Origin of the sequence: Rhizobium sp. 268 (genome assembly GCF_036571585.1) — a bacterium.
In the GTDB taxonomy this organism is placed as follows: domain Bacteria; phylum Pseudomonadota; class Alphaproteobacteria; order Rhizobiales; family Rhizobiaceae; genus Rhizobium; species Rhizobium redzepovicii.
Genome location: NZ_JAPPSO010000003.1, coordinates 389,575 through 447,245, shown reverse-complemented (window position 1 = coordinate 447,245; position 57,671 = coordinate 389,575). Strand labels below are relative to the sequence as shown.

The window sequence follows — 57,671 nt, the reverse complement described above, 5'->3', positions numbered from 1 at the left end:
ACCGATCTCTTCCTCGGCGCTTGCGCTCTCATCATCCTCATCGTCGGCATCGGGCGCATGGCTCTCCGGTCGCGGTGGCAGCGAGAGGATTTCGGGCCTTTCCGCCCTGTCTTTGTAGCGTATTTCAACCGCGGCAATGGGCTTCTCCTGATGCGTGGCGAAGCTCGCCCAATCGCAGAGCAATTCATGCAGCGTCAGGATTTCGCCGGCATCGAGCGGCTGATCGGCATCGTCGTCGAAGGATGAGGATCTCAGCTGTCGCTGCGTCCGAAAATTCTGAAGCAATTCCGTCAGTTGCCGCTTGCCGTCGGCAAATGCCTCGTGGCTGAGCGAGGAGAGGCCGGATTTTCGCACGCGCCCCAAAGCCCATGGAAGCGTGGACACGGAAAATGTATCGAAAATCGGCTGCCCCAGGGGTGTCAGCTGCAGGCTGGCAAAGCAGGTATCGCCGTCGAGATCGCCGCGTTCGGCATCCTCATATTCGGCGATATCGGCCGCAGTCATATCGAAGTGCCTGCGGACAGCGGTAATTTCGGATTTGCCGAAAACGCCGAGAAACAGGGTAAAACCCGTGATCTGCTTCTCCTCGGGGATTGCTGGACGGCTGAGCGCGGCACTGTCATCGTCGAGCGTCCTTGCATGCAGCCAGAAGACACTTCGCCCTTCACCTGCGACGATACGGCTGGAGAGATCGTAGGGAATAAAGAACTCGATCTTGTGCCAGAAATCGAGAATGGCCAGAAGCCGTTCCCTTTCGGCGCCATCTGCATTGGTCTGCATGAGGTTCCACTGAGGCGTTGCAAATTAGGCTTGCGCCTCTTTTAACAACGATCACAGCTCGAAATCAAAGACCATGGCGGCTGCGCGTCCAGGAACCGCCAGAAGGCATTGTCCCGGCAGGTATCTCGTCAGTGCAGACGTGGCTGGCGTCGCTCGCTGAGCTGCCAGCCTCGGTTCCAGCGGGCGATGGTCTCGGACACGACATCGGTCTTATGAGGCGTGGGTTCGGCCCTCGCCTGGATCCGTTCGAGGGCGGCATTTGCCTTGGCAACATAGTCGAGTGCGGCCGGATCGTCCGAATGCACGTCCCGGATCGCGGCGAAAACGGCCTCCGCTTCGGCCAGCCGTTTGCCGGCTGCAAGAGCAATGCCACGCTTGTAATGCGCCTGGATCAGATGCGGCCCGACATCGCCGACCAGGCGGAACGTCTCGGCGGCCAGGTCGTATTGATGCAAAGCAAGCTGCGTATCGCCAAGCCGCATCTGGATCGGCGTCGGATCGGGCGCTTGCTCGGCGAGCGCCTTATAGGCGGCCAGAGCCTCCGTCAGCCTGCCCCGGTCGAACAGCAGATTGGCGAGGCCAAATCCCGCGCCGGTATGGCCTGGAGCCGATTGCAGGACCTGGTTGAAGGCAATCTCCGCTTTCCCGCGGGCGCCGTCGCGGTACATGTCGAGCGCCTGTTCATAGACGAAACGAATACTGCGCGGGTTGAGCGCTCCATGCAGATTCTGGCCATTGCGGGTGCGGAAGAGCGTGCAGCTGATCCGTCGTTCCTCGACCCCGAACATATATTTATAGGGCTCGTTCCCGCGCAGGAAGTCATAGGTCTTGAAGCCCTGCTCGATCGCCCGCCGGATGCAGTGGCCATGCAGGATGAGACCGGGAGACGGCGTCTTCCAGTTTTCGTCGCGGCCGGTGACATAGAAGAGGATCGCCTTCTTCCGCCAGTCGACGATATTCGCCAGCGCGCCAAGCGGCTGGTCGCCATGCCAGAAGACCGGCACCTCGAGATTGCCGTTGTCGAAGCAGTCCATCAGCATTTCGCGGGTGGTGATGATCAGCCGCTCGGTCCGCTCCGCGCCTTTGCGGGTGCTCCACTTGGTCCGCCAGAGATCGAAGAGGATGTCCAGGTCGCGATGGATGGTCTCGGGGGTCGCCGTCGTGATGCGGAAGATATCGCCGCCTTCGACCTTGCGCAGGAATCGCCGGAGCTTCTGGCGCGTCTGACTGCTCATGCGCTGTTCGAGATAATCGTCAAAGCTTGCCGGCAGGGGAACGATCGGGCAGATCGTATTGTCGATGTTTTCATTGTTTCTGGGCGAGCTGTCGCGAAACATCACCTCCGGCCCCCGCAGCGCCTCGATCATCTTCTCGCGCCGTCCGGCAGGGCCGCTAAAATAATCGAGCTTCAGGTCGGTCCAGTTCTGATGTTTGATAAACGAGGCAAAGCCGGCAATGGCATGATGTTCGTAATCCGGCCTGACGATGAAGCCGGTATAATCGGCCGCAAAATTCCCGGCCATTATGATCTCGTCGTAGAAGAGGCCGGTTTTTTCGTTGAGATGCGTGATGAGGCGCAAGGGAAAAAAAGCAACGTAGGGTGCATCCGGATCGCGTTCGCGAAGGGCGAGTATGAACCAGCGGCGCCGGCGCGACAGATAATTCTTCAGCCAGATCCAGGAGAGGAAATGCTGCGCATCGGGATCGTCCATGAAGACCTGGTCCCAGTTGTCGCGCACCGCCTCGAACCCGGCAATGGTGTCGATGATATCTATGCGCATGGCCGCCCCCCAATACTCCATACGTTACTCGGGAGCTTTCATTCTAAGGGGAAAAACCGATCTTCAAATAAGCCGTCCGGATGATTTTCAGGGCTTAATTATGATTAGTTTTGAGCCGGCAAATAACCCAGAATCCGGATATATTTTATTAAATAATTCAATTACATAGAGTTAAGCAATTTGTATGAAACACGATGCCTCAATATAGGTCGCCAAGGTGTCCAAAGTTCGGCCACTCACCATACATAAGGACTAGATCAGAGCTCGCCGGAGATCCGCGGGCTCGCATGGATAAAGGCCCAGAGCGTCCGGCTGATGGCGACGATCTCGGCTATCGACTTCTCCAAATGGTCGATCTCGCGCGCATCCATCTGCTCGATCTTGCCGTAGCGGATCTCCTTGTCGTCCTCGACCAGCCGCATCAATTGTGTGCTTGAGATGTCTCCCTTGTCGTCGAAGGAATAAATACAATGATTGTATTTGTTGCGGGTCTTGGATTCCTTCTTCAGCCGCGCCATGGCTGAAAGGATCGCTTTCCGGTCGGAAGGCGGGGTCGAAGCGAGCTTTGCAAGCCGTTCGATGAGATCCATCCGTGCACGTGTCGTGTTGAGGGTCAGGAACACGACGATTGCCGCATCTTTTTCGACCCGGAGGAGATGGGCAATGATGTAGATCAGCAGGCTTTCGGTATTCGTCCAGACATAGTTCAGGCGCCCGACCCGTAGCAGGACATCCGACATCGCCGCCATGCTCGCCCTTTCTTCCCCGGAGGGGACGATCCATCCCGAAGGGATGATACATTACCGACATCATATCAGAACACGGACAAATCCCTGATCCTCGCGGACCCCCGTCGTTTGCTGGATCGCTCAGCGTTCCTTGAAAGCCCGGGACATGCTGTCGGTAATTGGTTTGCTGATATATTCGAAGAAGGTGCGTTCCGACGTCTGGATCAGCACTTCGGCCGGCATGCCTGGAACCGGATGGAAATTATGCACCCGCGCAATCTCGGAGTCGGGTATTGCGACGCGAACGATATAGACGTCCTTGACCGAGAGGCCCGCATTCTCCTCGATCGAATCGGCCGAGACATAAAAGACCTTGCCCTCTAGAACCGGCGTCGTCCGCCGGTTGAGCGCCGTCAGCCTGACCGATGCCATTTCTCCCTCGCGCAGCTGATCGATGGAGGTTCGCAGCACCTGCGCTTCCAGGATCAGCGGCACATGCGCCGGCAGGATCTCCATGATCGGCTTGCCCGTGGTGATGACGCCGCCGGCGGTATGAAAATAGGAGCGTACGACGGTTCCCGACACCGGTGAACGGATGGTGGTGCGCTCGAGCACGCCTGCAGCCTCGCGCATCTGTTCGCGCACGCTGTCGAGATCGGATTCGGCGGTCTCAAGCGCATCGAGCGCCGCCTGCTTGTTGGAGTTGACGGCGATGACGGCTTCCTGGCGGAATTTGGCGATTTCTGCCTCGCTCTCGTTGATCTCGCCGTTCAGGCGCGCAATGTCGCCCATGGCATCGGCGATCGCCCGCTCGATCGCCAAGAGATCCGTCTTGCGCATATAGCCGACCTTGACCAGCCGGGCCTTGGAGTCGCGTTCCTCGGTCAGCAGCGATAGCTGCCTTTCGAAGGATTCCTTTTGGCCGGTATAACCGGCGAAGCGATATTCCAGCGATTGGATGTTTTTTTCGATCAGATTGAGCTGCTCTTCGAGCTTGATCTGCTTGCTGTGAAAGACGATGTTCTGGCTCTGGATGATCGCGTTGATGTCCGGATCGCCCGCCTCTTTCGTCACAATAGCGGGAAGGTGGAATTCGCGCAGACCCTGCGCTTCGGCGCGCAGCCTTGTGACGACGGCTTCCAGGCGCAGGCGCCGAAGCTGCAGCATCCGCTCATTCGAGCGAGAGGCGGTTGGATCGAGGGTCAGCAAAATATCGCCTTCCCTCACGGTATCACCCTCGCTGACGCGCATCTCCTTGATGATGCCGCCTTCCAGATGCTGGACGATCTTGTTGTTGCCCGTCGCAACGAAACTTCCCTGGGCGATGACAGCCGAGGCGAGCGGCGCCGTTGCGGCCCAAAAGCCGAACCCTCCGAACGAGGTGAAGAGAACCGTCAGGCCGACGATGCTGTGCATCCGGATCGAGCGCGGCACGTCGCTATACCATTCGAGCTGCACCGGACCGGCGGTCTCCTGTTGTTTCCGTGCCATAGCCTTCACCCTTCGATGCGCGGTGCTTGTTGACCGTTATTGCTGTTGTTCTTCGATAGCGCCTGCAGCACCTCGATCCGCTCCCCGAACATGGCGACAGTGCCGTCCTTCAGCACCAGGATCTTGTCGACGCACTGGAGCAGGGCCGGGCGCTGGGTGATCGTCACGGTGGTGATGCCCTGCTTCTTGGCATGGATCAGCGCCTTGGCAAGGGCTGCCTCACCCTGTGTATCGAGGTTCGAATTCGGCTCGTCGAGGACGACGAATTTGGGATTGCCGAAGAAGGCGCGAGCAAGCGCGATGCGCTGCTTCTGGCCGCCCGAAAGCGGAGCGCCGTCGGCCGCCACGATGGTCTCGTAACCCTGCGGGAAACCCGCGATGAGCTCGTGGACGTCGGCCAGCACCGCGGCCTCGTAGATCTGGTGATCTTCGATGTCGTCGCGCATGCGGCAGATATTCGCCTTGATCGTGCCGGGAAAGAGCTGCACGTCCTGCGGCAGATAGCCGATGCTTTCGCCGAACTGGCGCTGATCCCAGTTTCGCAGATCCATCAGGTCAAGGCGCACATTTCCCGACGTGGGCACGATCGAGCCGACGAGCATCTTGCCGAGCGTCGTCTTGCCGGACCCGGAATTGCCGATGACCGCCAGCGATTCGCCCTTCCTGAGGGAGAAGGAGATGCCGTTGAGAATGACCTTCTTCTGCGGCGGCGGCACGAACAGAATGCGTTCGACATCGAGCCGGCCTTCCGGATTGGGAAGGCGCAGGCGCGGGAAGTTCAACGGCGAGTTCAAAAGCAGGCTCTTGATCCTGGAATAGGCGGCCGCCGACCGGTTGAACTGGTGCCAGCCTTCGATGGCGCCTTCGATCGGCGCCAGTGCGCGTCCCGAGATGATCGAAGAGGCAATCACCATGCCGCCGGTCAGCTCACCGGAGAGCGACAGATGCGCGCCCCAGCCGAGCAGAGTGATCTGGGTGATCATGCGGCAGGCCTTCGATATGCCGGAGAAGATGATGTTGCGGTCCTGCGCCTCGACCTGCGATTTCAGCGAGCCCGCCGTTTCCCGGCCCCACATCTTCACTGCCTCGGGGATCATCGCCATTGCGTTGATGATCTGCGAATTGCGCGACATGGAATCCAGGTGGAAATTCGCCCGGCTGAGATAGCTGTTGGATTCGGCAAATTGCCGGGCGGTGAATTTCTGGTTCAGATAGGCGATGAAGAATAGCACCGCGCAGCAGGTCATGATGATGATGCCGAGATGCGGATGCACGAAATAAACGACGACGACGAAGAACGGCATTAGCGGCGCGTCGAGAAACGCAATCAGCGTGCCGGATGTGAGGAAACCGCGCAGCAGCTGCAGGTCCTGGAGCGTCTGATAGTCTTTGCCGCTGCCATGCAGCGAGGCCCGCGCCGCAGCGCTGAGGATCGGCGCGCCGAGCTGCACTTCGAGTTCCACCGCGGTTCGCATCAGGATGAAGCGCCTAACCGTATCCATGAAGGCCTGAAGCAGCACGGCGCCGAGCACGGCGATCGAGAGCATGACGAGCGTGTCGATCGAGCGGCTGGTCAGCACCCGGTCGGATATCTGGAAGAGATAGAGCGGGATCGCCAGCAGAAGCATGTTGATGGCGATCGTGAACATCATGACGACCACCATGTTGCGCCGTACGGCCCCCATGCCGCGCGCGAGGCTGGCGGCGAAATTCACAGGCTCGCTGCGCTTGTGAAAACCGCCGCCACTTCCCCCGCCCCCGCCTTCGCCGCCCCCGGGATCGGAATGCTTGCCATTTCCGCCTCCGCCGGTGCGGAGACGCCTGTCGGTCTCGCTGACCGGACCGCTGTCGCCTTCGATGGTCTTAGCGAAAGGCATCGTCGGGCTCGATTTGAGCTCGGTTTTCTCTTTCGGCAGTTCAGGCGTCGCCCGCGCCTCGATCGGCGATGGGTCGGATGCCTCCGCCAGTGTTGCTTCAACCGGTTTTTCTTCCACTGGTTTTGTTGGTGCCGGGCCCCTCATCACTGCAGCGGGAGCCGCCGGTTCTGCATTCCAGGCTTTTAATGAGGATTCCAACGTCACCGTCTTTTGCGGGAGGGGTGCCTGCACCGTGGCTGCGCGCGCCATATGGGCAGCGTCGCTTGCTGGAACATCGGCCGGCGCCTTGCTGCGATCGGAAGACGCAGACGAAGCGGCGGCACCGGTGAGCCGACGAAGGTTCTCGACGGCTTCGTCGATCGCAGAGATGCACAGATCGTTCCTCACCGCTTCCGAGGGCGCAGCGGAGGGAATATTGCCTGACCTCAAATCGAGGGCGCTGCCCGCTGCAAAGACTTGTTTCGAAATCTGGTTCATCGTGATTCTCTCACAATCCTCAGGGTCACGCGACCACGGCTTGCATGACGTCGGCGGGATGCGCCGACGACCAAGAAAGGTCATGCCCTGCATTGATTACGCCATCGGCAGAATCGCCGGCCGCAGGATCATCGTCGTTGAGAAAGGCGATGACTTCGTTGGCGAGCCTGTCGTCTGCCTGGTGCGGCTGGGTCGTGTCATGCTCTACAAGCCCGCCCTGAATGAGGATAGCGTCCGAGTAGAGCTGGCCTGCCAGATAGGTCGTCTGGCCGAAACTGTCATAATCGATGATCTCGGCGATATTGACGACCGCATTGCTGCCGGTGTCGATCGTGACCGTTGCATCGGGATTGTTCTTCAGAAGCGTCGATGCCGCCTGGGTCACATCATCGGAATCGCCGAGGATGCTGACCTGCTTTATAACAGTCATGTCGTAGAGATTACCGGTAATGTAGAGCACGTTGAGGCCGGCATAGCCTTGGAAATTCACATCGAAGGACAGCCCTTCCGGCATGTTGGGATCGCGATCTTCGATGGCTTTCTGGGTCTCGATCATATAATCCGGCATTGCCTCGAAGGGGCTGCCTGCGCCGACATTGTGAATAGAGGCGAAATTCCAGATCAGATTGTCGCCGGTCTCGATGTCGGCGCCGGGATCGGCGCCGTCTTCCGCCCGCACCCAGTCATTGTCGTAGAGCAGCGAGATCTGCGTGATGCTGTTGATGTCGAGCACATTGCCGCCGATGATCACCAGATCATATTGCATGCCCATCCCGAAAAAGGAGGAGAGGTTGATGGAGGTGTTGCCGCCTGTCAGAACCGTGGTTTCGGATCCCGAGGTGGTGACCGTCATCGTGTCGTTGTCGCTGACGAAGTGATACTGCTCGACCCATTGTACGAAGGAGACATCGCCGTCGATGACACTGACGCGCCAGCTGGTCGGGAACGTCGGATCGGCAGCATCGGTTTCGGCATGGCTCGATGCTTCGAAGGTGCTTTGTTGGAAGACCGCGATATTCTTGGCGACTGTCCCCGCCTCCTCGGCCGAGTGCGCGGATGCGCGCAGCGCCGAGGCGATATCGTCATTATCGCTATAGACAAAGGATTGGGAAACCGCATCAACCTGATGGTAGTCGCCCATCACCGCGGTGACCGAGGTGATGACGGCGGTATTGATCACCGAGGCGACGTTGATGACGAAGTTCGCCCCGGCGGTCACCTCAAGGCTGTTGCCGCTTGGGTCGGTCTGCTCAACGGATGAATTGCTATCGTCGGGTTCTTCCGGGAGCTTGGCGAGACCGCGGTAGGGCAGGAAATCATCGAGGACAGGGATCTCGGCCTCGATCTTGCCGTTGACGTAAACCGGACCGTTGACCTCGGGATCGAGGCGGATGAAATCGTGCGTGGCGTCGGTGCTTGGCGGCGTTGCACCGCAGCTCTCGCTATCCTCGTCTTGGACATTTGCGGCATCCTTGGTATCGCGGGCATTATGGATGTAGCTTTCCAGATCCTGGGCGATCTTCAGGGCGCCGTCATAGCTGTCGGTTCGGTGGAGATCCGAAAAAGGCGTGAAGACTTCGGCCTTGGTGCCGAACTCCGCCAGCCGCTCGGTGACGAAACTCGTGTCCCGGGCAGCATGATTGCCGTCCGTCATGTCGAGATAGTCGTCGTCGTAAAGCACGTTGACCTGGAGGACATGACTGATCGCCGAACCAGGCCCGGCAAAGACATTCAATTCCGGCTCATTCGACAGCACGATATCCGTGGGCGAGCCGAAATGCGGTAACGGGATGTCCCTTGCGGCAATCGCCGCCAGCTTCTCGATGCTCTCTTCGAAGACGCGGCCCAAATGACGCGAAGGACCAAATTCGATCTCGTAACTGCCGCCTTTGTAGATGATCTCGGGATCGTAGTCCTTGAGCTGCAGATTGGAAGTGAAGGCCGCGGTAAACGCGTCCTGATCCGGCAGAACCGGTCCATCGTCGCCGGCTCCTGTGCCTTCGGCAAATTTGGTGCGCGCCCTCATCTCTTCGGTGGTCATCTCGAAGAGACCGATGAAGTGCGCAATGATTTCCGAAATCTTCTCGATATGCATGGTTCGGCCCTCCCATTCGAAATGACGATCGGCCTTTTAAAGCGGCCCCGCCGGGAGCCATGGTCGTCAAACCGTTTTCAAACAGTCGAACTGCACCGGCGCCGGCCGGTGCAGTTCGTCTTGGTCGCTGGAGGTTAGTATCAGGTGCCGGTATCCTCGCCGACGTCGGAGACATGAGAATTGCCGCCGATGACGCTGGAGTCGACCGTGTTGCTGAGCAGGTTCGCGCCCTGAACGAGCTCGAGGTGGAAGCCTGAATTGGCAAGGATCGCCGAAGCATCGGCCGCGCTCGAGCCGGTGGCGTCGTCGCCGGCCTTGAGATCCCAGCCCCGGCCGTCCATTTCCATGCCTTCCGCGCTATCGGCGGTGCCTGCATTGGCGTTCAAGTGGTTCTGGGCGCCTTCGTTCTCCATCTTGATGTTCCAGGCGCTGTCCTGGTCGGCCAGATGGTTTGCCTGAACGGCGCTGAAGCCGCTGTCGTTGCCCGCGCCGGACAGCGAGTCATTCAGAATGCTGTCGACGTCGAGCGTGAAGGAGAAGTCGTCGCCGAGGTTGAAGGTGAGGTCGTGGCCGGCAACGCCGAGGTTGTCGAAATCTTTGACGTCCTCGATGACGGCGAAGTCGGTGTCCGTCTTGTTGAAGCTGTCAGCGGTGTTGTTGCTATCGGAAACCGTCTTGGTGTCGGTATCGGTAATGGTCTTGATATCGGTGTCCGTAATCGTCTTGGTGTCGTTGTCGCTGTACGACTTGCTATCATAGCTCCAGTCGTAGTCGGTTTTGGTGTCGGTGATCGTCGTGGTCTTGGTGCTGGTGTCGTCGTCGGACTTGTAGCTCCAGTCGTATTCGTTATCGCGGTTGTCGCCATTGTTGGCGGAGAGTTCGGCTTTGACGTCGACGTCGACGCTGTTGTCGGTATTGTCACGATTGTCGCCATTGGCGACGCCACCGACATAACCTGTCGAGCCGTCGTCGACTTCAGTTGAATTAATAGCGCTGTTGGCAAAGCCGTCGGCCAGCGCCCCGACCTTCGTGATTTCGGTTACGTCGCCCGATGGTTTCGGGTCGTGTTTATAGGCGTCAGACATCAAAATCTCTCCAGAAAAAAACCGGAGCAGCTTTTCGAAATCCCTCTCATCTCAAATGGGATCTTGCTCGCGCTCGCTCCGATGCGGTTAACATCGGCAGATGTATTCGATACCAGTCATCTGCAGCTTCATCGCGATTTGTTCGTCAAACCGTTGGTATTGGGACCGTACGTACTCAGTACAAGGCCGCACATATCCAGCTCCGCATCCTGACGAGGATGAGGAGTGTTCAGGCTTTATTGTCGTTGATTTGCCCTAAATGGATGCCACGTACCAAAAACACACGCCGATACCTGGATCGTCCATGCCGCCACTTTGGCGACGATCACAGATTGCTGGAAAAAATGCGGAGCCGATAGATATCAATTCGGGCTAAGGCAGATTGACCACCTCCGTCTAGCCCCTGTCGGTGGAGCAATGGGACGTCTCAGGTGGGGTATTGCCGAGCGACGAGAGTAAGACTTGCAGCGCTCGCCGCGGGGTTGAGTGGCGCCATTCGACGGTTGTTCGGCCCATATCCGCTTGAGGACGAAAATATAACAATCTGTACTGAACTATTACATCGAGCTCTGATCTATATTGGGAGCAAATTTAACCTCGAAGTACGCATCATAGTAAAAATACAACCAAAGCTTAGTATATTGTTGTTTTTCGCCCGCTAAAACTAATCACTTTGGGCCATTTCCTTCCTTCTCAATCCGTATTAACATAATTAAGAAATGTCTAAAAAATAAGGCGGTGACATCCGGGGCCGGCATTTCATACTATTGAATACCCGCCATCGCTCCACGTTTGAGTAAAGTGTAACGCTAGGGGAGGCGTATATGTTCATGACAGGCTCAGAGACGGAGAATTCTGACCAGGGACGGAAGTTGGAGTCATCGAGAAATACTATACTAGTGGTCGCCAAGGCGGACCTGTTTTCTGAATGCATGGTAGAAGCGCTGGCGAAGAAATTTCCGAACTGTGAGGTGTCAAGCATAACGAGCACAAAGCCGATGCTGGACAAAGATGCCAACGATATAAAGCTTGTTTTATTCTATCACATACCTGCGCCCGAGCTTCATGAAGCGCTGCAGGCTGCTCGCGAAAATCACCCGGAAACTTCCGTCGGACTCGTCGTCGAAGCGATCGACATGCTCGAACCCTATGTCAGCCGCCTGGTGGAGGCAAGGATCATCGATGGCGTCCTGCCGCTCAACCTGCGGCTCGATGTCTTTATGGCCGCGGTTGATCTGCTGATGAAGGGTGGCGAACATTTTCCGTCAGCCCTTCTCAATCGCCTCACCAACAAGAACACCCCGCTGGAGCCTTCGCTCTATCAGACAAAATCGGTCGATGCGGCGCGCACCAATGCGCTGAAGCTGAGACGCGACAGCATCTCCTCGTTGACCACGCGCGAGGTTCAGATCCTGGACCTCATATGCAAGGGCACGCAAAACAAGATCATCGCCGACAAGCTGCATCTTTCCGAAAACACCGTGAAGGTTCACGTCCGCAACATCTACAAGAAGATGAACGTCCGAAACCGCACGGAAGCTGCATCCCGTTTCTTCAACGAGCATCCCGCCGGCGAGGACGACATGTCCGGCCGGTGGCGCAACTGATCCAGAGCAAGTCCGGCAAATTGGCTAGCGATTTTGCCAGGCAAAGCGCGCTATTGCCGGGAATGGCGTGAAAACAAAAAGGCTGAGCATCTTGGTGAACCGAAGAAAGGCGCAAATACTCTCGCGCGCCACGCGTCCATTCAGACGCGCAAACAAGGCCGTCGCACTGATTGTTGCGTCAGATCGACGGACGTGCGAAGCAGCGCGACTTCTGTCCGAAGCCGCTGGGAGAGCAGATATAAGGCGCTGAGCCGTGATAGGCGACGCGAACCGTTGGCGTAGCCGGGCGTTCGGGCCGATTTGCCGGATAGGCATAGGTTTTTGCAGCGCGCGGGGCCTCGACCACGACGACGTTCTTTTTCGCGACGGCGGCTATGTCGTCGTTAACGACGGTACAGGCCGCTGTCCCGATCGCAAGAAGCGTCGTTCCCCCGGCAAACATCGCAAGATGAAATAGACGCCAGCCTTTCGGCTGCGCTGCAGCTTGTTTTTTCAACATGGCCAAAACCCCTCGCATATGGCGCTTCCGGATGCAAGGCCGGTCGTGCGGTTCAGCCCGGCCGATCTTCCCGTTACTTCTAGGTGAGCTGCATTGAGTGAAGCTTGAGCGCGGTCTGGACACTCGCTCTGAGGGTAAAATAGACAGAAAATGATTAATCATTTGTTACATCAAAGAATAGTTGCGTAATTATTTCGAATACTTGGAATTTTTGAAGTTGACCTTATCCGCAATCGTCTTATCATTTTAATAGTAATTCAGTTGTTCTAAGAATAACTCAAAAGTTATTCATGTTGAGATAGTCGGTACAGAGTCGGTACAATGAATATCCAACAGGATAAGGACGGCATGAAGTGCTTAACTAAAACAAAAGACTAAAACATGGGAAGGAGTTGTAATGCGTAGTTTCGTTCCCAGCGAAGGCTATTCCGAAGTGACAGACATGCCGGTGCGCAAGGATTTGGGCACCGCTCTTGTGAATGGCGGCGCCGGTTTCCTCGGCTCGCATCTCTGCGAAAGGCTTCTACAGCGCGGCCACCGAGTCATCTGCCTCGATAATTTTTCCACCGGGCGCCGCGTGAACGTCGATCACCTCGCATCGAACGCCCGTTTTCAGCTCGTCGAGCACGATGTTCGCCAACCCTTCGATATCGAAGCGTCCCTCATCTTTAACTTCGCCTCGCCCGCCTCTCCGCCCGACTATCAGCGGGATCCTGTCGGCACATTGCTCACCAACGTGCTTGGCGCCGTCAACACCCTGGATTGCGCCCGCAAGACCGGTGCGGTCGTCGTTCAGTCGTCGACGTCGGAAGTCTATGGCGACCCGAACCAGAGCCCGCAGCAGGAATCCTATTGCGGCAACGTCAACCCGATCGGACCGCGGGCCTGTTACGACGAAGGTAAACGCAGCGCCGAGACCCTGTTTTTCGATTATCACAGGACCTACGGCGTCGACATCAAGGTCGGCCGCATCTTCAACACCTATGGGCCGCGCATGCGCCTGGATGACGGCCGCGTCGTCTCCAATTTCATCGTACAGGCTTTGCGCAATGCAGATCTGACGATCTATGGCGACGGTGAGCAGACCCGCTCTTTCTGCTATGTCGACGATCTCGTCGAGGGCTTCCTGCGTTTCTCGGCCGCCGGCAACGCCTGCCACGGCCCGATCAACCTCGGCAATCCGGCCGAGATCACGGTTCGGCGCCTGGCGGAGATCGTTCGCGACCTCACCAATTCGCGCTCACAGATCGTTCATCTGCCGGCGGTCACCGATGACCCGCGCCAGCGGCGGCCGGATATTTCCCGGGCCATGGCCGATCTGGGCTGGCAACCCTGCATCGGGCTTGAAACCGGCCTGGCGCGCACCGTCGATTATTTCGACGGCTTGCTTGCCGGCGCCGAGAAGGCGGAGGTCGTATGAGATGCCCCGCTACATTTTGGTTACCGGCGGCGCCGGTTTCATAGGCAGTCATATCTGCAAAACGCTGTCGCGTGCCGGTATGGTCCCCGTCACCTACGACAATCTCTCGACGGGGCATGCCGACAGTGTCCGCTGGGGACCGCTCATCCGGGCGGACCTCGCCGATGCCGCCACGCTGCGCCGGACCCTTGCAGAGTTTTCGCCCGATTGCGTCATCCATTGCGGCGCCAACGCCTATGTCGGCGAATCCGTCGAAATGCCCAGGAAATATTACCGCAACAACGTCGTCGGCAGCCTGACGCTGCTTGAGGCCTGCCTCGACCAGGATATCGACCGGATCGTCTTTTCGAGCAGCTGCGCCACCTACGGTGTCCCGGCCTCGTTGCCGATACTGGAGGAAACTCCACAGCACCCGGTCAATCCATACGGCCGCACCAAGCTGATCTTCGAGATGGCGCTCGAAGATTTTGCCGCCGCCTATGGCATCCGCTTCGCCGCGCTGCGCTATTTCAATGCGGCCGGTGCCGATCCGGACGGCGAGCTTGCTGAGCGCCACCATCCGGAAACCCATCTTATCCCCCGCGCCCTTCTCGCTGCCGCCGGCAGGCTGGAGCGCCTCGATGTCTTCGGCACCGATTATCCCACCGAAGACGGAACCTGCGTGCGTGACTATATTCATGTCAGCGATCTCGCCCAGGCGCATCTTGCCGCCGTCAATCACCTGATGGCCGATGGCGATTCGCTCAGCGTCAATCTCGGCTCCGGCCGCGGCACCTCGGTGCGCCAGATCCTCGAAGCCATCTATCGCGCGACCGGCCGTGAAGTTCCCGTCCGGTATCGTCCCCGCCGGGCCGGCGATCCGCCGATCCTCTTTGCCGACACGGCAAAAGCCAAGGCGGAACTCGGCTTCGCGCCCTCTCTCTCGGATATCGATACGATCATCCGCACCGCCGGTCCCACGTTCGGGCTGGAGGTGAAGGCATGAGCATCGGTTCGGAAATCGGCCATCGCACCAGGACGGCGAAAGCCGCCTCCGCGGATGCATTCGATGCCGTCTTCGCCGGCTGGAACCGCGTCGTTTACGGTTTCGGCATCCTCTGCTGGCTGGCGGCACTCGGCTATTTCTGGATCTGGTGGTGCCAGTCGGCTCACATCATTTCCTGGACGGCCTTCGTGCTCATTACCCTCGTGCTGGGCTGGATCACGCTTGTGCCGGCCTATTTCATCCTGATCTTCCTCGATGCGAGAACGGTCAGCCCCCACGCGCGGCTGCCGGAAGGGCGGGTGGCGATGGTGGTCACCAAGGCGCCGTCCGAGCCCTTTGCCGTGGTCCGCGCAACACTGCGGGCCATGCTCGACCAGATCGGCGTAGATTTCGATGTGTGGCTGGCCGACGAAGATCCTTCACAGGAAACCCGGCGCTGGTGCGCGGAACACGGCGTGCTGATCTCCACCCGAAAGGGCGTGGCGGAATATCATCGCGCCACCTGGCCGCGCCGGACGCGCTGCAAGGAAGGCAATCTCGCCTATTTCTACGACCATTTCGGCTATGCGCGTTACGATTTCGTCGCCCAGTTCGATGCCGATCATGTGCCGACTCCGACCTATCTCCGTGAGGTCCTCCGTCCCTTCGCCGACCCCGGCATCGGCTATGTCTCCGCGCCCAGCATCTGCGATGCCAACGCCGCGACGAGCTGGGCCGCGCGCGGCAGGCTCTATGCTGAAGCCAGCCTGCACGGTTCGCTGCAGACGGGTTACAACAATGGCTGGGCGCCGCTTTGCATCGGCTCGCATTATGCCGTTCGCACCTCAGCGCTTCGTGAAATCGGCGGCCTCGGCCCGGAACTCGCCGAAGACCACTCGACGACACTGATGATGAATGCCGGCGGCTGGCGTGGCGTGCATGCCGTCGATGCGATCGCCCATGGCGACGGACCGGCGAATTTTGCCGATCTCGTCGTCCAGGAATTCCAGTGGTCGCGCAGCCTCGTCACCATTTTGCTGCAGCATTCCGGCGGTTACATCGCGCATCTGCCGTGGCGGCTGAAATTTCAGTTCGTGTTCTCGCAGCTGTGGTATCCGCTCTTTTCCGTCTTCATGGCCGTTATGTTCCTGCTGCCGGTTGCCGCCTTGCTGACGGGCCATGTCTTCGTCAACGTCACCTATCCTGATTTTCTGGTGCATTTCACGCCGATATCGGTCGTGCTGACGCTATTCTCCGTGTTCTGGCGGGCGACGGGCACTTTCAGGCCGTATGATGCGAAGCTGTTCGGCTGGGAGGGGCTCGCCTTCATCTTCCTGCGCTGGCCGTGGTCGCTCGCCGGCAGCCTGGCCGCCATGCGCGATCGCATCTCCGGCTCCTTCGTCGATTTCCGCATCACGCCGAAGGGACAGCAGCAGCAGCATTCTCTGCCGCTGCGCGTCGTCGCGCCTTATATCGCGCTCGCCGGGCTGTGCGCCGTCGCCATGGCTTTTGCCAGCGAGGCCGCTGCCGCACAGGGCTTTTACATCTTCGCCGCGATGAACCTGTCGATCTATCTGTTGCTGACGGTGCTGATCGTCGTTCGCCATGCAATCGAGAACGGCCTGCCGCTGCTGCCGCAATCGCATGGGCTGCGGCTCGCGACCGCCATGGGGCTTGCCATCTGGGTTACCGGCGGAATGCAACTGGGCGGCCATGGCCTCCGCAGCCTCGAAGCCCTTTCCCATGGCCAGCCATTCGTCAGCTTCACCGAAACGCAATTTGCCGTGGCCGGCGCCGGCCTCGGCGGCGGCAAGACCAAGATCACGAAATTCCGTCTCAAATGGAATGGGTTCGGCAACATGGGACGGGACCAACAGGGTGTCTGAGCCGGCGGAACCGGTAAGTGTCGAACAGGAGGAAGTAATGCGTATCGGATCGAAACTTTATGGAGCGGCCCTTGCTCTCAGCTTGTGTCTGCCAGCGGCGGCCCAGTGCGCCGAGGCAGCTGGCAAGATGGCGCCGACGCCGACGCCGCTCAGCGCCTATGAGCTCTACCGCATCTATGGCGACAAGACCTGGGTCTGGAACACCGGCGGCGGCCGTTTCCTGGATGACGGCCGGCGTTTCGTCGCCTGGGTGAACGATAAGGGCAAGCAATCCTTTGCCGAAGGCAAGTGGGTGGTCGACGACCTCGGCCAGCTCTGCATGCGCGCCACCTGGACGAACGCCGAGGGTGCGGCCCGCGCCAGCACTTGTTTCGGCCACCGCAAGATCGGCAACACGATCTATCAGCGGCGCCAGCCGGACGGCAATTGGTACGTCTTCCGTCATGCGTCGGTGCGCGGGGATGACGAGTTTCGCAAGCTCGTTCCCATGGATTCGGTCAGCGACAAGGCGCGTGACCTGAAGCAGGTCCTGCTGAGCCAGGAAGTAGCCCGAAAAGGAGGGTGAGCCATGAAGAAGCTGATGAAAAAGAACCTCTCCACCGCAGCGATCGCGCTGCTCCTGCTGTGTGCCGCGGATATGCCCGGCCGAAGCGAGGTGCAATATGCGGGCATAGCCCCGAACCCGGCTGCAAGCGTCAAGACGATCATCGATAAACGCCCCGAACTTCATGCCGACGGCATCAAGTTCGGGGCCTACGATCCGCATGGCGATTTTGGCGCACAATCGAATGTCTCAACCGAAGCGCTGTTCCTGCCCTGGGAAGACGTCGATCTGGAGACGCTGCGCGTCGCCGATGCCTACGCGCAGGCCAGAGGCCGCAATCTGCTGATCACCGTGGAGCCATGGTCCTGGGACGTCGACTGGCGGCTGACCTCCGCCGAGCTTCGCCGGAAGGTCCTGCGCGGCGATTACGATGTCAACATGCGGGCGATCGCGCAGATGATATCCCAGCTGAAAAGCCCGGTGATCGTTCGCTGGGGCCAGGAGATGGAGGACAAGTCGGGGCGGTTTTCGTGGTCCGGGTGGAACCCGCGGGACTATATCGCCGCCTATAAGCGAATGATGGATATCGTCCGCCAGGAGGCGCCTGGCACTCAGATCATGTGGTCGCCGAAGGGCGAGCCGGGCTTGCAGGACTACTATCCCGGTGACGATTATGTCGATCTTGTCGGGCTCTCGGTCTTCGGCCTGGAACGCTACGACGAGCTTGCCTACGACAAGCATCGGACGTTCTCCGAAGCGCTGAAGCAGGGTTACGATCTCGTCGCCGGCTATGGCAAGCCGATCTGGGTGGCGGAGCTCGGCTATCAAGGCGGCGACGCCTATGTCCGGCCGTGGATCGAAACCGCGACGCTGAAACAGAGCGCCTTTCCAAACTTGCAGGAAGTCGTCTATTTCAACGATCGGGATGTGCACGCCTGGCCGTACGATCTCGGCCGGCCGGACTGGCGCGTGATCGATAGCGTCAGCAACTGATCCCACAAAACAAGGAGAGGTCCGCCGGGGTTCGCGGGCCTCTCCTCGCAGGTTAAAGCATGGCGCGCGATACGATCGCGACGCGGCTTAGCTCTTTGTTTTATGCATGTCGTTTGCGGCAAAAGCGCTTCGCGCTTTGCCTGGGAAAACCGCTGCACACTTGCGCGACACGCTTTAGGCGATCGATCATCCTTTGAGCGTCGCCTTACCCTCTTCGACGAGCCGGGTCGCCGCATCGGCCGGAGAAATCCGTTCGAAAGCGAGTTCGTCGCAGATCGGGCGCAGCACGCGCTGGTCGAACTGGGTCGCGCCCATCGGCACCGGCGGCGGATACTCGCCGACCTGATCTTTCAGAAGATTGACGTATTTGACCGTTTCCTGCTCCGTCGGATTGAGCTGCGGCAGAATGGCTTCACGCACTGTCGGCGACATCGGCACGCCGCGCTCGACGCCGAGGATCTTGCCGGCCTCGATATCGTTGACGAAGAAGTCGATGAATTTCGCCGCCGCTTCGCCGTTCTTTGTCGTGGCGCCGAGACTCCAGATCAGCGCAGGACGGTAGTAGTGGCCCGACGGCCCGCCCTTCTTTTCCCGCGGCAGCATGGTGATGCCGAGCTTGTTCTTGATGATGAGCTGGTAGCCGACCATCTGGTTGGAATAGGCCATGCCGATCACCGATTTGCCGACACCGAGGCTGTTGGTGTCGATGGTGTTCTGATCGAGCGTCTGGACGTCGGCGGCAACGGTTCCGCCCGCCTTGCGCAGCTTCTCCCAATAGTCGAACCATTGCGTGGCATCGTCGGCCGTGAAGCCGAGCCCGACGGTTTCCTTTGCAAAAAGGCTTTTGCCGCGCTGGCGCAGCCAGGCATCGAACACATAGGCGTAGCGGGCTGCATAGGGGCCTCCGCTCTTGCCGGAAGATTTTGTGAGTTCGACGGCGAGCTTGGCATACTCATCCCAGGTAAGGTCGGGTGTCGGCAGCGGGATGCCGGCCTTTTCGAATTCGACCGTGTCGAAAAACATCGAGAACGAGTTGAGGCCGAGGCCGACACCATAGAGTTTACCGTCGATGGTGGTCAGTTTCAGCATATCGGCGCCGAAGGACTGGACCTTCAGCGTCGAGGGGACGAATTCATCGAGCGGCAGGCAGGCGCCACGCTTGGAATAATCGGAGATCGTTCCCGGCTCGAGCTGGAAGATGTCGGCGATCGAGCGGCCGGCCATCTGTGTTGCGAGCTTCGTCCAGTAGCCGTCGCCGGATAGCGATTCGCCGACGATCGTGACGCCGGGTGTCTTCGATTGATAGAGCTTGGCGACATCGAGCGTGCGCTTGGCGCGATCGTTCGAACCCCACCACATTGCACGCAGCGAGGTGTCCTCGGCAAAAGCCGGAATGGCGCTTCCCGCGCCAAAGGCGAGGCCGGCGGCTGCTCCGGCTGATCCCATCAGAAATGAACGGCGGTTGACCTGCATGATATCCTCCTTGCCCCAATATGCCCGCCGCCATCCTCCAATGGCGTTTGCGAGCAATTCGTCACAAAGACTACGCAAAAAAATAATTATTGCAAGAAATAATGATTATCTTGCAAATTTGCATAACTTGCATAAACTTTGCCCCATGAATGACGAAAAGATCAGGAACGAACAGAAAGTCAGACGGCCGCGCCAGGCCGATATCGCCACATTGGCCGGGGTCTCCGTCTCGACGGTGTCGCGGGTACTCGCCAACGAACCCGGCATCAGCGAAACCGTGCGCCGCCAGATCTTGAAGGTGGCCGCTGAGCATGGCTATCCGGTCAAATCAGCGACTGAAGCCGTTGCTGGCGGGCTGGCGCTGATCGCCAGCGATGGCGTCACCGGCGGCCTCAGCGTCTTTTATGAAGCGATTGTCGACGGGTTGCGCGCCGGCGCCGCCGAAGCGGGCATGCCGTTCGAGATCCGCATGGTCCGCGAGGATCGCACCACGCCGGATGCCGTGCGCGACTATATGCGGGCAGCGGGCGCCGAAGGCCTCTTTCTCGTCGGCATCGATCCGAACGAGAGCCTGCGCGGCTGGCTGCGGGACACCATGACGCCCGCCGTTCTCGTCAATGGCACCGATCCTCGAATGCAATTCGATGGCGTTTCGCCGGCTAATTTCTTCGGCGCCTATCAGGCGACGAGCCGATTGATGAAGGCCGGCCACTGCCGCATCCTGCATTTGAGCGGCTCGCACCGCCATACGATCCGGGAGCGCATCCGCGGCTTCGAGGCGGCGATCGCCGCCGTTCCCGGTGCCGAAGGCCGTTTCGTCGACCTCGCACTGCAGGGCAGCGCCAGCGGCGAGGCCCATGATCGCACGGCTGCGATCCTTGCTGAAAATGCCGGTTTTACCGCCGCCTTCTGCATGAATGATTTCATCGCCGTCGGCGTGCTGGAGGCCGTCACCGAAGCCGGTCTGCGTGTGCCGGAGGATTTCGCCATCGTCGGCTTCGATGATCTGCCATGCGCGCTGATGACAAATCCGCAGCTTTCCACCATGCGCGTCGACCGTGCCGCCCTCGGGCGCGAGGCCATCTCGCTGATGCTGTCCCGTTTCCGCAACAGGACGGCGCCGGCGCGCCACATCTGCCAGGCTGTCATTCCCGTTTCGGGAGGGACCGTTGTGAACGCTGAACCCGTGAGTGACGCCGATGACCTATGATCCCGCCAGCGCCAACCCGCTCGCAGGCAATCCGCTCGAAACCCGCGCCGATATGAGCCGGGCCCTGCTTGATCTCTTCGATCCGCTGCTTGCCTGCTTCTCAAAAGGCAATGCCCGCGTCAGGCTGAGCGGTGCGGCCGCCCATTTCGACCGGGCGGCGGCCGATCTTGAAGGCTTTGCCCGCCCGCTCTGGGGTTTGGCGCCGCTTGGCGCCGGCAAGGGCGACTTCGCCCACTGGCATCGGTTCGCCGAGGGCCTCGCAAACGGCACCGATCCCGCCCATCCGGAATATTGGGGAACGGTCAATGGCCGCGATCAGCGCATGGTCGAGCTTGCCGCTCTCGGTTTTGCCCTGGCGCTGGTGCCGGAAAAGATCTGGGAACCGCTCGATGCGCGCGCCCGCGGCAATGTCATCGCCTATCTCAAACATGCCAGGCAGTTCGACTATGCCGACAACAACTGGAAATTCTTCCGGATCTTCGTCGATATCGCCCTCGATCGCCTCGGCGCCGATTTCGACCGCAGCCTGACCCGGCACTATCTGGAGGAACTCGAAGGCTTCTATATCGGCGACGGCTGGTATCGTGACGGAAACGTCCGCCGCATCGACCACTATATTCCCTTCGCCATGCATTTCTATGGCCTGATCTATTCGAAGCTGGTCGACGACGATTATGCCAAGCGCTATCGCAAGCGCGCGATCCTCTTCGCCCGGGATTTCCGCCACTGGTTCGCCGCCGACGGCGCCACGATCCCCTTCGGCCGCAGCCTGACCTATCGTTTCGCCTGCGCCGGCTTCTGGTCGGCGCTCGCTTTCGCCGATGTCGAGGCGCTGCCTTGGGGCGAGGTCAAACACCTCTGCCTGCAGCATCTGCGCTGGTGGAAGGATAAGCCGATTGCCGATCGCGACGGCGTGCTGTCGATCGGTTTCGGCTATCCGAACCTGCTGATGTCGGAGAGTTACAATTCCGCCGGCTCGCCCTATTGGGCGTTGAAAGCCTTTCTGCCGCTGGCGATCCGGCAGGATCATCCGTTCTGGACCGCTGAGGAAAAGGCGCCGGAGCAGGCACCTGACGTCGTCCCCCAGCGTCATCCCGGCATGGTGATGATGCGGACGGGCGGCGATGTCGTGGCCCTTTCCTCCGGGCAGGAAAATCTGCAGATGCGTTTCGGCACGGAAAAATACGCGAAATTCGCTTATTCCTCCCGCTACGGCTTCAGCGTCGAATCCGACGAACGCGGCTTTGCGCTGGCCGCCTTCGATTCGATGCTGGCCTTCAGCGATGACGGCCTGCACTATCGCGTGCGCGAAACCAATGAGGAAGCCAAGCTCGTAGGCGACGTGCTGTATGCGAAATGGTCGCCGTTTGAAGATGTCGGCGTCGAAACCTGGCTCGTCCCGGCAGCCCCTTGGCATATCCGCCTCCACCGGATCAGCTCAGGCCGGCCGCTACGCATCGCTGAAGGCGGCTTTGCCATCGGCCGCCGGGATTTCGAACTCGATAGGCTGTCGGCTTCGGATGGGGCTGCCTATGCGATCGGCGACGCCGATTTCACCGGCATTCTCGATCTCGGTTCTTCGGTCAGGCGCACCGGCCTGGCCCAGAAGGCGCAGCCTAACACCAATCTGATCGTTGCGAAAACCCTGGTGCCGCAGCTGCGCGGCCAGATCCCGGCCGGCGAAACCATCTTGGTGACGGCGGTACTGGCGTTCAACGATCCCGCTGCCGTCTCCTCGGCCTGGACGAAGCCCCCGAAAGCGCCCGACATCGCAGCACTGGAGGCCCTGGTGCGGGAAAAGGGCGTGACCGTCAGCGCCATCGAAGCCCCGGGACAGATGCCATGAGCCGACCGGCCATTGTCCTTGCCATGCAGCCTTCGCGTACCGAATACGTCCTGCCCGACGAGATCCTGCGCCGGCTCGGCGGTATCGGTCGCCTGCTGGATCCCGAGCCGCTGCAGCATTTCGACGATGCGCGGGCAAGACGCCTGCTGAGCGAAGCCGAAATCCTGATCACCGGCTGGGGCGCGCCCTATGTCGGACCCGATATTTGCGCCGCCGCGCCGCGGCTTCGCCTGATCGTCCATGCGGCGGGCACGGTGAAGGGCATCATCGACGACGCCGTCTTCGAAGCCGGCATAGCGGTCAGCCACGCGGCCGAGGCCAATGCTATGCCGGTCGCCGAATTCACACTGGCGGCGATCCTCTTCGCCGGCAAACGCGCCTTCCGTTTCCGCGATCTCTACGTCGCCGACCGCAACCGCGATCGAACCTATCCGATGCAGCGCGAAGCGATCGGCAACTACGGCCGCACTCTCGGAATTGTCGGCGCATCGCGCATCGGCCGGCGGGTAATCGAGCTGTTGAAACCCTTCGGTTACAGGCTGCTGCTGTTCGACCCCATGCTCGACGCCGCCGAGGCAGCCGGCCTCGGCGGCGAGAAGGTCGAGCTCGACGAATTGATGCGCCGCGCCGATATCGTTTCCCTGCATGCGCCGTCGCTGCCGTCGACCCGGCATATGATCGACGCGCGAGGACTGTCGCTGATGAAGGACGGCGCGACGCTCATCAATACGGCGCGCGGCATTCTCATCGATGAGGCGGCGCTGCTTTCGGAGCTGAAGACCGGCCGCATCGATGCGGTCATCGATGTCACCGATCCGGAAATCCCGGAGCCGGATTCTATATTTTACGATCTGCCGAACGTCTTCCTGACGCCGCATATTGCCGGCGCCATCGGGCTGGAACGGGCGCGCCTCGGCGAGATGGCGGTGGACGAGGTCGAGCGCTTCGTGACCGGCCGGCCGCTGCTCTACCAGATCCACCAGGCAAATCTCGAAAACATCGCCTGAGGCGCATGGAGCGGCTCAGGCGAGTAAAAACAAAGACCTAAAGCGCTAGGAGCGAATCAGAAAGATCGCGACGCGCCTTAGCTATCAGCGCGCTGTTTCAACGAATTCGGCGACCCGTCATCGGCAAGCTCAGGCATCAGATCGGAGATATTGACCACCTTGCCGGTGCGTGAGCTCGTCAGCGCGGCAATGCCGCAGAGCACGGACATGGCGCCGGCCCGCGTGCCGGCGCGCTGGCCGAGACGGTCTTCCATGTCGGGCTTGAAGATCATGTTGCGCATCCGGTCGTCGCCGCCGTAATGGCCGCCGGTGAAATGCGGAACGATGATGCGCTCGACCGCCTCCTTGCCGTTCGGGAAATTGCGGATGAGCAGGATCGTGTCCTGCTTCGGCTCTTCCCACGGCTGGGTCTCATACTGGCGAATTTCGATGCGTCCCTTGGTGCCGTTGAAGGCAAGGTGATGGCCTTCGATCGGCTGGAAGGTGTTCAGCGAATAGGAGACATGGACATTGTTGCGGTAACGCAGGCTGACCACCATCGTATCGGGAATATCGATGTCCTCGCGGAAGACGCAGCCGTCGCGAAAATAGCCGTCAATCTTCGACGGATCTTCATAGAGCTGATCGAGAAAGGAATCCTTTTCGATATCGAGATAGTAGTCGCATTCATGCGCGTGCGGACAGAGCTTGCAGCGCGGTCCGCGGAACGGGCCCTTGCCGCCGTAGTTCTGCAGGTCGGCGAAGGAGGTGACGGCGTCGGGATCGCTGTCGAGATACCAGTTCAACAGATCGAAATGATGCGTCGCCTTGTGGACGAACAGGCTGCCGGAATTTTCGGTATAGGCATGCCAGCGTCGGAAGTAGTCGGCGCCATGCTTGGTGTTGAGATACCAGTGAAAATCGACGGAGGTCACTCGACCGATCTCGCCGCTGTTCAACAGCTCCTTGATCTTTGCGGCCGTTGGCGCGTAGCGATAGTTGAAGGAGACGTCGACGCGGCGGCCGGTGCGCTTTTCGGCATCGAGAATTCGGCGAATTTTCTCGACCGAGGTAGTCATCGGCTTTTCGGTAATGACGTCGATACCGGCCTCCAGCGCCCGCACGACGATATCGTCATGCGTATGGTCGGGCGTGCAGACGATGACCAGATCCGGTTTCTGCTCGGCGAGCATGGAATTGATGTTTTCATAGAGCGGCGCATTGCTGCCGATCATGTTGCGGGCGCGCTCGCCGCGCAATGAATTCGTCTCGACGATGGCTGTGAGGTCGACATGTTCGCGCCAGCCGGCCAGCAGATCCTTGCCCCACATGGTGGTGCCGCGGTTTCCTGTGCCGATCAGGGCAAAACGGCGTTTCTCCATCGAATGATCCTCCTGCATGCGTGATGAAACGAATATTGAAAAATCAGATCTGGCAGCAACTTTTGAACCGCTCGACGCAGGTGGCGATCACCTCGTCGGCCGGGCGTTTCCACCAGGTCTCTGCCGAAAAGATCTCCACTTCCTGCGCCCCGAAGAAACCGGCCGCCTCGATCATCCGTCTTATGCCCTTGAGATCGATGACGCCATCGCCCATCATGCCGCGGTCGAGCAGCATGTCCTTGGTCGGCACCAGCCAGTCGCAGATGTGGTGGGCAAAGATCCGTTTCATACGTCCGGCGCGGGCGATCTGGTTGGCAAGATCGGGATCCCACCAGACATGGTAGACGTCGATCGCGACGCCGACATCCTCGCCGAGCGGCTCGCACATGTCGAGCGCCTGGCCGAGCGTGTTCACGCAAGACCGGTCGGCCGCATACATCGGATGCAGCGGCTCGATGGCAAGCTTCACGCCTGATGCCTGCGCATGCGGCAGCACGGCGGCGATACCATCGAACACCATCTGGCGGGCCGCGACGATATCCCTCGAGCTGCCCGGCAACCCGCCGACGACCAGCACGAGGCAATCGGCGGAAAACGCGGCCGCTTCGTCGATGGCGCGCCTGTTGTCGTCGAGGTTCTTCTGCCAGTCGGCGTCGTTTGCCGCCGGAAAGAAGCCGCCGCGGCAAAGCCCGGTCAGCTTGATGCCATTCGATTTGACGATCCTGACCGCCTCGTCGAGTCCGGCCTTGGCGACCTGGTCGCGCCAGGGCGCGATCGAGGTGATGCCGTGCTTCAGGCAGATGTCGACGGCTTCGGCAAAACCGCATTGCTCGCGGACCGTCGCCAGATTGATCGAAAGTCCTTCGACCTGCATGTCATTTTCCTCCCATCGCCGTGACTGAGATCAGTGAACGCCGTTGACGGCAAGCACTTGGCGCATGCGCGCCGTTGCCAGTTCTGGATCGGCCAGCACCCGCGCCTTGTCGGCCAAGCGGAAGAGCTCTGCCAGATGCGTCAGCGAGCGGGTGCTCTGCTGGCCGCCGACCATGACGAAATGATCCTGCAGGCCGTTGAGATAGGCGAGGAAGACGACGCCGGTCTTGTAGAAACGCGTCGGCGCCTTGAAGATGTGGCGTGACAGCGGCACGGTCGGCTCGAGCAGGTCGAAGAATTCGTGGTTGCTCCTGCGGCCGAGCGCGTCGAGCGCAGCAGACGCTGCCGGCGCGATCGCATCGAAAATGCCGAGCAGCGCATCGGAATGGCCCTCTTCGTCGCCGGCGATCAATTCGGCATAGTTGAAGTCGTCGCCGGTATACATGCGCACGGCCTCAGGCAACTGCCGGCGCATCGCCACTTCCTTTTCTTTGGAAAGCAGCGAGATCTTGATGCCGTCGACCTTGGCGGCGTTGGCTTCGATCACGTCAAGGCAGGTTTTCATCGCCTTCAGGTGGTCGCCATTGCCCCAGTATCCCTCGAGCGCCGGATCGAACATTTCTCCCAGCCAATGGATGATAACGGGTTCCTTGACCTGGCGAAGGATGCGGTCATAGACCCTGACATAATCGTCCGGTCCCTTGGCCGTGACGGCAAGCGCCCGGCTCGCCATCAGGATGATGCGGCCGCCAGCCGCCTCCACCGTTTCGATCTGCTCCTCATAGGCTCTGAGAATGGTATCGACGGTCACGTCGGGTCCCGGCGTCACATGGTCGGTGCCGGCGCCGCAGGCGATCAGCGCATCCTTGCGGCCGGCCGCTTCGCCAAGCGCCCGCCGGATGAGGTCGCGCGCTTCCGGCCAGCCGAGGCCCATGCCGCGCTGCGCCGTATCCATCGCTTCGGCAACGCCGAGGCCGAGATCCCAGAGCCGGTGGCGGAAGGCGAGCGTCCGCTCCCAGTCGATCGCCGGCGTCAGCCAGGGATCGTTGTCGGCGAGCGGATCGGCGACGACATGGGCGGCGGCAAAGGCGATGCGCGGAAAAGCCTTGGCGTCGCGTTTTTTCAGTTCGATCGGCGTTCCGGTCAGCGTGTAGGGGACGATCTTGCCGTCCAGCGGGAGATTGATCGTCGTCACGGTTCAGAACTCCAATGCGGGAACATCGAGCCAGCGGCGTTCGGCCCAGGATTTCAGGCCGAGTTCGGCCAGCTGCACGCCCTTGGCGCCGGCTTCCAGCCCATAGGGCCACGGCGCGTCTTCGACGACATGGCGGATGAACATTTCCCATTGCACCTTGAAACCGTTGTCGAAAGCCTGCGTATCTGGAACCTCGTCCCAGGTCTTGTAGAAGTCGATCGTCTGCGGCTGGTCAGGATTCCACACCGGCTTCGGCGTGTTGACCCGGTGCTGGCTCCAGCATTTCGTCAGGCCGGCGACGGCCGAACCATGGGTGCCGTCGACCTGGAAGGTGACGAGGTCGTCGCGGCGCACACGCACGGCCCAGGAGGAGTTGATCTGGGCGATCGCGCCGCCGTCGAGCTCGAAGGTCGCATAGGCCGCGTCGTCGGTGTCGCAGTCATAAGGTTTGCCCTGCTCGTCGATGCGCTGCGGAATATGCGTGGCCCCGAGGCAGGAGACGGCCTTCACCTCGCCGAACAGATTGTCGAGCACGTAGCGCCAGTGGCAGAGCATGTCGAGGATGATGCCGCCGCCGTCGCCCTTGCGGTAGTTCCAGGAGGGACGCTGGGCCGGCACGCCCCAATCGCCTTCGAAAACCCAATAGCCGAATTCGCCGCGCACCGAGAGGATCTTGCCGAAGAAGCCGGAATCCCTGAGCAGCGCCAGCTTGCGCAAGCCGGGAAGGAAGAGCTTGTCCTGCACCACGCCGTGTTTGAGCCCGGAGCCGCGCGCCTTGCGGGCAAGATCGATCGCCACCTGCAGGTCGTCGGAAATCGGCTTTTCGCAATAGACATGCTTGCCGGCATCGAGCGCCCGGGACAGAAGTTCGGCGCGCATCAGCGTGGTGCCGGCGTCGAAGAAGATCGTGTCGTCGGGGTTGGCGAGAGCGGCATCGAGATCGGTCGACCAGCGCTTGATGTTATGCTTCTTCGCCAGCTCTTCCATCTTGGCGCCGTTGCGGCCGACGATGATCGGGTCGATTTCTAGCTTCTCGCCCGATTTCAGCGTGATGCCGCCCTGGTCGCGGAAGGCGAGGATCGAACGCACCAGGTGCTGATTGTACCCCATGCGGCCGGTAACGCCGTGTAAGATGATCCCCAAGCGTGCCATGTTTTCCTCCCTGGAATCTTTTGCGGCGCGAGCGGGCATCAAGCCGGGCCCTCCCAAGCCGGTAACTAAACAGTTACTTGATGGCAGAAGAGCGGCGAGGCTGTCAATAGTCAAATCCTGATTTCAGAATTCAGTGCTTGATCGAGGCGAGCGTCACGTGGACGATATGTCTTTCCCAGGCATTGAGATGGTTTGGCTCGATCAGGTCGCGGCCGAAGATCGTCGAAAGCGTGTACTGGTTGGACAGGTAGAAATAGCCCAGCGAGGCGATCGTCAGATAGACGTGCAGCGGATCGGCGCTCTCGACGAAGACGCCTTGCTTCTTTCCCCGCTCGAGGACGTCCGAAAGCTCGCCGATCAGATGCGAATGCAGTTCCTTGAGCCGGACGGATTGGCGCAGCCAACGGGCCCGATGCAGGTTTTCCGTGCCGAGCAGGCTGAGGAATTCCGGGTGCTGGAGAAAATAACGCCAGGTGAAGAGCGCCAGTTCCCCGATGCCTTCCTCCGGGCTGCGGTCACCGATATGGAGCGCGCGCTCGGCGGTGCGGATGCCGACATAGGCCTCTTCGAGCACGCGGAGATAGAGCTGCTCCTTGTCGCCGAAATAATGGTAGAGCATGCGCTTGTTGGTGCCGGCGCGCTCGGCGATGGCGTCGACGCGGGCTCCGCCCATGCCGTTTTCGGCAAATTCCCGGGTGGCCGCTTCCAGGATCGCGGCGCGCGTCCGCTCCGGATCGCGTTGCGCCGTGCGTTCCTGAGATGGGCGCCGGGATTTTTTCTTCTCCCCGTTTTGGCCGTTGTCGTTCATCGTTTCCCCTCCGTCTCGCATGTTGCGCTCATAAGCCTTCGGTGCGAAATTGTAAAAACCGAATTTTAGAAGGGCGGCGAGCAAGAACCGACACCCCGCTTGACAGGCTTGCCGCTTTGCTCGTAGCTTGTAACCAATTAGTTATTTATGCAAGAGTAACTACATCGGAAGCGTGTGGAGGCGCTTCCCCTTTGGAGGAGGAAAAAATGAGCCTACGTATAAGCAGACGTAATTTCTTGGCGGGAGGCGCAACGCTTCTTTCGCTCTCGGCGCTCGGAACCAGCGCTTTTGCACAGGAAAAGCGCTTGCGCCTCCTGTGGTGGGGCTCGCAGCCGCGCGCCGACCGCACTAACAAGGTTTCGCAGCTCTATCAGTCGAAGAATGCCGGTACCTCGATCACCGGCGAATTCCTCGGCTGGGGCGATTACTGGCCGCGCCTTGCGACCCAGGTTGCCGGCCGCAATGCGCCTGACGTCATCCAGATGGACTACCGCTATATCGTTCAGTACGCGCGTCGCGGCGCTCTTGCGCCGCTTGAATCCTACATGCCGGCTAAGCTCAACCTCGACGATTTCGACAAGGCGCAGATCGATGGCGGCAGTGTCGACGGCCATCTCTATGGCGTCAGCCTCGGCGCGAATTCGGCCGCGACGGTTCTGAACACCACCGCCTTCAAGGAGGCCGGGGTCGATCTGCCGACGCAGGCGACCACCTGGGATGAGTTTGCACGCATGGGCGCCGAGATCACCAAGGCCGGCAAGCGCAAAGGCATGTTCGGTCTCGCCGACGGCAGCGGCGGCGAACCTCTGTTCGAAAACTGGCTGCGTCAGCGCGGCAAGGCGCTCTATACCGCCGACGGCAAGATCGGCTTCGGCGTCGACGACGCATCGGAATGGTACGATATGTGGGCCAAGTTCCGTGAGGCCGGCGCCTGCGTTCCCGCCGATATCCAGGCTCTCGACAAGAACGATATCGAAACCAATACAGTGTCGCTCGGCAAATCTGCGGCCGGTTTTGCCCATTCCAATCAGTTCGTCGCCTATCAGGCCATGAACAAGGACAAGCTGGCGCTTACCAACTATATGCGCATCAAGTCGGATTCGAAGGGCGGCCACTATCGCAAGCCTTCGATGTTCTTCTCTGTTTCGGCCCAGTCGAAAGCGATCGACCTGGCCGTGGACTACATCAACTTCTTCGTCAAGAATCCCGAGGCAGTGCTGCTCTTGGATGTCGAACGCGGCATTCCGGAATCGGCCGCCATGCGCGAGGTTGTCGCGCAGAAGCTCGATGAGAATGGCAAGGTTGCATTGGCCTATGTCAGCGGTCTCGGCGATCTCGCCGGCAAATTGCCGCCGCCGCCGCCGGCCGGCGCCGGTGAAGGCGAGCTGATGCTGCGAAACATCGCCGAACAGGTCGGTTTCGGACAGCTGTCTCCCGCCGATGGCGGCAAACAGTTGGTCACCGAAATCACGCAGATTCTCGCACGAGGCTGATCCCGTATGAGCAATGCGATGCGCACGCCCGCAGGGGCCATAAATGTCGAAAGATATCAGGGGGCCGTGGCCGAAGGACGCTTCCGGCGTCTCTGGAATGCCAATGCTTCCGGCTATCTCTTCCTCCTGCCATGGCTTATCGGCTTTTTCGGGCTGACGCTCGGGCCGGCCCTGATTTCGCTTTACCTCTCCTTCACCGACTTCGACATGCTGCAGTCGCCGCGGTGGGTGGGAATGGCGAATTACGTGCGCATCGCCACGGCGGATCCGAAATTCTCGGCCGCGATGCACGTCACCCTGACGTATGTTGTCTTCTCGGTGCCGTTCAAACTGACCTTCGCTTTGCTGGTCGCCATGGCGCTGAACCGCGGCCTGCGCGGACTGACCTTCTATCGCGCCATCTTCTACCTCCCTTCCTTGCTGGGCGGCAGCGTGGCGATCGCCGTGCTCTGGCGCCAGCTTTTCGCCAGCGATGGTCTCGTCAATGCCGCACTCTCGCAGTTCGGCATCGAAGGTCCGAGCTGGATCTCGCATCCGAACTATTCGATCTATACGCTGGTGGCTCTGTCGGTCTGGCAGTTCGGCTCGCCGATGATTATTTTCCTCGCCGGCTTGCGCCAGATTCCCCAGGATATGTATGAGGCCGCAAGCCTCGATGGCGCCTCGAAATTCCGCCAATTCTACAAGATCACCCTGCCGCTTTTGACGCCGGTGATCTTCTTCAACGCCGTCGTCCAGACCATTGATGCCTTCAAGGCTTTCACACCCGCCTTCATCATCTCCGGCGGCACGGGCGGTCCGATCAACTCGACGCTGTTCTACACGCTCTACCTCTATCAGGAAGCCTTCGGCAATTTCCGCATGGGCTATGCCTCGGCGCTCGCCTGGATCCTGGTGCTGATCATCGCCGTCTTCACCGCTTTCTCTTTCCTGACCTCGCGTTATTGGGTGCATTACGATGACTGAGATGACCGCTTCCGTCACTGCGGCCAGGCCGCCATCTGATATCACCAAACGGAGCCTGCCGGCGTCGCTTGTCATCCACGCCCTGCTGATCGCCGCATCGCTTCTGATGGTCTATCCGCTGTTGTGGATGGTTTCGGCATCGGTCAGGCCGGAAACCGAGATCTTCTCGTCGACCTCGCTTATTCCGTCGTCGATCGATTTCTCCTCCTACGCGCGCGGCTGGGTCGGCCTCGATGTCAGCTTCGGCCGGTTCTTCTGGAATTCGCTCGTCATCTCGGTGCTGGTGGTGACCGGCAATGTCATCGCCTGTTCGCTGACGGCTTTCGCCTTTGCCCGGCTGCGTTTTGCCGGCCGCAATTTCTGGTTCGCGATCATGCTCGGCACGCTGATGATCCCCTATCACGTGACGCTGATCCCGCAATATGTGCTCTTCCTCAACCTCGGCTGGGTCAACACCATCCTGCCGCTCGTCGTGCCGAAGTTCCTGGCAAGCGATGCCTTCTTCATCTTCCTGATGGTGCAGTTCTTCCGCGGCATCCCGCGCGAACTCGACGAAGCTGCCATGATGGACGGCTGCAGCGCCTGGCGCATTTACTGGAAGATCATGCTGCCGCTGTCGCTGCCGGTCTTGGCGACGGCTGCCATCTTCTCCTTCATCTGGACCTGGGACGATTTCTTCGGCCCGCTGATCTACCTGAACGACATGAACACCTATACGATCCAGCTCGGCCTGCGCACCTTCGTCGATTCCACCAGCGCATCGGATTGGGGCGGCTTGTTCGCCATGTCGACGCTGACGCTGGTGCCGGTGTTCTTCTTCTTCCTGTTCTTTCAGCGCCTGCTGATCGAGGGCATCGCCACGACGGGCATGAAGCGTTGATGGCGGCAACGGGAAAGAGCGACATGAGCATCAGAACGGTCGCAATCGTCGGCTGCGGCATTGGCCGCTCCCACATTGTCGAAGGTTATCTGCCGCATGCCGACAAATTCAAGGTCGTGGCGATCTGCGACCTGAACGGAGAGCGCCTGGCGGCAGTCGGCGACGAGTTCGGCATCGAACGGCGCACCACCTCCTTTGCCGAGCTGCTTGCCGACGACACAATCGACATCATCGATATCTGCACCCCGCCCGGGGTGCATCTGGAGCAGGTGGTGGCTGCCCTTGCCGCCGGCAAACATGTCGTTTGCGAAAAGCCGCTGACCGGATCGCTCGCCGCCGTCGATACCATCATGGCGGCGGAAAAGACTGCAAAAGGCGTGCTGATGCCGATCTTCCAGTATCGCTACGGCGACGGCATCCAGAAGGCCAAGCGGATCATCGACGCCGGCATTGCCGGCAAAGCCTATACGGCCTCGGTCGAAACCTTCTGGCTGCGCAAACCCGAATATTATGCCGTGCCCTGGCGCGGCAAATGGGCGACGGAACTCGGCGGCGTGCTCGTCACCCATGCGCTGCATCTGCACGACATGATGATGCATCTGATGGGCCCGGCAGCAAGGGTCTTCGGCCGTGTCGCCACCCGCGTCAACGACATCGAGGTCGAGGATTGCGCCTCCGCCAGCCTGCTGATGGAAAGCGGCGCCTTCGTCTCGCTGTCCTGCACGCTGGGTTCGCAGGAACAGTTGAGCCGGCTGAGGCTGCACTTCGAGAATGTGACCTTCGAAAGCAGCCATGAGCCCTATACGCCGGGCAAGGACCCCTGGAAGATCATCGCCGCCAATGACGACGTTCGGGGGCAGATTGACCGGGTGATTGCCGACTGGCAGCCGGTCGCGCCGCGTTTCACCACCCAGATGGGCCAGTTCCACGCCTTCCTCAGCGGCCAGGGGCCGCTGCCGGTGACGACGGTGGATGCGCGCCGGGCGCTGGAACTCGTCACCGCCATCTACCAGTCTTCCGACAGCGGCGCCGAAGTGCCGCTGCCGGTCGGCCCCGACAGTCCGAAATACGCCGATTGGCGCGCAAGAACGAAGTAACCGATAAATGAAACGAGAGGGGTTTTGAGAAGATGGCAACCAGTGTCGTTCTTCAGAAGGTCGAGAAGCGCTACGGCGCGATGGATGTGATCCATGGCATCGACCTGACGATCGATCCCGGCGAATTCGTCGTTTTCGTCGGTCCATCCGGCTGCGGAAAATCGACCCTTCTGCGCATGATCGCCGGTCTCGAGGAAATCTCGGGCGGCGGGCTGCTGCTCGACAACGAGCGCATGAACGAGGTGGCGCCCGCCAAACGCGGCATCGCCATGGTCTTCCAGTCCTACGCCCTCTATCCGCATATGTCGGTCTACAAGAACCTTGCCTTCGGCCTGGAGACGGCGGGTTACAAGAAGGCCGAGATCCAACCGAAGGTCAAACGCGCCGCCGAGATCCTGCAGATCGAGAAACTCCTGGAGCGCAAGCCGAAGGCGCTCTCCGGCGGCCAGCGCCAGCGCGTCGCCATCGGCCGGGCCATCGTTCGCGAGCCGCGCATCTTCCTGTTCGATGAACCGCTGTCGAACCTCGACGCCGAGCTGCGCGTGCAGATGCGCGTCGAGATCTCTCGCCTGCACCGGCAGCTCGGCAACACCATGATCTATGTCACCCATGACCAGGTCGAGGCCATGACGATGGCCGACAAGATCGTGGTGCTCAACTCCGGCCGCATCGAGCAGGTCGGCGCGCCGCTCGATCTCTACAATAACCCGGCCAACCGCTTCGTCGCCGGCTTCATCGGCAGCCCGAAGATGAATTTTCTGAAGGCCCGCATCGAAGAGGTCGGCGAGACGGAAACCAGCATTCATGTCTGCGGCAATTCCGTCCGCCTGCCACGCCGATTGAAAGGCGAGGCCGGTGAGGACGTCACCTTCGGCATCCGCCCCGAGCATCTTTCCCTCACGGAGGGCGCCATCACGCTGTCGACCGTCAACGTCGATCTCGTCGAAAATCTCGGCGGCGCCACTATGCTCTACACCACGACGCCGGATGGCCAGCTCCTGACGATCGCTCTCGACGGCCAGCAGAAGGTCGAGCGCGGCGCCAATGTGAAGACCTTCTTCGATCCGGCCCGCTGTCACGTCTTCGACGCCGCTGGAAAGACGATCTAACCGCCCTGCTTGACAGCCGATCCTGCTCTGCCCCATCATTTCGAGAAGGTGATGGGGGGTGATGCATGACGCCTGAAGATAGGATTCATGCGCTCGGCATTTGGCAGGGCCCGATCGAAATCTCGCCGATCTCAGGCGGCATCACCAACCGGAACTATCTGGTCAGCGATGCCGTCGCGCGCTGCGTGGTGAGGCTCGGCACCGATATTCCCATCCATCACATCAGTCGCCAGAACGAGCTTGCCGCAAGCCGCGCGGCGCATGCCGCCGGCATATCGCCTGCCGTCATCCACCATTCGCCCGGCGTGCTGGTGCTTGACTATATCGAGGCGCGGGCGCTGTCGCCGGAGGACGTCAGGACACCTGATATGCTCGCCCGGATCGTTCCGCTCATCCACGCCTGCCATCACGACATCGCCCGGCAATTCCGCGGCCAGGCGATGATCTTCTGGGTCTTCCACGTCATCCGCGATTACGCCGCCAGCCTGAAGGAGTCGGGCACCCCCTATCTTCCATTGCTGCCGGCCCTGATCGGCAGGGCCGAGACGCTGGAACAAGCGGCAGGGCCGTTCGACATCGCCTTCGGCCACAACGACCTGCTGGCCGCCAATTTTCTCGACGACGGCAAGCGGCTCTGGCTGATCGACTGGGACTATGCCGGCTTCAACACACCGCTGTTCGATCTCGGCGGATTGGCTTCCAACAACGAGTTTTCGGAAGCCGCCGAGCGAATGATGCTGGAGGCCTATTTCGACCGGCCGCTGACATCGGATCTCAGCCGGCGCTATGGCGCGATGAAATGCGCCTCGCTGCTGCGCGAGACGCTGTGGAGTATGATTTCGGAAATCCATTCCACCATCGCATTCGACTACGCCGCCTATACCGCCGAAAATCTCGGGCGCTTCGAACGCGCCTATCAAGCCTTTGAACAGGATCGATAAATGACGAAACAATTACCGAAGACGGCAAAAGCCGTGGTCATCGGCGGCGGCATCATCGGCTGCTCGACAGCCTATCATCTCGGCAAGCTCGGCTGGACCGATACCGTCCTTCTGGAGCGTAAGAAGCTCACCTCGGGCACCACCTTCCATGCCGCCGGCCTCGTCGGCCAGCTGCGCAGCAGCGCCAACATCACCCAGCTGCTCGGTTATTCCGTCGATCTCTATAAGCGGCTGGAGGAGGAAACCGGCCTCGGCACCGGCTGGAAGATGAATGGCGGCCTGCGTCTTGCCTGCAACGAGGAGCGCTGGACGGAGGTCAAGCGTCAGGCAACGACGGCCCAGTCCTTCGGCCTCGAAATGCAGTTGCTGACGCCGCAGGAGGCCTTCGATCTTTGGCCCCTGATGACAATAGACGATCTCGTCGGCGCCGCCTTCCTTCCCACAGACGGCCAGGCCAATCCCTCCGACATCACCCAGGCGCTGGCGAAGGGCGCCCGCATGTGCGGCGTTTCGATCTTCGAGGATACCGAAGTTCTCGACCTTGAAATCGACAAGGGGAGGATACTCTCCGTCATTACCGCTGAGGGGCGCATCGAATGCGAGCGGGTCGTCGTCTGCGCCGGCCAGTGGACACGCGCCTTCGCTGCCCGCTTCGGCGTCAACGTGCCGCTGGTCTCGGTCGAGCATCAATATATCATCACCGAATCCTTCGGCGTTCCCTCCAACCTGCCGACCCTGCGCGATCCCGATCGCCTGACCTATTACAAGGAGGAGGTCGGCGGCATCGTCATGGGCGGCTACGAACCGAACCCCATTGCCTGGGCCGAGAAAGGCATCCCCGAGGGTTTCCACTACACGCTGCTCGACAGCAATTTCGACCATTTCGAGCAGATCATGGAACAGGCGCTCGGCCGCGTTCCGGCGCTGGAGAATGTCGGCGTCAAGCAGCTGCTGAACGGCCCGGAAAGTTTTACGCCTGACGGCAACTTCATTCTCGGCGAGGCACCGGAGCTGAAGAATTTCTTCGTCGGCGCCGGCTTCAACGCCTTCGGCATCGCCTCTGCCGGCGGCGCCGGCATGGCGCTTGCCGAATGGGTGACGAAGGGCGAGCCGCCCTATGATCTCTGGCCGGTTGATATCCGCCGTTTCGGCCGTCCGCATTTCGATACCGACTGGGTGCGCACCCGCACGCTCGAAGCCTATGGCAAGCATTACACCATGGCTTGGCCATTTGAGGAACATTCGAGCGGCCGCCCCTGCCGCAAATCGCCGCTCTATGACCGGCTGAAGGCGCAAGGCGCCTGTTTCGGCGAAAAACTCGGCTGGGAGCGGCCGAACTGGTTTGCCGATCTCTTCGCCAACGAGGAGCCGAGGGATATCTACAGCTACGGCAGACAGAACTGGTTCGAGGCCGTCGGCCGCGAGCACAAGGCCGTGCGCGAGGCGGCCGTCATCTTCGACCAGACCTCCTTCGCCAAATTCGTGCTGAAGGGCAGCGATGCCGAGGCAGCCCTCTCCTGGATCGCCTCCAACGACGTCGCAAGGCCTGTGGGATCGCTCATCTATACGCAGATGCTGAACGACAAGGGCGGCATCGAATGCGACCTGACCGTCGCCCGCATCGCCGAGGACGAATATTATATCGTCACCGGCACCGGTTTCGCCACCCATGACTTCAATTGGATCGCCCGCAATATTCCGGCGGAGATGCATGCCGAACTGGTCGATGTCACCTCGGCCTATTGCGTGCTGTCGCTGATGGGGCCGAATGCACGCGCCGTGCTGGAACAGGTGACCGGCAGCGACGTCTCGAATGCCGCCTTCCCCTTCGGCCAGGTCAGGACCATCGGCATATCAGGCTGCCCGGTGCGGGCCTTGCGCATCACCTATGTCGGCGAGCTCGGCTACGAACTGCATATTCCCATTGAATATGCGACCACGGTCTATGACGTATTGATGGCATCAGGCGGCGAGCTTGGCCTAGTCAATGCCGGCTACCGCGCCATCGAGAGCTGCCGCCTGGAAAAGGGCTATCGCGCCTGGGGCTCGGATATCGGCCCGGATCACACGCCTGTTGAAGCCGGCCTCGGCTGGGCGGTAAAGATCAGGACGAACATTCCCTTCCGCGGTCGCGAGGCGATCGAGCGGCAGTTGTCGGGCGGGGTGAAGAAGCGCCTCGCCTGCTTCGTTCCCGACGATCCCGATACCGTACTGCTCGGCCGCGAAACCATCTATCGCGACGGCAAACGCGTCGGCTGGCTGTCGAGTGGCGGCTTCGGGTACACGCTTGGCAAGCCGATCGGCTATGGTTACGTCCGCAATACCGACGGCGTTACGGAAGATTTCATCCTCTCCGGCACCTATGAACTCGATATCGCCAGGGAACGGATCCCCTGCAAGCTGTCGCTGACGCCGCTTTACGATCCTGATATGGCGCGGGTGAAGGCGTGACCACGCAGTGTGGGTTTGCGCCTCCGCGGGAGAAGAGGCGTGTAGCACGCGCCTCGCTATCTCTCCCTAGTCAGAGCAAGGCGTCCGAGGAAGAGAGAAAACCTCAAAACAACGGCAGCCGGTCGTCCTGGATCAGGATCTCCAGCTTGTCCGAGACATCCTGCGCCCAGGCGCGGTGTCCGGTCAAAGCCGCCGGGAACAATCCGGGCAGGGTGAAGAGAGCCGCCGAAATCGCCGGGCCGGTGCGCGGGACATCGGCAATGAGTGCGGCGATTTCCGCGGCCCGGGGGTCGCGCAGCTCGAAGCGCTCGCCATTGCCGTGTTCGCCGATCGCATAGCGCATCCAGGCCGCCACGGCGATCGCATAGGTCTCCGCCCGATCACCATGCGCCAGCGCTTCGCATGCCGGTTCCAGCAGCCGCTGCGGCAGCTTCTGCGTGCCGTCCATGGCGATCTGATAGGTGCGGTGCGCGATCGCCTTGTTTGCAAAGCGTGCTATCAATTCATTGGCATAGTCGTCGAGATCGATGCCCGGCACCGGATCGAGCGTTCTCGCCGCTGCATGCATATGGCGATAGGCCAGGGCTGCCAGGGCGGCATCGTCCATCACGTCCCGGATGAATTCATAGCCGCCGATATAACCGAGATAGGCAAGCAGCGAATGGGCGCCGTTCAGCATCCGGAGCTTCATCTTCTCATAAGCTGAAACGTCTTCGACCATCAGCGCGCCGCGCACCTTTTCCCAGGCCGGACGGCCATCGGCGAAATGGTCTTCGATGACCCATTGCGTAAAAGGTTCCGTCTCGATCGCCGCCATATCCGTGCGGCCCGTCAGCCGCTCGGCATCGGCATAGGTCGCGTCGGTGCTGGCCGGCGTGATACGGTCGACCATCGTCGACGGGAAGGGCACGTTCGCTTCGATCCAGCGATGCAGATCGGCATCGATGCGGGAGGTGAATTCGAGCACCAGGCGCTTCAGCACGGCGCCGTTGCTCGGCAGGTTGTCGCAGCTGAGCGGCGTAAACGGGGCGATGCCCTTCTGCCGTCGGCGCGCAAGGCCCTCCACCAGGTAGCCAATGACGCCGCGCGGTGCATGCCGGTTGGCGAGGTCGGCGACGATATCGGGATGTTTAAGGTCGAGACCGCCGGTTGCGGGATCGAAACCATAGGCCTTTTCCGTCACCGTCATGCTGACGATGCGGATCGCGGGATCTTCGAGCCGCGCCAGCAGGCCGGCCGGATCGCGCGGCGCCACATGCGCCTTCAGGATCGAGCCGATCACCTCGGCCGTCGTGCCTGATGTATCGCGGATCAGTGTCGTATAGAGCCCGTTCTGGGCGCTCAGATTGTCGGCGACATCGGGCGTGCGCAGGCTTGCCACCTCGATACCCCAGTCGCCGGCTGCGGCGGCCAGCGCGCCATCGGTAAACGGTGCGAAATGCGCGCGAAAAAAGGCGCCGGGTCCCAGATGCAGGATGCCGCTTTTCAGCCGGCTGCGGTCATAGGCGGGAAGCTTCGCCGTCGGGGCGAGGCCGGAAAGGGTCTGCAGTCGTTCGCTCACAGCTTGTAGGCCTTCTTCGCATTGCCATAGGAAAGTTCGCCCGCCACGATCGCGGCGTCGCTCTTGGAAATCCGGTGCTCGGCGGCGAGCCCGGCGAGGAAACGGCAGACTTCGCGGCGCCAGACATCATGCCGCGCCGGGATCGAAAGCAGCGCCCGCGTATCGTCGTTGAAACCGGCCATATTGGCGAAGCCTGCCGTTTCCACCACCTGGTCGAGATAGCGGCGGATGCCGAGCGGGCTGTCGTGGAACCACCAGGGCGGGCCGATCATCAGGCAGGGCCAATGGCCGACCATCGGCGCCATTTCGCGCGCATAGGTCGTCTCGTCGAGGGTGAAGAGCAGCACCCGCAGCCCCGGCGCATGGCCGTATCTGGAAAGCAGCGCATTGAGGCCGCCGACCCAGTCGGTGCGGGTCGGAATATCGGCGCCCATATTCGGGCCGCGCGTCGCAAACAGCCCGCTGTCGGTGTTGCGCCGCGACCCCGCATGGATCTGCATGACCATGCCGTCCTCGGCCGAAAGCCCGGCCATCTCGGTCATCATCTGGCCGCGGAAGAGTTCCGCCTCCGCAGCCGACAGCGGCCCCCTCAGCGCCTTGTCGAGCAGCGCCTGCTTTTCCGCAAGCAGCAGATCGGCGGTGAAGGCTGTGGGTACGCCGTGATCGGTCGCGGTGGCGCCGAACTGGCGGAAATAGGCGCGCCGGCGCCGGTGCGCCTCGATCAGGCCCTCCCAGCGCGTCACGTCAGCGCCAGTGATCTCGCCGAACTTGACGAGATTATCGCGGAAGCCGACCGCATCCGGATCGGTGACGCTGTCCGGCCGGTAAGTGGTGCGCACCTTGCCGATCCAGCCGTCGGCGGTCATCTTCTGATGATGTGTCAGCGGGTCAAGCGCGCCCTCCGTCGTCGCGATCGTTTCGATGCCGAATCGCTGATGCAGCGCCCGCGGGCGGAATTCGGGAAGGGCGAGCTGAGTATTGATATGGTCGTAGAGCGCATCGGCATTGTCTGATGTCAGCGGCTCGGTGCAGCCGAGCACGGCCGACATGGCGTGGTCGACCCAGAGGCTCGACGGCGTTCCGCGGAAGAGATGATAATGCTTGGCAAAGGTTCGCCAAATCGTCCGCCCCGCAGCCACCGGCTTGCCGTCGAGCCTGGGAACGCCGAGCTCGTCCAAGGGAACGCCGACGCTGTGCAGCATCCGGAAGAGATAGTGATCGGGAATGACCAGCAGCGAGGCCGCATCTTCGAAGGGCTTGTCGTCGGCGAACCAGGACGGTTCGGTATGCCCGTGCGGGCTGACGATCGGAAGATTGCGCACCGTCTCGTAGAGGTCGCGCGCAATGGTCCGTATTGCCGGGTCGGCCGGAAAGAGCCGGTCCGGATGAAGAAAGCCGTTTCCTACATCCATCAGTATTCCTCCCTGATGGATAAGGGCCTACCCCACAACATCAGGCGCGGCAAGGTCTTTTAGTAACCGGATGGTTCGGTTTTTGCGCACGGTCGCACCAGCCATGGAAAGCATTGACGAAGCGGCCTATTTCCGCTTTGGGAGGAGCACTGTATTGCCGGTTTCGGCAAAGGAGGATCGATGTCCGACGAGACGAACCGCATCACCCGGCTGGAGGAAATGCTGGCCCATCAGGCCAAGACGATCGAGGAGCTTTCCGATCAGCTGACCGAGCAATGGAAGATCGTCGAGCAGATGCGCTCCAAGCTCGACCGGCTGACCGAACGTTTCCTGTCGCTCGAGGAGCAGTCGCTGGAAGCGCCTGGTATTACCCGCCCGCCGCATTATTGACGGCACGCGGCGAGAGGCCGCGTGCGCGATTTTCCCGGCTGGCCGATCAGACGCCGCCGATGCAGAGATATTTCATTTCCAGATAGTCGTCGGCGCCGTGGCGTGAACCCTCGCGGCCGAGGCCGGATTGCTTGATGCCGCCGAAAGGCGCGGTCTCGGATGACATGATACCGGTATTGATGCCGATCATCCCATATTCCAGCGCTTCCGCCACCCGCCAGACCTTCTTCAGGTCGCCGGCATAGAAATAGGCGGCAAGGCCGAATTCCGTATCATTGGCTTGAGCGATGACATCTTCGGCCGTCTCGAAGCGGAAGAGCGGCGCCACTGGCCCGAAGGTTTCCTCGCGCGCCACCTTCATGCCGCGCGCAACGCCGGCCAGCACCGTCGGCGCAAAGAAGGTGCCGGCGCCGTCGATGCGCTTGCCGCCGGTCAGCAGCTTGGCGCCCTTGGCAAGCGCGTCGCCGACATGGTCTTCCACCTTGGCAAGGCCCTGCTCGTCGATCAGCGGCCCGATCTCGACACCCGGCGTGAAGCCGTCGCCGACCGACATTGCGGCGACCTTGGCGGCAAGCTTGGCCGCGAAGGCGTCATAGACGCCCGACTGGATGTAGAGGCGGTTGGCGCAGACACAGGTCTGGCCGGCATTGCGGTATTTGGAGGCGATCGCGCCCTCGACGGCGGCGTCGAGATCGGCATCGTCGAAGACGATGAACGGCGCGTTGCCGCCGAGCTCCAGGCTCACTTTCTTGATCTGATCGGCGCACTGCCGCATCAGGATGCGGCCGACTTCCGTCGAGCCGGTGAAGCTGATCTTGCGCACCTTGTCATTGCCGCAAAGCTCGCGGCCGATCGCCGGGCCGTCGACGCCGACGATGAGGTTGAAGACGCCGGCCGGAATGCCGGCCTGTTCGGCGAGCGCGGCAAGGGCAATCGCCGTCAGCGGCGTCTGTTCGGCGGGCTTCGACACGACAGTGCAGCCGACGGCAAGCGCCGGAGCCACCTTGCGGGCGATCATCGCCGCCGGGAAATTCCACGGCGTGATCGTGCCGACGACGCCGACCGGCTGCTTGATGACGATCATGCGCTTATCTTGAGACGGCGCCGGGATCGTCTCGCCATAGATGCGCTTGGCTTCCTCGGCATACCATTCGATATAGGATGCGGCATAGAGAATCTCGCCGCGCGCTTCCGCGAACGGCTTGCCCATTTCGGCGGTCAGGATCGCGGCGAGTTCGTCAGCATTGGAGACCATCAGGTCGAACCATTTGCGCAGGAGGGTGCTGCGCTCCTTGGCCGGGCGGGCAGCCCAGGCCGGCTGGGCGGCATAGGCCGCATCGATCGCCGCCCGCGTCTCGGCTGCCCCCATGTCGGGCAGCGAAGCAAGCAGTTCGCCGGTTGCCGGATTGAGCACGTCAAAGGTCTTTGTGGCATCGCCCGATGTCCAGACGCCGTTGACATAGCCGGCAGCGCGCAGGAACGGCGAAGAGAAGGGAACGTGCCTTGTCAGGGCGGTGGTGAAAGCCATGTCATATCTCCTTGGGAGCGGCCGCCTGTTGCCGGCAACCCTTGTAATTCGGGACCCATCGCGTCACTTGGCCGAAGTCGCTTCCAGCATCGAGGCCTCGAGAATGTCGAGCGCCTCGCCGAACACTTCGTCCTGGATGGTGATCGGCGCGAGAAAGCGGATGACGTTGCCGTGGACGCCGCAAGTGAGCAGGATCAAGCCCTTGCCGAGTGCTGCCAGCCGCACCCGGTTGGCGAAATCGGCGCTCGGCAATCCCGTCTTTCGGTCGTTGAATTCGACGGCGTTCATGAAGCCCGGCCCGCGGATATCGACGATCTCGGGCACTGTCTCGCGCAGCGATTCCAACCGCTGCTTCAGCCGGCCGCCGAGCTGGTCGGCACGGCCGCAGAGATCCTCGTCGGCAATGACGTCGAGCACTGCGTGGGCGGCCGCGATGCCGAGCGGATTACCGCCATAGGTGCCGCCGAGCCCGCCCGGTCCCGGCGCATCCATGATTTCGGCGCGGCCGGTGACGGCGGCGAGCGGAAAGCCGCCGGCAAGGCTCTTTGCCATTGTCGTCAGGTCGGCCGCCACCTCGTGATGATCCATCGCGAACATCCGGCCGGTGCGGGCAAAACCGGTCTGCACCTCGTCGGCGATCAGCAGCATGCCGTGCTGGTCGCAAAGCTCGCGCAGCGCCTTCATGAAAGCTGGGGGTGCGGAATAGAAGCCGCCTTCGCCCTGCACCGGCTCGAGGATGATGGCGGCGACACGCTGCGGATCGACATCGGCGGCGAAGAGCTTCTTCAGCGCCGCGAGCGACTGGTCGGCGGTGACGCCGTGCAGTTCGACCGGGAAGGGGACGTGGAAGACGTCGCCCGGCATGGCGCCGAAGCCGACCTTGTAGGGCACCACCTTGCCGGTCAGCGCCATGCCCATGAAGGTGCGGCCGTGAAAGCCGCCACCAAAGGCGATGACGGCCGAACGGCGGGTTGCCGCACGGGCGATCTTGACGGCATTTTCGACCGCTTCTGCGCCCGTCGTTACGAAGATCGTCTTCTTCTCGAAATCACCAGGCACCAGCGCGTTCAGCCGTTCGGCGAGATGCACATAGCTTTCGTAGGGCACGACCTGATGGCAGGTATGGGTGAAGCGATCGAGCTGATCCTTGACCGCTGCGATGACCCGGGGATGGCGGTGGCCGGTGTTGAGAACGGCGATGCCGGCGGCGAAATCGATGTAGCGACGGCCTTCCTTGTCCCAGATCTCGGCATTCTCGGCGCGATCGGCATAGATCTGGGTCGTCATGCCGACGCCCCGTGAAATGGCGGCGTTCTTCCGGTCCGTAAGGCTCGTCGCGGTCATCGATGCGCTCCTGTCTGAAGGGTTTGAAATTATCTTGTATAAGTTCTGCAATTTGCCTATAAAACTCCTACATTTTTCCTGCAAGAAAACAAGTGGGATTTTTTGCTTCAAACATCACGCATTTTGATAAATGCTCGGCAGCGATTGGAATCGGGGATATTGGCGGATGAACGATAACGGGCCGGTACGCTACAAGGTGGCGGAAGCCGCACGGCTGGCGGGCGTTTCGGCCTCGACGCTGCGTCTCTGGGAAAGCCAGGGCCTGGTCGTTCCCGGCCGTTCGCAGACCGGTCATCGCCAATACAGCGCCGAGGATGTGGCGCGGCTGAAGCGCATCTCCTGGTATCGGGCCGAACGCGGTCTCAATCCCGCCGCCATCCGCGAGGCGCTGGAAGGTGAGGAACCTTCCGCCGATGGCGCCGAGGCAAGTCAGGATACCGGCCTCGGCCGCAAGCTGCGCAGCCTGCGCCACGCCGCCGGCAAGACGCTGGATCAGGTGGCCGGCGATATCGGCGTCACCTCCTCGACACTTTCGACGCTGGAGCGCACCTCGCAGGGCGTCGGTTTCAAGACGCTGCATGACCTCGCCGAGTATTACGGCACCACTGTCTCACGTCTCTCCGGCGAAGAAAGCGCCGAGGTGCCGGTGCTGGTGCGTGCCGGGGAATGGCGCAGCTGGCCGGAAACGACGCCTGGAGTTGCGGTGCAGTTGCTTGCCGAAGGCCCGAGAATGATGGATTGCCATCGTTTCGTGCTGGCGCCGGGCGCTGCGAGTGAAGGCGCCTATCGCCATGAAGGCGAGGAATTTATGCATGTCCTGTCCGGCCGGCTCGAGCTGGTGCTCGACAGCGATCAGTTCTTCGATCTCGGTCCGGGCGATTCACTTTATTTCGAAAGCCGCCGCTACCATTCCTGGCGTAACCGCCACGACGGCGAAACTGTGCTTCTCTGGATCAACACGCCGCCGACATTCTGAAGCGCCTGCAGAGGAAGCGGTTTCGCATTTTGCGGCTTTGCGCTATAGGGCTAGTGCATAATTCCTTAAATCGGAACCGATTTAAGGATAAAATTATACTGCAATTCATAAGTACCGCAGCGTGCTTTGCGCGTCTGAAAGACGCGCGGCGCTGTCGGGGACGCATTCGAACGAAAGATAGTCTCATGGCCGCCACCATACGTTATCACGAAGGCGACATTTCCGCGGCCGATGCCGCGCGCTACACCGGCGCGATTGCCATCGACACCGAAACGCTCGGCCTGGTGCCACGCCGGGACAGGCTCTGTGTCGTCCAGCTTTCACCTGGTGATGGCACCGCCGACGTCATCCGCATCGCCGCCGGCCAGAAAGCGGCTCCCAATCTCGTCGCCCTGCTCGAAGATCCGACCCATCAGAAGATCTTTCATTACGGCCGCTTCGATATTGCCGTGCTCTTCCACACTTTCGGCGTCACGACGAACCCGGTCTTCTGCACCAAGATCGCTTCGCGCCTGATCCGCACCTATACGGATCGCCACGGCCTCAAGGACAATCTCAAGGAGATGCTGGACGTCGATATCTCCAAGGCGCAGCAGTCTTCAGATTGGGCGGCCGAAACGCTGTCTCCGGCCCAGCTCGAATATGCCGCTTCCGACGTGCTTTACCTGCATGCTTTGCGCGACAAGCTGACCGCGCGCCTGATCCGCGACGGCCGCTTCGACCATGCGACGGCCTGCTTCGCATTCCTGCCGACCCGCGCCAAGCTCGACCTGCTCGGCTGGGAAGAGGCCGATATCTTCGCCCATAGCTGAGTAAATTGCCCGCGCCTTGCGTGAAACAAGGATCGTGGAAGCGGCTGGTCCGCGGCCGTTAGCAATTCGTTAACGCCTCTTTCCTAAAATTCCCATTAATATTTATGCATTTCGATGACGCCGGTATTGCGTCATGCGGACAGGAGGATCTGCGGGGATGCAAGGGGCCGGATGAGCGCGGTCCTTTATAGAGCCTGCTTTCATCGTCACTTTACGAAAGGAGCATGCCATGTTGACTCCCGTTCGTGCAGCGTCCAATGCAAGCTTTTCGTCTCAAGGCCAGACTGCGGCGATCGTCGCCGGCGGCCTCGGCCGTTCTGTGATTGCTCCCGCGTCGGTCAACGCCGTCGAAGCCGCCGACCTGAATTCCGCCGTTGCCGGCAAGCTCAGTATCCTGCTGCTTGCCGCACGCGAGCGCATGATCGAGGCCCTCTTCGATGCCATTGATGCCGCCGGCCGCGCCATCTCGCTAGATCGCGGCGAGGACGAAACCAATCTTGCCTTCGCCTCCCGGCTAGCCGATGCCATCCTGCGGCTGCCGGGCGTCAGAATCGACGAGGTCGAGCGCCAATTGACGGAGCAAGGCCACAGCCTGCCACTTCGGATGATTGCCGCAGCCCTGAAGAACCCTGCAGGCCCGGAAGCGGCGCGGATCGTCGCCTATCTGGAAATCGTCCGCTACAAGGACCGCGATCTCGCCGCTCGCGCTGTCGTGCGCTCGTACGGCCAGAATGACGCTTCGCCGATGCGCGCTGAAGCCCGGCCGGAGATCCAGCTGCATGAGGATCATGAGCCTGCCGCCATGCGCAAGCCGGCAGACGAGCTGTCGGCGCCGCCCGGCGCGCTCATCGAGGCGGCGGCGCTGGCCACCGCCGAGGAAGCGGTGATCGCCGAGGCCGTTGAGGTAGCCGATCCGGAAACGCCGCGGCCTGAAAACCGGGCTCAGTCCGCGTCGGCAGCGGCAAGCGAGGTCGCCGCGGAAGAATCTGAACGGCAGGAGATCGACACCGCGCCAGCCTTGCCGGCCGAAGCCACAGCGGCCGAGGAGGCGCGGGAAACGCCGGAGGCGCCCGCCCTCCAGCCTCGCACTGTGTCGGAAAAGGGCGATCCTGTCATTCCAAGGAACTGGACAGGAATTGCCGCTTCGATGACCGAAGAGGTCTCCGAGATGATTGTCACCATCATCCGCGAGCAGGATGTCGAAGCGGTGCTGGAGGATGGTCCCGTCGAAGCGGCCGTGGAGATCGATACGATACTCGACGATGCCGTCATCAGCGATGCGGCCGAAACCTTGACCAGGCAGCCGGCTGACCTCGCAGCAGCCGACGCGCGCCCCTCCGCAGCGCTGCACCCATCGCCGATGGAAACGGAGATCGTGGCTGCGGCTGCCCGCCAACCGAAAGAGACCGATGCGCCACTGCCAATGACGGCGATTCCCGAGACGGCCTATGTCCCGCTTGCAGCAAGGATGCCGGAGGGACTTGCCTATACGCAGCTGCCCTATCAGTTCGCCAAGGATGTCCCGCCGAACGGGAAGGCGGATGAAACCAGCCACCAGAATCAGCACCACCACGATGGGGCACCGCCAGATCAGCAGCAAGAGGATAAGCAGCAGGCGCAATCCGGCGGCGGGGATGCCGCGGCCGATGGCGAAGCAGCCAATGCGGCGCCTCAGCGCCGGACGCCGAGAATGATCGATACCGAGCCGACGCCATATCAGTCAGGCGCGGCCGCCGACCCGGTTTATGCGCTCTATCAGCGCATGGTCGGCTGGGAATAAATAACCTGAAAATGAAGAACCCGCCGGATCGCTCCGGCGGGTTCTTCAATTCAAAGGCTGATGCGAGGCTTATTCGCCGCCGCGGTTCTTGAGCGCTGCGCCCAGGATGTCGCCGAGCGAAGCGCCGCTGTCGGACGAACCGAACTGGGCAACGGCTTCCTTCTCTTCCGCAATCTCCAGAGCCTTGATGGACAGCATGATCTTGCGGTCCTTCTTGGAGAAGTTGGTGACGCGGGCGTCGAAGACCTGGCCGACCGAGAAGCGCTCGGGGCGCTGTTCGTCGCGGTCGCGGGCGAGGTCGGCGCGGCGGATGAAGGAAGTGATGTCCTCGTGGTTGACGAGCTTCACTTCGACGCCGCCGTCGTTGACCGCGATGACTTCGCAGGAAACGACCGCATTCTTGCGCAGGTCGCCCGATGCAGCGGCGTCGCCGACCGCATCCTTGCCGAGCTGCTTGATGCCGAGCGAGATACGTTCCTTCTCGACATCGACGTCGAGAACGACGGCCTTGACGACGTCACCCTTGTTGAACTCCTCGATGACCTGTTCGCCCGGACGGTTCCAGTCGAGGTCGGAGAGGTGCACCATGCCGTCGACATCGCCGTCGAGGCCGATGAACAGGCCGAATTCGGTCTTGTTCTTGACTTCGCCTTCGACTTCAGTGCCGGCCGGATGGCTGCGGGCGAATGCTGCCCACGGGTTTTCCAGCGTCTGCTTGAGGCCGAGCGAGATACGGCGCTTGGACGGATCGACTTCGAGAACGACGACTTCGACTTCCTGGCTGGTGGACAGGATCTTGCCGGGGTGTACGTTCTTCTTGGTCCAGGACATTTCCGAAATGTGGATCAGGCCTTCAATGCCCGGCTCCAGCTCGACGAATGCACCGTAGTCGGTGATATTCGTGACGGTACCGGAAATCTTCTTGCCTTCCGGATACTTGGCCTGGATGCCATCCCAAGGATCGCTCTCGAGCTGCTTCATGCCGAGCGAGATGCGGTGGGTTTCCTGGTTGATGCGGATGATCTGAACCTTGACCTGCTGGCCGATGTTCAGGATTTCCGATGGATGGTTCACACGGCGCCATGCCATGTCGGTGACGTGCAGCAGGCCGTCGATGCCGCCGAGGTCGACGAACGCACCGTAATCGGTGATGTTCTTGACGACGCCGTCAACAACCTGGCCTTCTTCGAGGTTCTGAACGATTTCAGAGCGCTGCTCGGCACGGGATTCTTCCAGAACCGTACGGCGCGATACGACGATGTTGCCGCGGCGCTTGTCCATCTTGAGGATTTCGAAGGGCTGCGGGTTGTGCATCAGCGGCGTGACGTCGCGGATCGGGCGGATATCGACCTGCGAACGCGGCAGGAAGGCGATCGCACCGTCGAGGTCGACCGTGAAGCCGCCCTTGACCTGGTTGAAGATCACGCCTTCGACGCGCTCGCCGGCTTCGAACTTGGCTTCGAGCTTGACCCAGCTCTCTTCGCGGCGAGCCTTCTCGCGCGACAGAACGGCTTCGCCGAGCGCGTTTTCAATGCGCTCAACGTAAACTTCGACTTCATCGCCAACCTTGAGCTGGCCATCCTTGGCGCGCGCGCCGAATTCCTTGAGCGCGATGCGGCCTTCGACCTTCAGGCCGACGTCGACAACGGCGACATCCTTTTCGATGCCCGTGACGATGCCCTTGGTGACATAGCCTTCGGCCAGATCGTTCTTGGCAAAGGACTCTTCGAGAAGGGCCGCGAAATCCTCGCGAGAGGGAGTAGCTACTGACATAAAATCTCCTGCGTGTCCTGAATAGCGGAGCGGACACGTATGCGCCGGTTGGTTTGCGTTGAACGGGCCTGAACCCAGTCCGCCCTCTTTCACGAAGGCAATCCGGCGCTTGGACGGAATTTCAGGCTGCTGTATTAGAAGCGATCCATGCGTCTGAGCATGCAAAATCGCTTGAATTTAGGCATTTCGGCTCAAGACCGCATCGATGATCGATTGAGCGGCTTGAAACGCGGCCTCTATACTCATTTCCGACGTATCAAGCAAGTGCGCATCATCAGCTGGTTTCAAAGGGCTGTCGGCCCGTCCCATGTCGCGTTCGTCGCGCCGCTTCACGTCCTCGAAAATCACATCGAAATCCGCCGTCGCCCCCTTGCCGAGAATCTCGTCGTAACGGCGTCTAGCGCGCACCTCCGGCGTTGCCGTCACATAGAGTTTGACCGGTGCATCCGGGCAGACGACCGTGCCGATATCGCGCCCGTCGAGCACGGTTCCCGGCGCCTTGGTCGCAAATCGTCGCTGTGCCTCGACCAGGGCCCGACGCACCGCCGGCATCACGGCTATTTTCGAGGCCGCTTCGCCGATCTCATGCTTGGAAAGTATATCGCGATCCAATCCGGCGAGTTCAACCTCCCGCGCGATCTTTTCGGCCACCGCCTCGTCGTCAAACGGCAGGCCGGCGTCGAGCAGCGCCTTGGCCGTGGCGCGGTAGGTCAGGCCGGTGTCGAGATGATGGAAGCCGTATTGCTCGGCGATGCGGCGCGAAAGCGTGCCCTTGCCGGCCGCAGCCGGGCCATCGATGGCGATGGTGAAAGTCTTGCTGCTCATGTGTCGATCCTGGGGCACCTGGCTGAAAGGCGGCGGCGCGGCGCCATGCACGGCGTAATCCTTTGTAAAGGCGCAGGATTTCCTGCGCAAGACCGAACCTTCCGGTGACGATCTTCGTTCAGCTCTGCGGCTGCCGCGGCTCGTTACCATAAACGCGCCGGGCGGTCATCCGCCGCTGGCGGAAATAGCTTGCGCTCCGATCATAAAGTTTGGCTTTGACATGGGAAGCCGCAGCGATTAAGGGGACCGGCTTATAAATTCCGATGGAACGCCGGCTTGAACGGCATTTGCCGAATCTTGCATTCGGCCATTCTCACGAGGCTTATAGTGGCGAAAGCGGAACTTGGAACCAAGCGTACCGATCCGGAAACCGGCAAGAAGTTTTATGATCTGAACCGGGATCCGATCGTTTCTCCTTATACCGGCAAGTCCTACCCCCTGTCCTTCTTCGAGGAAACCTCGGCGATCGCCGATGTTGCCGAAGAGGACGAGGTTGCGGAAGTCGATACCGAAAACACCGAAGTCGAACTGGTTTCGCTTGAGGATGCCGATGACGCCGCCTCCGGCGACGACATCCCCGATATCGGCGACGACGATGTCGAAATCGAAGGCGATGACGACGACGATACCTTCCTCACACCCGACGAAGACGATGACGATGACGACATGAGCGACATCATCGGCGTGACCGGCGACGAAGACGAAGTTTGACGGCTGCATTTCGGCCCGGTGAGGAAAAAATTCTCCGGGCCGAATTTTTTAGGCTTGCTATCTCCGAAAACCGGAAGTAATAAGCCGCCACTCCGCAGGGCACGCCCTGCGAAGCATCCCAGGACCGGCGCTCAGCCGGACCACCTTGATGGGGCTATAGCTCAGCTGGGAGAGCGCTTGCATGGCATGCAAGAGGTCAGCGGTTCGATCCCGCTTAGCTCCACCACGCTTCGCCCTTACGGGCTTCGCGTGGCGCAGCCGCGGGAGACCGTTAGGCCGAAGCAGTGCCCGGCATAGCCCGAAGGGCGACGACGGGCTGTCCGCAGCGTCGATTTTTCCGATCAGGAATACACTGGCTCTACCGCAGATCTGAAACAGCGATTCGCCGCTCACAACGCCGGAAAATCTACCCACACTGCCAAATTTGCACCATGGAATTTGCTCTGGTATTGCGCCTTTCGTGACAAGCACAAGGCGCTTGAATTCGAAACATACCTGAAATCGCATTTCGGCAGGGCTTTTGCCAGCAAGAGACTGGTCCAGCCGAATCTGACTTCAACTCGCTTGGCTAACGGGAAGACCGATTCCGAATAATCGCAGGTGCATGCGAAAGCGGTGTAGTTGGATCACGCGACGTGTCTGGCGCATTCAACGAAAAGACTCCAGGAATAGAGGCCGTCGGGCGACGCAGGCACTCCGCTCCCACGACCTCAATCTCTCGGCTATTGCACCGACAAACCGGCAGCCTCTATTCCCGCAAGAAACCGCCGCTGATCCTCGGTCCGCGCCAGCCGGCTGGTGACCTCCTGCCTGATGTTCGGGATCAAGGCGGGTGACTCGCGTCGGATCCAATCAAGCTGTTCCTCTGCCTCCTGCTTTTTTCCGAGCGCGCCGAGAATGGAGAGCAATACCAGGCGATGCATCGGATTATAGTTGAGATCCGACATGCGTGACCAGAGTTCCGCAGCCCGTGTATCGCCTCGCATGAAGGCGCAGAGCGCCATCCCGACCTCATAATATCCGCGTGGCCCGGCATTTTTGCCGACCGCTTCTGAAATCAGCGTGCAGCCTCTTTCCCATTCCCCCGACATTGACAGCCGCAGGCCGTATTCACCGGCCACTTCGGTATCGTTCGGATTGCTGGCATAGGCGCTGGCGCCGGCGCTGAGGGCCGCAACCGGATCATTGTCGAAAAAATTGGCGAGCATCAGCGCCTGAAGTGCGCGTGCATTCTTCGGGTCGAGCTGCACCGCGTGCTCGGCAAGTTGCTTTGCCAGGCCGAGCGTCGCGGCCGTCGCTTTTGTATGAAGTTGGTATGAAAAGCGGAACTCGTCGAGATGGATCAGCGAAAGAAGGGCCACGACATTGGATTCGGCCGGCATTTGCTCCACGGCCCGTTGCAGGCAGGATTTTGCCACCTCATGCGCCTGCACAGTCATTTCGCTGCGGTAGCTGTAGTAGGAGAGAATGCATGAAAAGGCGTCTGTGCGTCCGGCGATGGTCGCGGTATCAGTTTGAAACATGACGCCGAAAGGGCGCGCGACCGCAGTCGCGATATCCCCGGCAAGGCTTGCTTGCGTTTTCGGGATGCCTTGCACCGTCATGTCTGCATCGTAATTGTTTGCCCAGATGACAGCCGCATCCGCCCGCCGCACGAGCCTTGCCGTCGAGCGCAGCATGCTGCCTTCGAGCCGCACGCTTCCCTGCAGGGCATAGAGAGGCTCCAACGAAGCTTCGCCGGATTTACTCCGCGGCATGGCAGTGACGACAACGATATCATTGAAGCGCACCAGCTTCTCGATGATGTCGTCGGTCATGCCGCGAGAGATATCGGAGGCAAGGTTCCCGCCAGAGACATTGTCAAAACGCTCGACGATGATGGTGGGGCGGTTGTTGGCGCCCAGTCCCGTTTCGCGCTCTACACCCGGCGACCCGACCTGCCGAAGGATAGCCGCTGTCGAGGCTAGGATAATCACCGTGCCTGCTGCAAGCAGCCAATATCGAGGCGAAAGGCGCCGGTCCGCGGGGTTCCGGCCGATGGCATCCGTTGCTGCATGTATCTGTCCGTTATCCGCGCCTGACGCGTTCGCCTGTTCGGGCGGCAAGATATCTGCGGGTTCAGCGCCGCCGATGACATCGAAGACCGGCGCGTAGCCGCCCTTCGGGATGGTGATGATGATCCGGTCGGCGCCGCCGGCTGTGAGGTAATAGTGTTCGAGTTCCCGTCTCAGCCGGCCGGCTTCGATACGAACGCAGGGATCCTGCTGGGCATCGAAGTTCGCGTCCCGGCCAAAAACCGCTTGTGCGATGGTAAAGGCCTTCAGATAGTCACGGCGGCCCGCCAACGTTTCCGTGACCACAAATTCGAGGAACTTCCTCGTCCGTTCGGGAAGGCGGAATTCGCGGCTGGACAGAATGCGCTCAAGTTGCTGCTGTACCTCCTCCTGCGAGGCGGCGACCCTATTTATGCCTGCACTCGTCATCGGTTCCCCCAGACGCCGATTGCGAACAACCTGCAGCACGCTGTCTCAAACGATAGTCTCACCGCGGCATAACAGCAATGCCGCCCGGCCGAATACCCTAACCAACTCTAAGCCAATCCGATGATTAGCCCGAAGATGGACGCAGTCACGGCTTACGAAATGCCAGCGTAGGATACCGTATTCTACCGACGCCGTCATGTATCTTACTGCCTTAGTCTCCAAGCTCGCCCTATCATCGCCGTGTATTCTGGAGGAGGCTGCGATGACATCACCTGAGAGCTCTACACCCCATTCCATGACAAGCGCAGAGGAGCTGCGCAAACGTGCTCTGGAGCTTCAGCTTGTCGAGATGGAGCGCAACGAAAGGATCATGGCGCGTGAAGCAAAAAAACACGCGGAATTCGTCGAGGATTTTTTCCGCAAGCAGATCGGCGAAACGGAACGCGCCGTCATCAAGCGCCTTGTGATGAAAGCGGCGGCAGACGGCAAATACGAGGCATTGATCTACAGTTTTCCCTCGACGTTTTGCACCGACAGCGGCCGTGCCATCAACAACAACCTGCCGGGATGGCAGAAGACGCTGCAGGGAAAGGCAAAGGAACTCCTGGAGCTCTTCGAGCAGGTGGCCAAGCCACAGGGTTATGGGCTGAAGGCCATGATCATCAACTTCCCGGATGGCATGCCCGGAGACGTCGGCTTCTTCCTCACTTGGGAGCCGCCGGTCGACTGACCGGCAGTAAAGTAGGGGGTGATCAACTTGAAAGCGATCGAGATCGAGCGCAAGTTCCTCGTGCGTAACAATAGCTGGCGCGATTGTGCCGGCATTTCGCATGTCCTGCAGCAAGCCTATTTATCTCGCGATGAGAACTCGGTTCGTGTTCGCTTGATCGACGGTCGTTCTGCTTGCCTGACGATCAAATTCCGCACGACAGGGCTCGCCAAAGACGAATATGAATATGAGATTCCGGTCGATGAGGCGCGGGACCTGCTTCACCATGCGACCGGCCACGTCATTGAGAAAACGCGCTATCGGGTCCTGTACGAGGGCAGAAACTGGGATGTGGACGTCTTTGCCGGAGCCTATGAGGGATTGACGCTTGCCGAGATCGAAATGGCGAGTGAAGATGATCTGCCGGTCCTGCCGCAATGGCTTGGGCGAGAAGTCACGGGCAACGATAGCTATTCCAACCGCGCTATGGCCGCTGCCTCAAGTAAGCCTCCCTTGGGTGCAGAATGCGGCGACTGATAATGGCGCCCCTCTGGAGACGCGCAGGCAGTGTAAAACCCTATTCACTGACAACGGTCCAATCGGCGTCTGGATTGAATTCCATGATCGCCGCGGCGCGCTGTTCCGTTTGCGGCCCGAGATCGCGTTGATAGATGACGTTCATCCCGTTGACGATAAAAGTCTGCACGCCGGTCACCCGATATGAGACCGGCCAGGCGATGAGCGCAAAGCCGCCGGTCAAGTAACCATTGACGAGGTAGCTTTGTTTGCCGCCGAGCACATTGTCACCCTGGGCTGTCAGGATGCGATAGCGATATCCGAAATAACCTTCCCCGCGTTTGGCGGCACCGAAGGCAGCTGTCTCGACCAGCGCGCTTGCCGGGCTTTCCTCCGGATAGACGCTTGGATCCCAGTAAAGGCCGTCCAGCTTGCCGGGACTGCTGATCAATTTTTTGGCGAACTCGTAAATACCGTCACCGTCGCGATCGTCGGATGCATATTGATATTGCGCGACCACATATTCGTGCATGGTATCGATCGTCGCGAGCTCGTTTTCGCCGACGCGCCGATTGACGATCTCCGCCAGGCCGCGCTGCGTGTCGAAGGACCATTTCCCGTCCTTGCCCTCGGTGAGCGGAAACGGCAGGGGCCAGAGACGGTCGCCGATCGCAATGAACTTCCGTCCCCCGAGATCCTCCAGAATCATCTGCCGCGCGGCGCCTTCGCGGATCAACCCATATGTGATCATCGCCTCGTTGCTGGACCGCAGCTTGTCCGCTTTCAGGCCGAGAAGGCCTGCAAACCCGTCGACATCGTTGGAAGCCAGAACTGCCTTGAGGCGATCGAGAACCGCCCCCGGCGTGCCAAACGACGGCGTCGGACCTGCCGTCGCAAACTCCGTGAGATCGGTCCGCATCTGCGATGCTGACGGGGTCGCGGAGACCACGCAGAGCACGGCAGAAATCATAAGCGGGATCAAGGTTGATTGAGTTCTCATCATATACCTCCGGCAGTCTTGGAAGGAAGATATCTATCGCCGGCCGCCGCCGCCACGGCCACCGCCGCCACCACCACGGCCGCCGCCACCACCACGCGATACAGGAGGACGGGAGCGCTGTGGCGCCGCACGCGGTGCAGAGCGAGGTTGGCTGCCCATGCTCTGCGCCCCCCGCTTCGAAGAGACCGCCTCCCGGCGGCCGGATTGGACATTCCCAAGCGCATTCGGCTGCCGGTTGCGATTATCGGGTCTGGCGGCCATCTGCGGTTTGTTGGGCTTCTTGACCGATTTCTGTGCTGGCTTGGCTGCGCGATTAGCCGATTGAGGACGGGCTTCGGGCCGGGTTGCATTCTGACGAGTGGCGGCCGTCGGCTTGTTTCCCTGCGGTTTGGACTTCAGCCCTTGCACCGTGCCTTTTCGAATATCGTCGGCGCGCGCCGCCGTTCCACGATTGCCTGGCCTCTCGCCAGCCTGGAAATCCTTGGCTTGGTTCCGCAGCTGGTTACGGTTGTCGGCTTGCAGGCCGGACTTGATCGTCGAACGGTCAAGCTTGGCAAGCTGGTCTTTGCCGATGCTCATTTTGCTGCGATCGACCTTCGACCAATCGACATCGTTCCACTTCATCTTGCCATTGAAGTCTCGACCGTTCAGGCAATTGTTGCAGTCGATATCGATGTCACCACCGCCCCAGCGACCGCCCCACACCCCCCAGTCGTCCCAATTAACGACGGCCGCCCAGGCGAGCCCGGTGACCGCGCCGGCAAAAAAAGCGGCTCCGGGATAGTAATAATTGTCGTACGGCTCCGGATAGTAGGAGATCGGCTCGGATGCATAGCCTGGGTCGTAAAGCATCTCCGGCGCATATTGCGGGATATAGATTTTTTCCGGATCGGTGGGACGGATGATGACATTGTCGTTTTCCGTAACGACCGTCACCTTGTCATCCGTCTTGATAATGTTTTTTGCCACTGCTTCATCGCGAAGTTGCTGAATGGCAATCAGCACATCCTTCTGCTGGTTGGCGAGCGCATCGGCAAGCGACTGGGTCCAATCGAGATCCTCACTCATCATCTTGACGATATCGGGGTAGTTCAGCAACGAGACGACGCTGCCGTCCCAGTCGCTCTTGGGCTTGAGGTCGGCGTTCTTGTTTTTCGCATCCAGAAAGCGCTGGGCTTCGATGATCTGCAAGGGGAAGAGCGATGCGGCCGAAATCGCCGCGACCAGTTCGTCCGGATAAAGCGCAATCCGCGCCACGAGCACTTCAAGTTCATCGTCTGAAAGGAGTGTAGCCGTGGACGGTTCTGCCTCCGCCTGGTTGGGCGCAGCAGCCGGGGCAGGAGCCTGCGCTCGCACTGGGAGTGCCAGCTGCAGCGTGATGATCGCCAGGGTCGACAACCCAACCAGCAGCTTGCGTGAAACTCTATTCATCGCACAAGGACCTCCCTCTAATTATTGAATGACAGAAGCGTTCACCGTAGTTTTGGACTCACGGGAGTCCGCCTGAGCATCACAATTTTCGATTGTGCTATCGCTTCCCTCATTTCTTTCAGCAACGCATCGACCAAGCCTGCATATTCCAGCCGTCGCGCCTCCCTCACAGAGTCGGACAGCTGTTCGACATGCGCCAATGCCTGCGCCGCCGCCGCCAGATCCTCACACATGCTTCGAAACGTGTCGTTGACGTAAAAAAGTCGCTGCACCAGCCTTGCCTGGTCGGGAAAATGAGCTTCTGCCGCTTCAAGGGCGGACAAATATGTCG

At 60.7% G+C, this 57,671-nt stretch carries 47 protein-coding genes, 1 tRNA gene and 1 pseudogene (2 of these 49 only partly in view); 25 read left to right on the top strand and 24 right to left on the bottom strand.

Annotated features, from left to right (window positions below; all coding sequences use genetic code 11):
• The 7 genes from OS035_RS08700 to OS035_RS08670 form a co-directional block, all read right to left on the bottom strand.
• Nucleotides 1–780: the start of a DEAD/DEAH box helicase gene (locus OS035_RS08700; protein WP_331813609.1), read on the bottom strand. 2,601 nt of this gene lie to the left of the window's left edge; 780 of the gene's 3,381 nt are visible here — the first part of the coding sequence; the start codon lies at nt 778–780; the stop codon falls past the left edge of the window.
• A gap of 128 nt (nt 781–908) precedes the next feature.
• The gene (locus OS035_RS08695; RefSeq protein ID WP_183781812.1) at nt 909–2,561 is read right to left on the bottom strand and encodes a GNAT family N-acetyltransferase; all 1,653 of its coding nucleotides are present in this window, start codon (nt 2,559–2,561) and stop codon (nt 909–911) included.
• Nucleotides 2,562–2,818: 257 nt separating this feature from the next.
• Complete coding sequence (locus tag OS035_RS08690; RefSeq protein ID WP_097628473.1) at nt 2,819–3,310, bottom strand: hypothetical protein; 492 nt, start codon at nt 3,308–3,310, stop codon at nt 2,819–2,821.
• A gap of 120 nt (nt 3,311–3,430) precedes the next feature.
• Nucleotides 3,431–4,780, bottom strand: a complete 1,350-nt coding sequence (locus tag OS035_RS08685) for an HlyD family type I secretion periplasmic adaptor subunit (RefSeq protein ID WP_097628472.1) — start codon at nt 4,778–4,780, stop codon at nt 3,431–3,433.
• A gap of 5 nt (nt 4,781–4,785) precedes the next feature.
• The gene (locus OS035_RS08680) at nt 4,786–7,134 is read right to left on the bottom strand and encodes a type I secretion system permease/ATPase (RefSeq protein WP_097628471.1); all 2,349 of its coding nucleotides are present in this window, start codon (nt 7,132–7,134) and stop codon (nt 4,786–4,788) included.
• Between the two features lie 25 nt (nt 7,135–7,159).
• Nucleotides 7,160–9,229 carry a hypothetical protein gene (locus tag OS035_RS08675; RefSeq protein ID WP_097628470.1) on the bottom strand — a complete coding sequence of 690 codons (2,070 nt, stop codon included), beginning with the start codon at nt 9,227–9,229 and terminating at the stop codon, nt 7,160–7,162.
• Between the two features lie 140 nt (nt 9,230–9,369).
• A complete protein-coding gene (locus OS035_RS08670; RefSeq protein ID WP_097628469.1) occupies nt 9,370–10,314 on the bottom strand; it encodes a fibrinogen-binding protein in 945 nt (314 codons plus the stop codon).
• Between the two features lie 824 nt (nt 10,315–11,138).
• Between OS035_RS08670 and OS035_RS08665 the strand changes: the two genes are divergently transcribed.
• Nucleotides 11,139–11,921 (top strand): helix-turn-helix transcriptional regulator, encoded by a 783-nt coding sequence (locus tag OS035_RS08665; protein WP_012559437.1) that lies wholly within the window; start codon nt 11,139–11,141, stop codon nt 11,919–11,921.
• A 178-nt stretch (nt 11,922–12,099) separates the two neighbouring features.
• Here the strand turns inward: OS035_RS08665 and OS035_RS08660 are convergent, their stop codons facing one another.
• The gene (locus tag OS035_RS08660) at nt 12,100–12,420 is read right to left on the bottom strand and encodes a hypothetical protein (RefSeq protein WP_097628468.1); all 321 of its coding nucleotides are present in this window, start codon (nt 12,418–12,420) and stop codon (nt 12,100–12,102) included.
• 397 nt (nt 12,421–12,817) lie between these two features.
• Between OS035_RS08660 and OS035_RS08655 the strand changes: the two genes are divergently transcribed.
• Genes OS035_RS08655 through OS035_RS08635 form a run of 5 tightly spaced genes read left to right on the top strand, consistent with a single transcriptional unit; the run spans nt 12,818 to nt 18,227 of the window.
• The gene (locus OS035_RS08655) at nt 12,818–13,840 is read left to right on the top strand and encodes a UDP-glucuronic acid decarboxylase family protein (RefSeq protein WP_097628467.1); all 1,023 of its coding nucleotides are present in this window, start codon (nt 12,818–12,820) and stop codon (nt 13,838–13,840) included.
• A 1-nt stretch (nt 13,841) separates the two neighbouring features.
• Nucleotides 13,842–14,825 (top strand): UDP-glucose 4-epimerase GalE, encoded by a 984-nt coding sequence (galE, locus tag OS035_RS08650; RefSeq protein WP_097628466.1) that lies wholly within the window; start codon nt 13,842–13,844, stop codon nt 14,823–14,825.
• A complete protein-coding gene (locus tag OS035_RS08645; RefSeq protein WP_097628465.1) occupies nt 14,822–16,690 on the top strand; it encodes a glycosyltransferase family 2 protein in 1,869 nt (622 codons plus the stop codon). The genes galE and OS035_RS08645 overlap by 4 nt, the downstream gene beginning before the upstream one ends.
• A 37-nt stretch (nt 16,691–16,727) precedes the next feature.
• The gene (locus OS035_RS08640; protein ID WP_097628464.1) at nt 16,728–17,255 is read left to right on the top strand and encodes a DUF995 domain-containing protein; all 528 of its coding nucleotides are present in this window, start codon (nt 16,728–16,730) and stop codon (nt 17,253–17,255) included.
• Nucleotides 17,256–17,258: 3 nt separating this feature from the next.
• Nucleotides 17,259–18,227: a glycoside hydrolase family 26 protein gene (locus tag OS035_RS08635; RefSeq protein WP_331813608.1), complete on the top strand. Its 969-nt coding sequence runs from the start codon at nt 17,259–17,261 to the stop codon at nt 18,225–18,227.
• Nucleotides 18,228–18,413: 186 nt separating this feature from the next.
• Here OS035_RS08635 and OS035_RS08630 read toward each other — a convergent pair whose 3' ends face one another.
• Complete coding sequence (locus OS035_RS08630; protein ID WP_183856678.1) at nt 18,414–19,700, bottom strand: ABC transporter substrate-binding protein; 1,287 nt, start codon at nt 19,698–19,700, stop codon at nt 18,414–18,416.
• Nucleotides 19,701–19,845: 145 nt separating this feature from the next.
• Between OS035_RS08630 and OS035_RS08625 the strand changes: the two genes are divergently transcribed.
• The 3 genes from OS035_RS08625 to OS035_RS08615 are packed head-to-tail and all read left to right on the top strand — an operon-like array spanning nt 19,846 to nt 23,763.
• Nucleotides 19,846–20,910 carry a LacI family DNA-binding transcriptional regulator gene (locus OS035_RS08625; RefSeq protein ID WP_310804324.1) on the top strand — a complete coding sequence of 355 codons (1,065 nt, stop codon included), beginning with the start codon at nt 19,846–19,848 and terminating at the stop codon, nt 20,908–20,910.
• Nucleotides 20,900–22,756 (top strand): DUF2264 domain-containing protein, encoded by a 1,857-nt coding sequence (locus OS035_RS08620; RefSeq protein ID WP_331813607.1) that lies wholly within the window; start codon nt 20,900–20,902, stop codon nt 22,754–22,756. The genes OS035_RS08625 and OS035_RS08620 overlap by 11 nt, the downstream gene beginning before the upstream one ends.
• On the top strand, nt 22,753–23,763 hold the full coding sequence (locus OS035_RS08615) for a hydroxyacid dehydrogenase (RefSeq protein WP_310804322.1): 1,011 nt from the start codon (nt 22,753–22,755) through the stop codon (nt 23,761–23,763). Before OS035_RS08620 ends, OS035_RS08615 begins: the two co-directional genes overlap by 4 nt.
• 77 nt (nt 23,764–23,840) lie before the next feature.
• Here the strand turns inward: OS035_RS08615 and OS035_RS08610 are convergent, their stop codons facing one another.
• From OS035_RS08610 to OS035_RS08590, 5 genes are all read right to left on the bottom strand, one after another.
• On the bottom strand, nt 23,841–25,124 hold the full coding sequence (locus OS035_RS08610; protein WP_310808788.1) for a Gfo/Idh/MocA family protein: 1,284 nt from the start codon (nt 25,122–25,124) through the stop codon (nt 23,841–23,843).
• Nucleotides 25,125–25,167: 43 nt separating this feature from the next.
• The gene (locus OS035_RS08605) at nt 25,168–25,998 is read right to left on the bottom strand and encodes a sugar phosphate isomerase/epimerase family protein (RefSeq protein ID WP_331813606.1); all 831 of its coding nucleotides are present in this window, start codon (nt 25,996–25,998) and stop codon (nt 25,168–25,170) included.
• Between the two features lie 30 nt (nt 25,999–26,028).
• Nucleotides 26,029–27,192: a dihydrodipicolinate synthase family protein gene (locus tag OS035_RS08600; RefSeq protein ID WP_097628457.1), complete on the bottom strand. Its 1,164-nt coding sequence runs from the start codon at nt 27,190–27,192 to the stop codon at nt 26,029–26,031.
• Nucleotides 27,193–27,195: 3 nt separating this feature from the next.
• The gene (locus tag OS035_RS08595) at nt 27,196–28,344 is read right to left on the bottom strand and encodes a Gfo/Idh/MocA family protein (protein WP_097628456.1); all 1,149 of its coding nucleotides are present in this window, start codon (nt 28,342–28,344) and stop codon (nt 27,196–27,198) included.
• Nucleotides 28,345–28,474: 130 nt separating this feature from the next.
• Entirely contained in the window at nt 28,475–29,152 is a 678-nt protein-coding gene (locus tag OS035_RS08590) for a TetR/AcrR family transcriptional regulator (RefSeq protein WP_097628488.1), read from the bottom strand.
• Nucleotides 29,153–29,358: 206 nt separating this feature from the next.
• Between OS035_RS08590 and OS035_RS08585 the strand changes: the two genes are divergently transcribed.
• The 7 genes from OS035_RS08585 to OS035_RS08555 all read left to right on the top strand — a co-directional run bounded on the left by OS035_RS08585 (nt 29,359) and on the right by OS035_RS08555 (nt 38,089).
• A complete protein-coding gene (locus OS035_RS08585) occupies nt 29,359–30,645 on the top strand; it encodes an ABC transporter substrate-binding protein (protein ID WP_097628455.1) in 1,287 nt (428 codons plus the stop codon).
• Nucleotides 30,646–30,651: 6 nt separating this feature from the next.
• Nucleotides 30,652–31,611, top strand: coding sequence for a carbohydrate ABC transporter permease (locus OS035_RS08580; RefSeq protein WP_183781809.1), 960 nt, complete (start codon nt 30,652–30,654; stop codon nt 31,609–31,611).
• Entirely contained in the window at nt 31,604–32,491 is an 888-nt protein-coding gene (locus OS035_RS08575; protein WP_097628453.1) for a carbohydrate ABC transporter permease, read from the top strand. Before OS035_RS08580 ends, OS035_RS08575 begins: the two co-directional genes overlap by 8 nt.
• On the top strand, nt 32,491–33,588 hold the full coding sequence (locus OS035_RS08570) for a Gfo/Idh/MocA family protein (protein WP_183781807.1): 1,098 nt from the start codon (nt 32,491–32,493) through the stop codon (nt 33,586–33,588). The genes OS035_RS08575 and OS035_RS08570 overlap by 1 nt, the downstream gene beginning before the upstream one ends.
• 32 nt (nt 33,589–33,620) lie before the next feature.
• Nucleotides 33,621–34,697: an ABC transporter ATP-binding protein gene (locus OS035_RS08565; RefSeq protein WP_097628452.1), complete on the top strand. Its 1,077-nt coding sequence runs from the start codon at nt 33,621–33,623 to the stop codon at nt 34,695–34,697.
• Nucleotides 34,698–34,762: 65 nt separating this feature from the next.
• Nucleotides 34,763–35,638: a phosphotransferase gene (locus OS035_RS08560; RefSeq protein ID WP_097628451.1), complete on the top strand. Its 876-nt coding sequence runs from the start codon at nt 34,763–34,765 to the stop codon at nt 35,636–35,638.
• On the top strand, nt 35,639–38,089 hold the full coding sequence (locus OS035_RS08555; protein WP_097628450.1) for a GcvT family protein: 2,451 nt from the start codon (nt 35,639–35,641) through the stop codon (nt 38,087–38,089).
• Nucleotides 38,090–38,192: 103 nt separating this feature from the next.
• Here the strand turns inward: OS035_RS08555 and OS035_RS08550 are convergent, their stop codons facing one another.
• Both OS035_RS08550 and uxaC read right to left on the bottom strand, forming a co-directional pair.
• Entirely contained in the window at nt 38,193–39,650 is a 1,458-nt protein-coding gene (locus tag OS035_RS08550) for a mannitol dehydrogenase family protein (RefSeq protein ID WP_097628449.1), read from the bottom strand.
• Nucleotides 39,647–41,062, bottom strand: a complete 1,416-nt coding sequence (gene uxaC / locus OS035_RS08545) for a glucuronate isomerase (RefSeq protein WP_097628448.1) — start codon at nt 41,060–41,062, stop codon at nt 39,647–39,649. Before uxaC ends, OS035_RS08550 begins: the two co-directional genes overlap by 4 nt.
• A 180-nt stretch (nt 41,063–41,242) precedes the next feature.
• Here uxaC and OS035_RS08540 point away from each other — a divergent pair, with 180 nt between their 5' ends.
• Entirely contained in the window at nt 41,243–41,452 is a 210-nt protein-coding gene (locus OS035_RS08540) for a SlyX family protein (protein WP_003589419.1), read from the top strand.
• A gap of 46 nt (nt 41,453–41,498) precedes the next feature.
• On the opposite strand, the gene OS035_RS08535 is transcribed toward OS035_RS08540, so the two are convergent.
• A complete protein-coding gene (locus OS035_RS08535; RefSeq protein ID WP_183781802.1) occupies nt 41,499–42,980 on the bottom strand; it encodes an NAD-dependent succinate-semialdehyde dehydrogenase in 1,482 nt (493 codons plus the stop codon).
• Nucleotides 42,981–43,043: 63 nt separating this feature from the next.
• Nucleotides 43,044–44,324: a 4-aminobutyrate--2-oxoglutarate transaminase gene (locus OS035_RS08530; protein WP_097628446.1), complete on the bottom strand. Its 1,281-nt coding sequence runs from the start codon at nt 44,322–44,324 to the stop codon at nt 43,044–43,046.
• A gap of 166 nt (nt 44,325–44,490) precedes the next feature.
• On the opposite strand from OS035_RS08530, the gene OS035_RS08525 reads away from it, so the two are divergent.
• The 3 genes from OS035_RS08525 to OS035_RS08515 all read left to right on the top strand — a co-directional run bounded on the left by OS035_RS08525 (nt 44,491) and on the right by OS035_RS08515 (nt 47,892).
• A complete protein-coding gene (locus OS035_RS08525) occupies nt 44,491–45,300 on the top strand; it encodes a MerR family transcriptional regulator (protein WP_097628445.1) in 810 nt (269 codons plus the stop codon).
• A 185-nt stretch (nt 45,301–45,485) separates the two neighbouring features.
• Nucleotides 45,486–46,112 carry a ribonuclease D gene (locus OS035_RS08520; RefSeq protein ID WP_097628444.1) on the top strand — a complete coding sequence of 209 codons (627 nt, stop codon included), beginning with the start codon at nt 45,486–45,488 and terminating at the stop codon, nt 46,110–46,112.
• Between the two features lie 229 nt (nt 46,113–46,341).
• Nucleotides 46,342–47,892, top strand: a complete 1,551-nt coding sequence (locus OS035_RS08515) for a hypothetical protein (RefSeq protein ID WP_183781799.1) — start codon at nt 46,342–46,344, stop codon at nt 47,890–47,892.
• Nucleotides 47,893–47,961: 69 nt separating this feature from the next.
• On the opposite strand, the gene rpsA is transcribed toward OS035_RS08515, so the two are convergent.
• Together rpsA and cmk are read right to left on the bottom strand one after the other, a co-directional pair.
• Entirely contained in the window at nt 47,962–49,665 is a 1,704-nt protein-coding gene (gene rpsA / locus OS035_RS08510) for a 30S ribosomal protein S1 (RefSeq protein ID WP_003571265.1), read from the bottom strand.
• Nucleotides 49,666–49,842: 177 nt separating this feature from the next.
• Nucleotides 49,843–50,490, bottom strand: coding sequence for a (d)CMP kinase (cmk, locus tag OS035_RS08505; RefSeq protein ID WP_097628486.1), 648 nt, complete (start codon nt 50,488–50,490; stop codon nt 49,843–49,845).
• Between the two features lie 327 nt (nt 50,491–50,817).
• Here cmk and OS035_RS08500 point away from each other — a divergent pair, with 327 nt between their 5' ends.
• The 3 genes and pseudogenes from OS035_RS08500 to OS035_RS08490 all read left to right on the top strand — a co-directional run.
• Nucleotides 50,818–51,201 carry a TIGR02300 family protein gene (locus OS035_RS08500; RefSeq protein ID WP_003589408.1) on the top strand — a complete coding sequence of 128 codons (384 nt, stop codon included), beginning with the start codon at nt 50,818–50,820 and terminating at the stop codon, nt 51,199–51,201.
• Nucleotides 51,202–51,351: 150 nt separating this feature from the next.
• A tRNA-Ala gene (locus tag OS035_RS08495) sits at nt 51,352–51,427 on the top strand.
• A 92-nt stretch (nt 51,428–51,519) separates the two neighbouring features.
• A pseudogene (locus OS035_RS08490) lies at nt 51,520–51,795 on the top strand (GIY-YIG nuclease family protein); the annotation flags it as partial.
• 128 nt (nt 51,796–51,923) lie between these two features.
• Here OS035_RS08490 and OS035_RS08485 read toward each other — a convergent pair.
• Nucleotides 51,924–53,684: a hypothetical protein gene (locus tag OS035_RS08485; protein ID WP_097628442.1), complete on the bottom strand. Its 1,761-nt coding sequence runs from the start codon at nt 53,682–53,684 to the stop codon at nt 51,924–51,926.
• Nucleotides 53,685–53,946: 262 nt separating this feature from the next.
• Between OS035_RS08485 and OS035_RS08480 the strand changes: the two genes are divergently transcribed.
• Together OS035_RS08480 and OS035_RS08475 are read left to right on the top strand one after the other, a co-directional pair.
• On the top strand, nt 53,947–54,414 hold the full coding sequence (locus tag OS035_RS08480) for a hypothetical protein (protein WP_097628441.1): 468 nt from the start codon (nt 53,947–53,949) through the stop codon (nt 54,412–54,414).
• 27 nt (nt 54,415–54,441) lie between these two features.
• Nucleotides 54,442–54,930 carry a CYTH domain-containing protein gene (locus tag OS035_RS08475; RefSeq protein WP_097628485.1) on the top strand — a complete coding sequence of 163 codons (489 nt, stop codon included), beginning with the start codon at nt 54,442–54,444 and terminating at the stop codon, nt 54,928–54,930.
• Between the two features lie 40 nt (nt 54,931–54,970).
• On the opposite strand, the gene OS035_RS08470 is transcribed toward OS035_RS08475, so the two are convergent.
• The 3 genes in view from OS035_RS08470 to OS035_RS08460 are tightly spaced (at most 41 nt apart) and all read right to left on the bottom strand, a layout consistent with a single transcriptional unit that may run on beyond the window.
• Nucleotides 54,971–55,909 (bottom strand): DUF2950 family protein, encoded by a 939-nt coding sequence (locus OS035_RS08470; protein ID WP_097628440.1) that lies wholly within the window; start codon nt 55,907–55,909, stop codon nt 54,971–54,973.
• Between the two features lie 33 nt (nt 55,910–55,942).
• On the bottom strand, nt 55,943–57,340 hold the full coding sequence (locus OS035_RS08465; RefSeq protein WP_097628439.1) for a DUF3300 domain-containing protein: 1,398 nt from the start codon (nt 57,338–57,340) through the stop codon (nt 55,943–55,945).
• A gap of 41 nt (nt 57,341–57,381) precedes the next feature.
• On the bottom strand, nt 57,382–57,671 hold the 3' portion of the coding sequence (locus OS035_RS08460) for a hypothetical protein (protein ID WP_097628438.1). Its footprint extends 22 nt past the window's final position; only the last 290 of its 312 coding nucleotides appear in the window; its start codon lies off the right edge, out of view; it ends in the stop codon at nt 57,382–57,384.

Excerpts from the sequence above, each read along its gene's own strand:
- OS035_RS08630 (WP_183856678.1), bottom strand. The coding sequence starts at position 19,700 with ATGCAGGTCAACCGCCGTTCATTTCTGATGGGATCAGCCGGAGCAGCC.
- OS035_RS08555 (WP_097628450.1), top strand. The coding sequence starts at position 35,639 with ATGACGAAACAATTACCGAAGACGGCAAAAGCCGTGGTCATCGGCGGC.
- OS035_RS08610 (WP_310808788.1), bottom strand. The coding sequence starts at position 25,124 with ATGGAGAAACGCCGTTTTGCCCTGATCGGCACAGGAAACCGCGGCACC.
- OS035_RS08625 (WP_310804324.1), top strand. The coding sequence starts at position 19,846 with ATGAATGACGAAAAGATCAGGAACGAACAGAAAGTCAGACGGCCGCGC.
- OS035_RS08585 (WP_097628455.1), top strand. The coding sequence starts at position 29,359 with ATGAGCCTACGTATAAGCAGACGTAATTTCTTGGCGGGAGGCGCAACG.
- OS035_RS08615 (WP_310804322.1), top strand. The coding sequence starts at position 22,753 with ATGAGCCGACCGGCCATTGTCCTTGCCATGCAGCCTTCGCGTACCGAA.
- OS035_RS08535 (WP_183781802.1), bottom strand. The coding sequence starts at position 42,980 with ATGGCTTTCACCACCGCCCTGACAAGGCACGTTCCCTTCTCTTCGCCG.
- OS035_RS08525 (WP_097628445.1), top strand. The coding sequence starts at position 44,491 with ATGAACGATAACGGGCCGGTACGCTACAAGGTGGCGGAAGCCGCACGG.
- OS035_RS08660 (WP_097628468.1), bottom strand. The coding sequence starts at position 12,420 with ATGTTGAAAAAACAAGCTGCAGCGCAGCCGAAAGGCTGGCGTCTATTT.
- OS035_RS08480 (WP_097628441.1), top strand. The coding sequence starts at position 53,947 with ATGACATCACCTGAGAGCTCTACACCCCATTCCATGACAAGCGCAGAG.
- OS035_RS08655 (WP_097628467.1), top strand. The coding sequence starts at position 12,818 with ATGCGTAGTTTCGTTCCCAGCGAAGGCTATTCCGAAGTGACAGACATG.
- OS035_RS08520 (WP_097628444.1), top strand. The coding sequence starts at position 45,486 with ATGGCCGCCACCATACGTTATCACGAAGGCGACATTTCCGCGGCCGAT.
- OS035_RS08690 (WP_097628473.1), bottom strand. The coding sequence starts at position 3,310 with ATGGCGGCGATGTCGGATGTCCTGCTACGGGTCGGGCGCCTGAACTAT.
- galE (WP_097628466.1), top strand. The coding sequence starts at position 13,842 with ATGCCCCGCTACATTTTGGTTACCGGCGGCGCCGGTTTCATAGGCAGT.
- uxaC (WP_097628448.1), bottom strand. The coding sequence starts at position 41,062 with ATGGATGTAGGAAACGGCTTTCTTCATCCGGACCGGCTCTTTCCGGCC.
- OS035_RS08680 (WP_097628471.1), bottom strand. The coding sequence starts at position 7,134 with ATGAACCAGATTTCGAAACAAGTCTTTGCAGCGGGCAGCGCCCTCGAT.
- OS035_RS08595 (WP_097628456.1), bottom strand. The coding sequence starts at position 28,344 with ATGGCACGCTTGGGGATCATCTTACACGGCGTTACCGGCCGCATGGGG.
- OS035_RS08605 (WP_331813606.1), bottom strand. The coding sequence starts at position 25,998 with ATGCAGGTCGAAGGACTTTCGATCAATCTGGCGACGGTCCGCGAGCAA.
- OS035_RS08575 (WP_097628453.1), top strand. The coding sequence starts at position 31,604 with ATGACTGAGATGACCGCTTCCGTCACTGCGGCCAGGCCGCCATCTGAT.
- OS035_RS08665 (WP_012559437.1), top strand. The coding sequence starts at position 11,139 with ATGTTCATGACAGGCTCAGAGACGGAGAATTCTGACCAGGGACGGAAG.
- OS035_RS08675 (WP_097628470.1), bottom strand. The coding sequence starts at position 9,229 with ATGCATATCGAGAAGATTTCGGAAATCATTGCGCACTTCATCGGTCTC.
- rpsA (WP_003571265.1), bottom strand. The coding sequence starts at position 49,665 with ATGTCAGTAGCTACTCCCTCTCGCGAGGATTTCGCGGCCCTTCTCGAA.
- OS035_RS08530 (WP_097628446.1), bottom strand. The coding sequence starts at position 44,324 with ATGACCGCGACGAGCCTTACGGACCGGAAGAACGCCGCCATTTCACGG.
- OS035_RS08590 (WP_097628488.1), bottom strand. The coding sequence starts at position 29,152 with ATGAACGACAACGGCCAAAACGGGGAGAAGAAAAAATCCCGGCGCCCA.
- OS035_RS08670 (WP_097628469.1), bottom strand. The coding sequence starts at position 10,314 with ATGTCTGACGCCTATAAACACGACCCGAAACCATCGGGCGACGTAACC.
- OS035_RS08685 (WP_097628472.1), bottom strand. The coding sequence starts at position 4,780 with ATGGCACGGAAACAACAGGAGACCGCCGGTCCGGTGCAGCTCGAATGG.
- OS035_RS08640 (WP_097628464.1), top strand. The coding sequence starts at position 16,728 with ATGCGTATCGGATCGAAACTTTATGGAGCGGCCCTTGCTCTCAGCTTG.
- OS035_RS08635 (WP_331813608.1), top strand. The coding sequence starts at position 17,259 with ATGAAGAAGCTGATGAAAAAGAACCTCTCCACCGCAGCGATCGCGCTG.
- OS035_RS08470 (WP_097628440.1), bottom strand. The coding sequence starts at position 55,909 with ATGAGAACTCAATCAACCTTGATCCCGCTTATGATTTCTGCCGTGCTC.
- OS035_RS08465 (WP_097628439.1), bottom strand. The coding sequence starts at position 57,340 with ATGAATAGAGTTTCACGCAAGCTGCTGGTTGGGTTGTCGACCCTGGCG.
- OS035_RS08560 (WP_097628451.1), top strand. The coding sequence starts at position 34,763 with ATGACGCCTGAAGATAGGATTCATGCGCTCGGCATTTGGCAGGGCCCG.
- OS035_RS08515 (WP_183781799.1), top strand. The coding sequence starts at position 46,342 with ATGTTGACTCCCGTTCGTGCAGCGTCCAATGCAAGCTTTTCGTCTCAA.
- OS035_RS08540 (WP_003589419.1), top strand. The coding sequence starts at position 41,243 with ATGTCCGACGAGACGAACCGCATCACCCGGCTGGAGGAAATGCTGGCC.
- OS035_RS08485 (WP_097628442.1), bottom strand. The coding sequence starts at position 53,684 with ATGACGAGTGCAGGCATAAATAGGGTCGCCGCCTCGCAGGAGGAGGTA.
- OS035_RS08580 (WP_183781809.1), top strand. The coding sequence starts at position 30,652 with ATGAGCAATGCGATGCGCACGCCCGCAGGGGCCATAAATGTCGAAAGA.
- OS035_RS08695 (WP_183781812.1), bottom strand. The coding sequence starts at position 2,561 with ATGCGCATAGATATCATCGACACCATTGCCGGGTTCGAGGCGGTGCGC.
- OS035_RS08645 (WP_097628465.1), top strand. The coding sequence starts at position 14,822 with ATGAGCATCGGTTCGGAAATCGGCCATCGCACCAGGACGGCGAAAGCC.
- OS035_RS08570 (WP_183781807.1), top strand. The coding sequence starts at position 32,491 with ATGGCGGCAACGGGAAAGAGCGACATGAGCATCAGAACGGTCGCAATC.
- cmk (WP_097628486.1), bottom strand. The coding sequence starts at position 50,490 with ATGAGCAGCAAGACTTTCACCATCGCCATCGATGGCCCGGCTGCGGCC.
- OS035_RS08565 (WP_097628452.1), top strand. The coding sequence starts at position 33,621 with ATGGCAACCAGTGTCGTTCTTCAGAAGGTCGAGAAGCGCTACGGCGCG.
- OS035_RS08620 (WP_331813607.1), top strand. The coding sequence starts at position 20,900 with ATGACCTATGATCCCGCCAGCGCCAACCCGCTCGCAGGCAATCCGCTC.